We start from the raw sequence: 41,226 nt of genomic DNA, 5'->3' as shown, positions 1-41,226 counted from the left end.
ACCTGCTTGTCCCGGAGGCATGGGGACGCGGATACGCCACCGAGGCCTGCGAAGCCGCACTCCTCTGGTTCCCCGGCGCACTGCCCGGCGAAGCCGTCGTACTCACCACCCAGACCGCGAACGAGCCGTCGATGCGCCCTGCAGCGCGGCTGGGGTTTGTCGAGGTTGAGCGGTTCGAGGCCTACAACGCCGAGCAGTGGTTCGGCAGGTGGACCCCAGCCGCAGCGACCGGCTGAACCTGGTCCGCACGGGCCGCGGTGCGCGGAGATCCGAAGGTATCGGGTAGTCAAACGAAGACGACTGTCCAGACAAACAACCTTGTGGCTCCAGCGCCTGCCGGGCGGTCAGTGTTCATGATGGCCGCCAGGACCAGACCAATGGTGAACCCCACCGTCTGCGATGGGCACGGCCGGCCGGCCGGGTTACGCCGTTGCGGGCGGCGCGAAGCGCTCGATGAACTCGAGCGAGGTCTGCGCTACCTCCTGCCATCCGTGGTCGATCGTCAGAGAGTGTCCGCGGCCTGCCATCTCGACGAACTCGGTGACCGCGACGTTCTTGCTGTGCTTCTTGTAGGCGGCGTGCGAGATGGCGCGCGGAACGGTGTGGTCCTTCTCGCCCGACACCACGAGCAGGGGTCCCCTGGCCGCTGCCTTGTAGTCCACCTTCGTCTCGCTGAAGGGATTGAGGTTGGCTGCGGCGGCTTGAAAGATCGGCACACCGGACGCGGCCACGTGGAACTCTTCGTACAGCTGCTTGGCCTCGTCCTCGTCGAGGTTGTTGGCCCAGCCGTACAGAAACTCGTCGTACGTCAGCGTCACCGAGCGGCGGGCGTTCGCGGGGTTCCCGAGCACCGGTGAGCCGGCCTTGAGCGCTGAGGCGGGCAGCGGGAGGACGCCCCGGCCGGGGGCGGGGTCGATGGTCACCGTCACTGCGGCGACCTCCTCTCCCGCGATCTTCTGCACGATCAGGCCACCGAACGAATGCCCGACGATGGCCGGCTTCGTGGTCAGCTCGCGGACCGCCTCGAGGTAGTGGTCGGTCACGGCCTGCACCATCTTGTGCGCGAAGGCCTCCGGGTGGGCCCGGGCCTCGGCCACCGTGTCGGGGTCGTCCGGCCAACCGGGAGCGACGGTTGCGTAGCCGGCGTCCTCGAACAGGGCACGCCAAGGGTCCCAGCTGCTGGAGAGCAGCCAGAGCCCGTGGACGAACAGGACCGGCTGGCGGCCCGAGTCGTTCGCGCTCTGGAGCTCGGCGAGCTCGCGCTCGGTCAGGGTCTTTCGCGGGAAGTCGCTCACGGCGTCGTCGCCTTCCGGTCGGTCGTGCGGGTGGGGGTGTCAAGAGACGCTAGATCGAACCGGCATCGATGGTTTTGTTCAGGCTGCGTGAGTCTGTGCCGTGTGCGCATGCGTCGGGGGCCGACCGCGCACCTGCCGCCCTGAACGCGCCCCGCCCGGCATGACCCGGCGGGCCGGATGTGTGCTGAGCGTGCACGGTTCGTTGCCGGTCATGTGTGCCGGCCGCGGGCATGCTTGTGCGCACCGCGGGCCGTGACCATGCTGTACGGACGTGGCCACCCGGCCGCGACATCGATGCTCACGGGCAGGCATGGAGCACCGGCATGACGACCCTCTGGAGCGCTGCCGAGGCGCCAGGAGTCGATCGCGCGGCGGCAGTCCGAGAGGCGGTCGGCAGCAACGTCGTGCGCGTCGACATCGACCTCCCGGATGACCCCCGCAACATCGACGTCGAGCTGGCCCTCTCCGTCGCCGGTCCGGTGCAGGTGCTCACGGTGCGGTCGATGGCAACCACGGTGACGCGGAGCCCACGGCTTGCGCATGACGGATCCGAACCGCACCTGTTCCTCACGCTGCAGGGCACCGGCCGCTCGGCGATGGCGCAGCACGGCCGGCATACCCAGCTGCGCACCGGCCAGTTCGCGGTCTACACGACGACGAGCCCCTACACGCTGATGTTCGACGGCGGCCTCGATGCGCACTTCTTCCGCATTCCGATCGCCGAGCTTGCCCTGCCCGACTCGGCGATCCGCGAGGTGTCGTCCCGCGCACTCGGCAGCAACGACCCAGTGGCAGCACTCACGTCCACGTACCTGGGCCAGCTCGCCATCAGCCCAGGCCTGCGGACCCGGGCCCTCGCGGACAGTCTCGCCCAGCCCACCATCGACCTGATTCGCGCGGCCCTGGTCTCCAGCCTCGGCGACCCCGCCCTCGGCAAGGAGTCCCTCCAATCGACCCTGGAGATGCGGCTGCTGGAGTACGTGCGCGCTCATCTTGCCGACAACGATCTGACTCCTGGCAGGGTCGCGGCCGCGCACAACATCTCCGTCCGGCACCTGTACACCGTCCTCGGTCGCGCGGGAGTGAGCTTCGGAGAGTGGGTCCGTACGCAACGACTCGAGGCATGCCGCCGCGAGCTCGCCCATCCGCACGCCCGAACACGCACCGTCGGCTCCATCGCCCGCCAGTGGGGCTTTCCGGACGCGACGCACTTCAGCCGAGTCTTCCGCGAGGCTTACGGCGTCACGCCTCGTGAATGGCGCGACATGAAAGCAAGCCAACGCCCCTCCGGGCTTTCCTAGCAAGGCGGCGCCGAGCAGAGCCCCGAGCCGGCTCGCCGTGGTCCGACGGACGGCGGCGCACGCCTGCTAGTCGCCCCCAATCGCGGGAAAGGGAGTGGTGGTCTTGTGATCCCGCTCGAGATCTTCACCGCCCGCGCCCTGGCTGATCGCGAGACACGGTCCAACCCGAGCAGCCCAGCCGGCGGGCACCTTCTCCGGATCGTGGACCGGCTCACGGCACACGGCGTCGCCCGCCCAGACCCCCGAAGCATCGACAAGTTGGCGACCGAAGGAGCCCACCCGTGAACCAGCCCACCATCGCCGTCACCGGTGCCACCGGCCACATCGGCGGCCTCGTCGCCGCGCACCTGGACACCGCAGAGCGCGCGCAACGGCTGCTCGTGCGCGACCCAGCCAGTCCGCGACTGCCGCAGCTCGGGTCGGTCACCGAGGTCGCGAGCATCGACTACGCCAACCAGGATCTGTCACAGGCGGCGCTGCGAGGTGTCGAGGTGCTGTTCATGGTCTCCGCGCACGAGAGCCCCACCCGCACCGCCGAACACGCCGCCTTCATCGACGCGGCGGTCGGCGCCGGGGTGCGGCACGTCGTCTACACCTCGTTCGCCGCGGCAGCGCCTGACGCGACGTTCACCCTGGCCCGCGACCACTACGCGACCGAGGAGCACCTGTTGGCCTCCGGCATGGCGTGGACATTCCTGCGCGACACCTTCTACATCGACTTCATGGAGCAGCTCGTCGGCACGGACGGCGTCATCCGTGGGCCGGCCGGCAGCGGGAGGTGTGCGATCGTCGCACGCGCCGACGTCGCCCGCGTCGCAGCCGCGGTGCTCCTGGACCCCGAGGCCCACGCCGGGAACACCTACGACCTCACCGGCCCGCAGGCGCTGTCACTGCGCGATGTCGCCCGCACGATCAACGACGTCCGCGGCGGGACCGTCACGTTCCACGACGAAACGATCGAGGAGGCCTACGCCTCCCGCGCGTCCTACGGCGCCCCGCCATGGCAGGTCGACGCCTGGGTCAGCACCTACACCGCCATCGCCAGCAACGTCATGGCCGACCCGACAGACGCCGTCGAGCAGATCACCGGCACACCGCCGATGAGCCTCGAGCAGTTCCTCCGGGGCCGCTGATCAACGGGTGTCGAGATGCACGACAGGTTGACCGACGCTGAGCGTCGTACTTTGACCGGTCGGTTGGTCCCAGCCCGGCCGGTCAAAGTCCGGCGTCGACGGAATTCTTGCGACCATGGGCCCGTGCCAGCCATGAGCCCCGTGCGGAGCAAGCTCGTCTTCCTCGACATCGACGGCACCTACGCGGTGCACGGGGTGGTGCCACCGGGTCACGAAGACGCCGTGCGCCGGGTGAGGGCGGCCGGCCACCGCGTCTTCCTGTGCACCGGCCGCTCCAAGGCGCTGCTGCCGACCGGCATCCTCGACGTCGGCTTCGACGGGCTGGTCGCCTCGGCCGGGTGCTATGTCGAGGTCGAGGGGAACCTGCTCATGGATCGCCGCTTCCCTGGTGACCTGGCCCGACGAGTGGTGTCGCTCCTGGTCGAGCACGACGCGGCGTTCGTCCTCGAAGCGCCGGAGGCGCTGTACGGACCGCCCGGCGTCGGCGACCGGTTGAGGGCGCTGCTCGGGCCAGGGGGCGCCCAGGAGCAGCACGGCGCCGACGACTTCCTCCGCGCGCTCCGGACGCTCGAGGATCTCTCGGAAGTCTCGTTCGCCAAGGTCACCTACTTGGCGGCAACGGCACCGTGGACCGAGCTGCTGAGCTCGCTGGGGCCGAGGGTGGGTTTCGTGCCCAGCTCGATCGTCGAGGCCCACGACTTTGCCGGCGAGCTGTACCTGGTCGACGTCCACAAGGCACTCGGGATCGAGCTGGTCCAACGACACCTCGCGGCTGAGCGAAGCGACGTCATCGCGTTCGGAGACGGCATCAACGACCTGGAGATGCTGGAGTACGCCGGGGTCGGCGTCGCGATCGAAGGGTCGGACGACAGGGTCCTGGCGGTCGCGGACGCGTTCGCACGGGGCCCTCACGTCGAGGGACTCGTCGCGTCGTTCGACGACCTCGGTCTGTACCGAACAGGGCACACCCGGCTCGATCCGGAACCGGGACAGTTCGGGTAGTTGATGTCGGGATGCACGACAGGTTGAACGACGCAGTACGTTGCCGGCATGCCTGACTTTCAGATCAGGGCGCTCACCGACGAGACGTTCGAGGACTTCGCCGCTCTGCTCGAGCGCAACGGGGGCATGTTCGCCAGTTGCTGGTGCACGAAGTTCCATCCCGACTGCGCGGAGAAGGACCAGAGCGCTGAGCGGAACCGGCAGTTCAAGCGACGTCTCGTGGTCGAAGGGCTCGCGCACGCGGCGCTGGTCTACGACGGCGACCGGGCCGTCGCGTGGGCGCAGTACGGGTCACCCGAGGAGCTGCCCAGCATCCATCACCGCAAGGATTACCTCGCCACCGCCGAGCGACTGCCCGACTTCCGGGTGACCTGTATCCAGGTCGAGCGCGGGCGTCGCGGTGAGGGCCTGGCGGTGGTCGCTCTGCGCGGAGCCGTGGAGTTGATCGGGCGGGCCGGCGGCGGTCTGGTCGAGGGCTACCCGCACGACACCGGCGGGGTGCGGAAGAAGAACTCGTCCTTCCTCTACAACGGCACTCGCACGATGTACGAGCGCGAGGGTTTCACGTACGACCGACCCAAGGGCGTGGTCAACTGCGTGATGGTGCGCGAGGTTGCACCGAGCACGCGCGACTGAGCCGGTCGCTCGCCGCTTCGAGGCGAGCGGAGAGGGTTTCGGGCACAGCAACTCCGAAGCCGCTTCCGAACGAAGCGGTGGCTGAGGCGACGGGTCACCCGTCGGTCGAGCGGCTACGACGACGCGGCCCCTCTCAAGGACCCGGGTATGCGTTCTGCCCCTCGTCGATCGCCACCGATCGACTTCTGCTCCGCCCCCCGGCAGCGCGCGATCGCCCGGCATTCGTCGACCTGTACACATCACCCGACGTCGGCACCTTCACGGGCGGAGCACGATCGCGTGAGGCGGTCGAACGCGCGCTACCTGCGGCTCCACAGGAGCGTCCCGGTCATTTCGTGATCGACCTCGACGGAGCGATGGTCGGGACGGTCCAGCTCGAACGGCGCGACGTCGACTACGAGGTTCGCCTGGCGGCCGGYCAMGTGGACCTTGGTTACCTGCTTSTCCCGGAGGCATGGGGACGCGGATACGCCACCGAGGCCTGCGAAGCCGCACTCCTCTGGTTCCCCGGCGCACTGCCCGGCGAAGCCGTCGTACTCACCACCCAGACCGCGAACGAGCCGTCGATGCGCCCTGCAGCGCGGCTGGGGTTTGTCGAGGTTGAGCGGTTCGAGGCCTACAACGCCGAGCAGTGGTTCGGCAGGTGGACCCCACCCGCAGCGACCGGCTGAGCTTCAAGAAACCTGGTCCGCGCGGACCGCGGCGCGCGAAGACCCGGACGTGTCGGGTAGTCAAACTAAGACGACTGTCCAGACAAACAACCTTGCATCTCGACAGCCGCACCACCGCGGTATGCAACATACGAGCCCTTTTGTGCAAAGTAGAACTCGTCTCGACAACTGTCGAGATGCACGACAGGTTGACCGACGCTGAGCGTCGCACTTTGACTGGCTGGCGGGTCTTCCGGTCTCGCGGGCAAGGTACGCCGCGGCCGGTACCGCGTCTTGGCGGCAACCTCGGCGGTACGAGCGATCAGCGTCGCGAGATTCGTACGGTGGCCGACCTGAGTCCGGATCCCTGCATGATCGGCACGGCGGAGCTGCCCTGGTACTTGGCCTCGTAGGCGGAATCGATCACGGCTTCGTCGGCCTCGGTCGCCGACTCGAATGTGACGTCGAAGTCCTGGCCGTCGACGCGCACCCGACCCGCCTGCTGGGCCATCGCGGCCCGATACCAGCGTGATTGCGGACCGTTCGCGGCGCGGACGTAGACGTCGCCGTCCACGACGAGAGCCCAGGTCTGGGTGGGGTGCCGTAGGTGTGGCCGTCGGGGCGGAACGGGGAGACGAACAGGTCCTCGTTCTGCTCGATGACGGCGAGCTGCTCGGCGGTCCGGTGCGTCACGGTGCCCTCCTGTGGTGTTCGAGGTCAGTGGTCGATCGAGGCCATGTTGGCCTCGTCGTGCCGCTCACCGGCGGCGGGCTCGAGGTTGTCGAGGCGGTGCAGCTGTGCCGGGGTCAGCTCGATGGCGTCGGCGGCGGTGTTCTCTTCAACGCGGGACACGCGGCGGGTGCCGGGGATCGGGGCGATGTCCTCGCCGCGGCTCAGCAGCCAGGCCAGCGCGGTCTGTGCGGGCGTGGCGCCGTTCTCGGCGCCGATGGCCCGGACCTCGTCGACGATCGCGAGGTTGCGCGCGAAGTTCTCGCCGGTGAAGCGGGGGTTGGTCTTGCGCCAGTCGTCGTCGGCGAAGTCGGCCACGGTGCGGATCTGCCCGGTGAGCAGGCCGTGGCCAAGCGGGGAGTAGGGCACGAACCCGATGCCGAGCTCACGCAACAGCGGCAGGATCTCTGCCTCGACGTCCCGTGTCCACAGCGAGTACTCGGTCTGCAGAGCGGTGAGCGGGTGCACGGCGTGCGCGCGGCGGATGGTGTCCGCACCCGCCTCGGACAGGCCGATGTATCGGATCTTGCCCTCGGTGACGAGCTCGGCCAGCGCCCCGACGGTGTCTTCGATGGGCGTGGCCGGGTCGACGCGGTGCTGGTAGTACAGGTCGATGTGGTCGGTGCCCAGCCGGCGCAGGGAGCCCTCGACGGCGGCCCGCACGTTGGCAGGACTGCTGTCGGTCACGCCGGGGACCGGCTCGCCGCCCGTGTGCTGGACGAGCCCGAACTTGGTCGCGATGACGACCTCGTTGCGTCGGCCCCGGACAGCCGTCCCGACGACCTCTTCGCTGTGGAACGGTCCGTAGATCTCGGCGGTGTCGATGTGGGTGACGCCCAGGTCCAGCGCGCGGTGGATCGTGCGGATCGACTCGGTGTCGTCCAGGGCGCCTTCGCTGGTGTACGTGCCGGCCATCGTCATGGCGCCCAGCCCGATGCGGGAGACCTCGAGGTCCGCCAGGTGTGCAGTCTTCATAAAGGTGACTCCCTGTCGTGAGGTTCGGGCCGGGTGGCACGAGCCATGCAACCCGCCACGAGAGAGGCGAAGAAGTCACTGCTGGAAGGTGTACCGACAGCCCACCCCAGGGCCGACCGGCCGGTCGTACGGTGGCGAAGTGGACAACCGCGACGAGATCAAGGACTTCCTGCGCATCCGTCGAGCCCGGCTCACCCCAGAGGACGCCGGCCTGACCGCGTTCGCCAGCAACCGGCGGGTGCCCGGTCTCAAGCGCGGCGAGGTCGCCGACCTGGCCGGGGTCAGCGTCGAGTACTACGCCCAGCTCGAACGCGGCAACCTGGCCGGGGTCTCCGACAGCGTCCTGGACTCCCTGGGACGCGCCCTGCAGCTCGACGAAGCCGAACGCACCCACCTGGCAGACCTCGCCCGCGCCGCTGGTCCGGCGACCCGGCAGCGCCGCAGGCCGGCGCCCGGTCAGATCCGCCCCGGGGTGCAGCGCCTGCTCGACCTCATCGGCGACGCCGTCCCGGTCATCGTGAACAACGGCCGCCTCGACCTGGTCGCCGCCAACACCCTCGGCCGCTCCCTGTTCTCACCGGTGTATGCCACACCCCACCCGGTCGGCAGCCCCGCCAACCACGCCCGGTTCACCTTCCTTGACGACCGCGCCCGCGCCTACTGGATCGACTGGGAACGCGCCGCCGACGACGCTGTCTCCCAGCTGCGCACCGAAGCCGGGCGGGACCCCTACGACCGGGCATTGACTGACCTGGTCGGCGAGCTCAGCACCCAGAGCCCACCGTTCCGCACCCGCTGGGCCGTGCACGATGTCCGCCTACACCGCACCGGACGCAAGCACGTCCGCCACCCCGTCGTCGGCGAGCTCCACCTCGATTTCGAGGTCCTCGACCTGCCCGCCGACCCCGGCCTGACTCTCATCACCTTCACCAGCCCGGCAGGCTCGCCCGACGAAGACGCCATCCGAATGCTGGCCAGCTGGGCAGCGACCAATACCGAGACCGCACCGAGCACGCGTCGTCCGTAGCCACGTTCAGAGCTTGACTGTCCGTACTTGAAGTATCCGAGCCCGATTTTCAAACAATCTTGCAGCTCGACAGGCGAGCAGCGTCAGGCCTGCATGTCCACGAAGCGCGAGTAATGCCCCTGGAACGCCACGACCAGCGTGTCGGTCGGTCCGTTTCGGTGCTTGGCGACGATGACGTCGGCCTCACCGGCTCGGGGCGACTCCTTCTCGTATGCATCCTCGCGGTGCAGCAGGATCACGATGTCGGCGTCTTGCTCGATCGAGCCGGACTCACGCAGGTCGCTCATCTGAGGACGCTTGTCGGTGCGCTGCTCGGCACCACGGTTCAGCTGCGAGATGGCGATGACCGGGACCTCGAGCTCCTTGGCCAGCAGCTTGAGCGCTCGGGAGAACTCCGAGACCTCCTGCTGGCGGGACTCGACGCGCTTGCCGGACGACATCAGCTGCAGGTAGTCGATGACCACGAGCTTGAGGTCGTGCTTCTGCTTGAGCCGCCGGCACTTGGCACGGATCTCCATGAGCGACATGTTGGGCGAGTCGTCGATGAACAGGGGCGCCTCGGAGATCTTGCCCATGGTCGCGGCGATCTTGGCCCAGTCGTCCTCGCCCATCTGACCGTTGCGCAGCTTCTGCAGGTGCACGCGCGCCTCGGCCGACAGCAGACGCATGGTGATCTCGTTGCGGCTCATCTCGAGCGAGAAGACGACGGACGTCAGGCCGTGCTTGATCGACGCCGACCGCACGATGTCGATGCCCATGGTCGACTTGCCGATGGCGGGACGCGCGGCGAGCACGATCATCTGGCCCGGGTGCAGCCCGTTGGTCAGGCGGTCCAGGTCCGAGAACCCCGTGGGGACGCCGATCATCCCCTCACCGCGGTGGCCGGCGGCCTCGATCTCGTCGACGGCACCGCCGATGATGTCGCCGAGGATCAGGTAGTCCTCCGACGACCGCCGCTCGGTGACGGCGTAGACCTCGGCCTGCGCGTTGTTGACGATCTCGTCGACGTCGCCGCCGTCCGTGCCGTAGCCCAGCTGCACGATGCGGGTGCCGGCCTCGACCAGCTTGCGGAGCACCGAGCGCTCGCGCACGATCCGCGCGTAGTAGCCGGCGTTGGCGGCGGTCGGGACCGATGAGATGAGCGTGTGCAGGTAGGGGGCGCCACCGACGCGCTGGATCTCGCCGCGCTTGGTCAGCTCGTCCGCGACCGTGATGGCGTCGGCGGGCTCGCCGCGGCCGTACAGGTCGATGATCGCGTCGTACACGACCTCGTGCGCCGGGCGGTAGAAGTCGGTGCCGCGGATCTGCTCGACGACGTCGGCGATCGCGTCCTTCGAGATCATCATGCCGCCGAGCACGCTGCGCTCGGCGTCGAGGTCCTGGGGAGGGGTCCGGTCGTACCCGCCGCCACCGCCGTTGCGGTTGCTCGACGGAGCGCCGTACTCGAGCTCCTCGATCGTCATCAAGTCCCCATCAGTCGTCGTTCGTACACATGTTGCATGAGGGGTCTGACAACCGCCTCGGACACCCCACATCGGGTGCCCGCACACGCGACGTTAGGTGCCCGGAGCCGGTGTTCCAAACGTCGGAATCGGCTTGTGGGGAACTGCCCGCAGATCTGTGGGGCGAGCTGTGGAGATCTGTGGAGCACGGCTCGCCTACTGTGAGCGGAGCTGTGGATCGGGTCCGAATTTATCCACAGGCCGTGGACAGGCGTGTGGACGGCGAACGGATTTCGGGCGCGGATCTGCGTCCCACCCGCGCAAACGCTGTGCACCTGCTGTGGATGCGAGAAAGGTTGGCTGAGATTTCATCTGTCGGACACCGCCCGCCCGGCATCGACCGCCAGATCCTGGCGCTCGCCCTCCCGGCGCTCGGCGCCCTCGTCGCTGAACCCCTGTTCGTGCTCGTCGACTCGGCCGTCGTCGGGCACCTGGGGACCGCCCCGCTGGCCGGCCTGGCGCTCGCCTCGACCGTGCTGGTGACGGTGGTCGGGCTCTGCGTCTTCCTCGCGTACGCCACGACGGCGGCCGTCGCGCGACGGCTCGGCACGGGTGACCGCAGCGGAGCGCTGCAGGTCGGGGTGGACGGGATGTGGCTCGCGCTGGGCCTCGGCGTGGTGCTCGCGGCGGTCACGTGGCTCAGCGCGCCGTGGCTGGTGGAGGCCCTGGGGGCCTCCGGCGAGGTCGCGAACCAGGCCGTCACCTACCTGCGCTGGTCCGCGCCCGGCCTGCCGGGGATGCTCCTCGTCCTCGCCTCGACCGGGGCGCTGCGCGGGCTGCTCGACACGCGCACGCCGCTCGTCGTCGCCTCCCTCGGCGCCGTGGTCAACGCGGTGCTCAACATCGTGCTCGTGTACGGCGTCGGCATGGGCATCGCGGGCTCCGGCCTGGGCACGGCGCTGACGCAGATCGGGATGGCCGTCGCGCTCACGGCGGTCGTCGTCCGCGGCGCGCGGGGTGCCGGCTCGCAGCTGCGACCGGCCGCMGGCGGCATCCTGGCGAATGCCCGCGCCGGGGCGCCGCTCTTCGTCCGCACGCTGTCCCTGCGGCTCGCCATCCTGCTCACCGTCTGGGTGGCGACGGGCCTGGGCGCGGTGGAGCTTGCCGGGCACCAGGTGGTGAACGCCGTCTGGGGGCTCGCCGCGTTCGCGCTCGACGCCCTGGCCATCGCGGCGCAGGCGCTCGTCGGCCACGCGCTCGGTGCCGCCGACGTCGCCCGCGTCCGCGCGATCCTGCGCCGCACCCTGCAGTGGGGTGTCGGGGCCGGCGCCGCCCTCGGCCTCGTCATCGGCGGGCTCTCCTGGGCCTACGTGCCGCTCTTCACGTCCGACGACGACGTCCGCCAGGCCGCCGTCGCCGCCCTCGTCGTGGCCGCGGTGACCATGCCGATGGCCGGGTGGGTGTTCGTGCTCGACGGCGTGCTCATCGGTGCCGGCGACGGCCGCTTCCTCGCGTGGGCCGGCATGGCCACGCTGGTGGTCTACATCCCGTTCGCGCTGGCCGTCCGCGCGGCCGCACCGCCCGGCGCGGCGGGCCTGGCGTGGCTGTGGGCGGCGTTCGCCGGGGTCTTCATGCTGGCCCGCGCCGTGACCACCGGTTGGCGCGCACGCGGCACGGCCTGGATGGTCACGGGGGCATAGAAACGCCCCGCTCCCACGAGGGGAACGGGGCGTTTCCGTGCAGCTCAGCTCAGGCTGCGACGACCTTGACGGTCACCGTCGCGGACACGTCTGCGTGCAGACGGACCGACACCTGGTACTCGCCGAGGGCCTTGATCGGCTGGCCGATCTCGACCTTCCGCTTGTCGATCTGCGGCGCGCCCGACTTCTTGACCGCGTCAGCGATCTCGGCAGTCGTGACGGCACCGAACAGACGGCCCGACTCGCCGGCCTTGGCCGACACGACGACCGGCTTGCTCTGCAGCGAGTCGCGGATCGCCTTGGCGTCGTCGAGCGTCGCGATCTCGCGGGCCTTGCGGGCCTTGCGGATCGCGGTGACGTCCTTCTCGGCGCCCTTGGTCCAGGCCGTCGCCAGGTTGCGCGGGACGAGGAAGTTCCGGGCGTACCCGTCCTTGACCTCGACCACGTCGCCGGGCTCACCGAGACCGGTGACCTCGTGGGTCAGGATGATCTTCGCCATGATGGTCCCCTTTCTCAGCGCGCCGACGACGAGTACGGCAGGAGAGCCATCTCGCGGGCGTTCTTGACGGCACGCGCGATCGCGCGCTGCTCCTGGACGGACACACCGGTCACCCGGCGAGCGCGGATCTTCCCGCGGTCGGAGATGAACTTGCGCAGCAGCGCAGTGTCCTTGTAGTCGACGACGTCGATCTTCGCCGCCTTGAGCGGGTTCTGCTTCTTCTTGGGCTTTCGGACCACGGCCTTGGCCATCGTGGTGCTCCTTGTCTGCTGGAGCCCTGGGCGTTGCCGTGCCCAGGGATGGGGAATGTCTGAGTGTCAGGCGCCGATCAGAACGGGGGCTCGTCGGAGTAGCCGCCGCCGGAACCACCTGCGGGCGTCGCCCACGGGTCGTCCTGCTGGCTGCTGCTACCGCCGCCGGAGCCACCGAATCCGCCGCCACCGCCACCGTTGCTGAAGCCGCCGCCGCCTCCGCCGCCGAAGCCACCGCCGCCGCCACCCGAACGCTGGGTCCGGGTGACCTTGGCCGTGGCGTAGCGCAGGGACGGGCCGACCTCGTCGACCTGGAGCTCGTACACGGTGCGCTTCTCGCCCTCGCGGGTCTCGTAGGAGCGCTGCACGAGCCGACCGGTCACGATGACGCGGGTGCCCTTGGTGAGCGACTCGGCGACCGACTCGGCCGCCTCCCGCCAGATCGAGCAGCGGAGGAACAGCGTGTCGCCGTCCTTCCACTCGTTGCTCTGGCGGTCGAACGTACGGGGGGTGGACGCGACGGTGAAGTTCGCGACGGCAGCCCCCGAAGGGGTGAAGCGCAGCTCGGGATCCCCGGTCAGGTTCCCGATCACCGTGATGACGGTCTCACCGCTCATGCCCAGCTCCTCGTTCGTTCGATCAGTCGGTTGATGTGGAGCCGCACGCTACGTGCAGCCACCCACAAGAGAGATCAGGCGTCGGCGCGCAGGACCTTGGTCCGCAGGACGACCTCGTTGAGGCCGAGCTGGCGGTCGAGCTCCTTGGCGGTCGCGGGCGTCGCGTGGAAGTCGATGACGGCGTAGATGCCCTCGGACTTCTTCTGGATGTCGTACGCCAGGCGACGACGGCCCCAGATGTCGACCTTGTCGACAGTGCCACCGTCGGTCTTGACGACCGTCAGGTACTTGTCGAGCGACGGAGCAACGGTGCGCTCCTCGATCTCGGGGTCAAGGATGATCATGAGTTCGTACTGACGCAGGCTCATACCCACCTCCTCTGGTCTTCGCGGCCACGGTCGATCCGTGGCAGGAGGGTGTGTGCGTCGCTGGCCGGCGAGATCCGTCCATGACGACGGGCCGCTCCGGGCACAGCAATCTCCAAGGCTACCCGGCCGGGGCCCACCGCCGAAATCGGCTGTGGACGGACGGGTACCCGGAAGCTCCGGCGAGGAGCGGCGGACCGCTCCTCGCCGTGGATCAGGGGGTCGGCGCCGGGGTCGGCGTCGCGGGCGGCGCTGTGGGCGCCGGGGGTGCCGGCGTCGCGGGCGCCTTCGGGCCGGTCGAGATGACCAGGGTGACGCTGCTACCGGGGGCCAGCTGGCTGCCCGCTCCGGGATCGATGCGGATCACCCGACCGCTCGTCACCTTGTCGGACGGCTCCGACGTGATGGACGGGTTGAGACCGACGTTGAAGAGGGCGGCGGACGCGTCGGCCTCGAGCTTGCCCTCCAGCCCGCCGGGGACGGCGACGGCAGCGGGCGCCTGCTCGGTGGGCGCGGTCGTCTCCTCCGGGGTGGGCGTCGCCGACGGCTCGGCTGTCGGCTTGACCTTGCCGCCCACGTTCGCGCGGTCCGGGAACGGGACGACGTCGGCGTAGGCGGGCATCGCGAAGACGTTCTTCATGTACGACGCCCAGAGGAACGCCGGCCACGAGCCACCCGTGACCTCCTTGAGCGTCCTGCCGCCCTTGGTCTTGCCGAAGGTCAGGATCGAGTCCTTGCCCTTGCCGTCCTCGGACTGCTGGCTCAGCGACACCTCGGTCACGATGTTCGGGGTGAAGCCGATGAACCACGCCGACTTGTTCTCGGTCGACGTCCCCGTCTTGCCGGCGATCGGCCGGTCGAGCGGCTTGACCCAGTCCTCGCCGGAGCCGGACTGCACGACCTGCTGCATCGCGAACGTCGTGTCGGCGATGACGTCGGCGGCGAACGCCGGCGTGCCGACGACCTTGTGCTGGAACGCGACCGTCCCGTCGGGGTTCTTGACCGTGGCGACGATGAACGGGTCGTAGCGGGTACCGCCCGAGGCGATCGTCGCGTACGCGCTCGCCATGTTGAGGGGGTGGACGTCGTCGACGCCGAGGACGTTCGAGTTGAACGTCGTCAACCCCTCTCCGACCCCGGCCTTCTCGGCGGTCGCCGCCGTGTTGGCAGCACCCACCTGCATGTTGAGCTGGGCGTACACGGTGTTCACGGACTGCGCGGTCGCCTTGACGAGGTCCATGGAGCCGGGGTTGCCCGGCTCGAAGTTGCGCACGGTGTTCTTGCCGGAGGACGGGTCCCAGCCCGGGATGTCCTGCGGCGAGTTCCCGTTGAACTTCGTCGTGAGCGGGATGCCCTGCTCGAGCGCGGTGATCAGGGCGAAGGGCTTGAACGTCGAACCCGCCTGGATCAGGTCGTACGTCGCGCGGTTCTTGGCGTCGGCAAGGTAGTCCGGGCCGCCGTACAGGGCGAGGATGGCGCCGCTCTTCGGGTCGACTGACGTGATGGACGGCCGGACGCGTGCGGCGACCGAGTCGTCAGGCTTGCCGCTCTGGCCCTCGAGCGTCCCGGCCATGAACCCGTTGACCTGGTCGACGGTCATCTGCTGCATCTCGGGGCTGATCGTGGTGACGACGCTGTAGCCCTTGCGGTTGAGCTCGTCGCGCGTGATCTCGTACGGCGGCTTCTCCAGCTCGTCGATGACCATCTGCAGCAGGTACCCGTTGGTCCCGCGCATGGTCTCGCTCTGGACGTAGTCGATCGTCGGCGGGAACACCATCGCGGCTCGCGCGGCGGGATCCACCCAGCCCTGCTCCTCCATGGAGTCGAGCACGATGTTCCAGCGCGCCTCGGCCTTGGCCGGGCTCACCTTCGGGTCCCAGTTGTTGGGCGACGGGATGATGCCGGCCAGCATGGCCGACTGCTCGATCGTGAGGTCGGCCGCGTTGACGCCGAAGTAGGCCTGGGCAGCGGCCTGGATGCCGTACGAGTCGCGGCCCCAGTAGATGGTGTTGAGGTAGCCGTCCATGATCTCGGCCTTGGACTGGCTCTTGGCGATCTTGATCGCCAGCAGCGTCTCCTTGAACTTGCCGACGTAGTCCGTCGTCGTCTTGTCGACGTAGTACCGCTCGACGTACTGCTGGGTCAGCGTGGAGCCACCCTGGGTCTTGCCGCCGCGCAGGTTGTTGATGAGCGCGCGCGACATGCCCGTGACCGAGACGCCGCTGTTGTTCGTGTAGAACGTCTTGTCCTCGGCCGCGGCCACCGACTGCCCGACGTACGCGGGGATGGCCGTGGTGTCGACGATCTGGCGCTTCTGCATGGCGAAGGTCCCCATGACCGGACCCGGCTGGCCGTCGGCGGTGTTCGCGAAGTAGATGGTCGACGTCTGCGCGCTGGTGTCGTCGGCAGGGGTCGGGATCGACGTGTACGCATAGGCGCCGACGACGGCACCGACGCCGAGGAAGCCGACGCCGAGGATGGTGCCGAGCACCACGCGCCACGACGGCAACCAGCGGTGCAGACCGTGGAACCCGGTGCGGGGGTAGTCGAAGAAGCGTCGCTTGGGGGCGCTGCTGCGCGACGAGGGCTTCGTCGACCCGCGGGGCGCACTGCGCTTGCCCCGGGCGGGAGCCCTCCGATTCGTGCCTGCCAACGCGCTGCCTTCCGTTCGATGAGTGTGGGGGCGGGCCGCCCGGTTTCGGGCAGGCTCCAGCCGCGACGCCCAGTATGGGGGACCGTTCTGTGCCTCGCAGGGGGCCGATAGGCCTGTCGGGGCGAGCCTTCACACGATCGGCACCGCGCCCTCGGACACCCGCCGCATGGATGCCCGCAGAGGTGACGCCGGTCACCGCCGGAGGGTCGGACTTGCTCGGTTAGTCGTTCTCGACATACTCTCCGGATGTATCGAGTTGATACATCGACTCCACCAACAACCTGAGGAGGTGCCCCCGTGCGCGGTCGTTCCGACGTGCTCGAGCCGGCCATCCTCGGGCTGCTGCACGAGTCCCCGATGCACGGCTACGAGCTGCGCAAGCGGCTCAACCTGGTGCTCGGCTCGTTCCGGGCCCTCTCGTACGGCTCGCTGTACCCCTGCCTGAAGTCGCTGGTCGACCGCGGGTGGATCCAGGGCACCGAGTCGGTCGTCGCGCCCCACACGGTGGCGTCCAAGCGCGCCCGCATCGTCTACCAGCTGACCGCCGACGGCAAGGAGCACCTGCAGCAGGTGCTCGCGTCGTCCGGGCCGGCCACCTGGGAGGACGAGAACTTCGACGTCCGGTTCGCCTTCTTCGGGCAGACCGACGCCGAGACCCGCCTCCGGATCCTCGAGGGTCGGCGCACGCGCCTGACCGAGCGTCTCGAGACGGTCCGCCAGTCCTTCGCCCGCACCCGCGAGCGCATGGACGAGTACACCCTCGAGCTCCAGCGGCACGGCCTCGAACAGGTCGAGCGTGAGGTCCGCTGGCTCGACGGGCTGATCGACAACGAGCGCGGCATTCGTCGCACCCGTCCTGCAGGCACCGGTCGTCCGGCCGTTGCTGACACACCCGCTGGGGACGACGACGTCGTCCCCGCGCGAACCACCGAGAAGGAGCGAGGATGACCTCCATCCGCGTCGCCATCGTCGGCGTCGGCAACTGCGCCGCGTCGCTTGTCCAGGGCGTGCACTACTACGCCGACGCAGACGCCAACAGCACCGTGCCGGGTCTCATGCACGTGCAGTTCGGTGACTACCACGTGCGCGACATCGAGTTCGTCGCCGCGTTCGACGTGGACGCGAAGAAGGTCGGCTTCGACCTGTCCGAGGCCATCGTCGCCTCGGAGAACAACACGATCAAGATCGCCGACGTCCCGCCGCTCGGCGTGACCGTGCAGCGTGGCGTGACCAACGACGGTCTCGGCAAGTACTACCGCGAGACGATCACCGAGTCCGACGCCGAGCCGGTCGACATCGTCGCCGCCCTGCGCGAGGCCCAGGCCGACGTCCTCATCTGCTACCTGCCCGTCGGGTCGGAGATCGCCGCCAAGTACTACGCGCAGTGCGCGATCGACGCCGGCGTCGCGTTCGTCAACGCCCTCCCCGTCTTCATCGCGTCCGACCCGGTCTGGGCCGCGAAGTTCGAGGCTGCCGGCGTCCCGATCGTCGGCGACGACATCAAGTCGCAGGTCGGCGCCACCATCACGCACCGCGTTCTCGCGAAGCTCTTCGAGGACCGCGGCGTCGTGCTGGACCGCACGTACCAGCTGAACGTCGGCGGCAACATGGACTTCAAGAACATGCTCGAGCGCGAGCGCCTGGAGTCCAAGAAGCTCTCCAAGACGCAGGCCGTGACCTCCAACCTGACCGGCCCCCTGGGCGGCAAGAAGGAGGACCGCAACGTCCACATCGGCCCGTCGGACTACGTGGCGTGGCTCGACGACCGCAAGTGGGCCTACGTCCGCCTCGAGGGTCGCGCCTTCGGCGAGGTGCCCCTGAACCTCGAGTACAAGCTCGAGGTCTGGGACTCGCCCAACTCGGCCGGCATCATCATCGACGCCCTGCGCGCCGCGAAGATCGCCAAGGACCGCGGCATCGGCGGCCCGATCCTGTCGGCGTCGACGTACTTCATGAAGTCCCCGCCGGTCCAGATGGAGGACACCCTGGGCCGCGCCCAGCTGGAGTCGTTCATCCGCGGCGAGAACGAGCGCTGAGCTGTAGTGCAGCGAAGGGTGGGGGCGCTCCAGCGCACCCGCCCGTAGCGGAACGGAAGTTCAGCGCGAGCGACAAGCACCGCGCGCTTCCTGCCGGCTGACGACGAAGGCGCGCATCCCTCGGGGTGCGCGCCTTCGTCGTCCCCGCACGGAGCCCCCGTCGGACATCCAGTCGACTTGGTCCTAGCTGGCAGGACGAAGTCGACTCGGTGTCGTGGGCGGCTGTGGAGGGAGGGAACGGGAGAACGCGGCGCTGCGGCACGCTGCGCGGATGACCGACCGACCCACGCCGCCGCCCCGTCCGCGGCTGCCCGCCCGGACCGATCCGCGCGCTGCCGCGGTCGTCGCACGGCAGGACGCCGTCGCGACGACTGCGCAGATGGAGGCCTGGGGCGTGCGAAGGTCCCTCGTGGCTCGTCGAGTGGCGGACGGCGAGTGGCAGCGCCCGTTCCGGGGTGTGGTCGTCCTGCACTCCGGGGCGGTGACGTGGCGGCAGCAGGCCCGCGGAGCGCTGTTGTACGCGGGCCCGCGCGCGGCTCTCTCCCACGGGTCGGCCGCATTCGTGCACGGGCTCGTCCGTCGGACGGGCGCTGACCTCGTCGTGAGCGTGCCCGCCGGACACAAGGTCACGGCGCAGCCGGGCCTCGTCGTCCACCGCCGGAACCGGATGCCGTTCGCCGGCGGTGCCCTCCGGACGGTCGGCGTGGACGCGACGGTGCTCGACGTCGCCGACGAGCTCGAGTCCGAGGACGACCTCGTCGGGTTCGTCTGCGACGCGGTCCGCCAGGGCGTCATGCCGGGTCGCGTGCTCATGCACGCCGCCGACCGGCCCCGTGTGCGGCACCGCGCCCTGCTGCTCGACCTGCTCGGCGACGCGGGTCGCGGCATCGAGTCGCCGCTGGAGCACCGGTACGTGCGGGACGTCGAGCGGCGGCACGGCCTGCCGGCGGCACGGGCCCAGGTGCACGAGCAGGTGGAGGGTCGATGGATCCGGGCCGACCGGGTCTACGTCGGGCTGGGCGTGCGGGTTGAGCTGGACGGGCAGCTGGCCCACCCGTTCGGGCGGACGGACGACGACACCTGGCGGGACAACGCCGTCCTGGTCGCGCGCGGCGACCTCACGCTGCGCTACCGATGGCGGCACGTCGTCGCCGTGCCGTGCGTGACGGCGGCGCAGGTGGTCGCGGCGCTCCGGTCGCGAGGCTGGCCGGGCCACCCCCGACCCTGCGGCGCCGCCTGCCCTGTCCGGCCGTGAGGCAGATCGAGTCGACTTCGTCCTACCTCGCGGGACAAGGTCGGCGCGATGTGCCGAGCGGGGCGGCGGGGGCGCCGACAAGCGGGTGCGAGGATGACACGGTGCAGGTGATCGCCGACCTCAAGGCCCTGTGGCCCCTGAAGGACTTCCGCAAGCTGTTCGCCGTCCGGCTCACGAGCCAGACGGCCGACGGCATGTTCCAGGTCGGGCTCGCCACGCTGTTCTTCTTCTCCCCGGAGAACGCCAGCACCGCGGTCGGCGTCGCGACGGCGTTCGCGGTGCTGCTGCTGCCGTTCACCATCGTCGGACCGTGGGCCGGCGTGCTGCTGGACCGGTGGCGGCGCCGGCAGGTGCTGTTCGTCGGCAACCTGGTGCGCGTCGCGATCACGCTGCTCATCGCCGTGATCATGGTGACCGACGGCGTCGGCCCCGCCGTGTACGTGCTGGCGCTGGTGAACCTGTCGATCAACCGGTTCCTGCTGTCGGCCCTGAGCGCGTCCCTCCCGCGGACGGTCGACGGGCCGCTGCTGCTCACGGCGAACTCGCTGACCCCGACGCTCGGGGCGGCGGCCGCGGGTCTCGGTGGCGCGATCGGGTTCGTCCTGGGCCTCGTGCTGCCGGCGGGCCGGGGCAAGGACGCGGCGGCGCTCTTCGTCGCGGCGGCCGTCATGGCGGCTGCTGCCGGCCTGGCCACGCGGCTGGGCAAGGACCGGCTGGGTCCCGACGAGCGCGCCGACGCCCGCCAGATGCGCGCCGCGCTCGGCACGCTCGCCCATGGCCTGGTCGCGGGCGCCAAGCACCTGATCGCGCGGCGGACACCGGCGCGGGCCCTCGGGATCATGGCCGCGCACCGGTTCCTCTACGGCGTCACGTTCATCGCCAGCATCCTCATCGCCCGCAACCTCCTCTCCGACCCGGCCGACGCGGGCGAGGGTCTGCGCACGTTCGGGCTCGTGCTCGGGGCGTCGGCGGCCGGGTTCGTCCTGGCCGTGGTGCTCACGCCCGTGTTCTCCCGGCGCACCGGCCCGCACGTGTGGATCGTGCTCTGCCTGCTGCTCGCCGCGGTGAGCCAGCTGCTCCTCGTCGCGTCGGCGGGCAAGACGGCCGTGCTCGTCGCCGCAGGCGCCCTGGGGCTGGCAGCGCAGGGCGCGAAGATCTCGGTCGACACGATCGTGCAGCGGGACACCGACGACGAGTTCCGGGGCCGGGCGTTCGCGCTGTACGACGTCCTCTACAACGCGGCCTTCGTCGGCGCAGCCGCGCTCGGTGCCCTCACCCTGCCGGACACCGGCTACTCCCGCGGGCTGTTCTTCGTCCTCGCGCTCGCGTACGGCGGGTTCGCGGCGCTCTACGGGTACACCTCCCGGGGGGTACCGGCGGCGAAGGTCGCCGAGGCACGATTGGCCTCGTGAGCAGCGACGACAAGCTTGTCGGCAGCCGGGACGGCCTCCCGCTGAACGCGGTGCTCTCGAGCGACCTCGCCCTGTCCATCTCCGACGCGCTCCGGCCCGACGATCCCCTGGTGTGGGTCAACGGCGCGTTCTCCCGGCTCACCGGGTACCCCACCGACGAGGTGCTCGGCCGCAACTGCCGGTTCCTGCAGGGTGCGGACACCGACCCGACCGCGGTGGGACGCATCCGCACCGCGATGGACGAAGGCCGCGCCGTCGCGACGGTCATCCGCAACTACCGGCGCGACGGCTCGGCGTTCTGGAACCAGGTCGTGATCAGCCCGGTGGTCGACGAGGCCGGGCAGGTGACCCACCACGTCGGGATCCAGGTGGACGTGTCCGACGGGGTGGACACCGTCCGGGACCTGGAGCTCGACCTCGTCCACGAGACGACGGCGCGGCTGGACCTGCTGGCGCGGATCAGCGACGAGATGGCGCAGCACCTGGAGTACGACGGCGCCGTCGACGCGCTCGGTGACATCGCCGTGCCGGCGCTGGCGACGTGGGGGTTCGTCGCCGTGACCGACGACCGCGGCCGCTTCACCCGGGTCCACCTCGTGGTCGGCGACCCGGACGACCGCGAGATCGCGCACGCCCTGGCCAATGAGGACTACGGCTGGCTCATGAGATCGCCCAAGGTCAACGAGGCGCTGAACAGCAGCCCGGGGTTCGTCGCGACGCCGTACCAGGTCGACCTCCCGAACCTTCCCGGGCGGACGACGCCGGTCCAGCTGGACCTCCTCCGCCGACTGGGCCTGGGCAGCGCCATGATCGTGCCCTTGCGCGCTCGTGACCGCGTGATCGGGGTGCTCTGCCTCGTCGCCGTCGACGGGTTCCGTCCCGACGCGGTCGTCACCGCGGCCCACCTGGGGCGTCGCGCGGGGCTGGCGCTGGACAACGTCCGGCTGTTCCTTGCCGAGCGCACCGCCGCGCTGACCCTCCAGCACAGCCTGCTGCCCGAGATCCCCCACATCGCGGGCCTCGACGTCGCCACCGCCTACGTGCCGTCCACCCGGCGCACCGAGGTGGGTGGCGACTGGTTCGACGTGCTCTCCCTACCCGATGGTGCGATCGGGCTGGCGGTCGGCGACGTCGTCGGCCACGACCTGCGGGCGGCCGCCGCGATGGGCCAGCTGCGGTCGCTGCTGCGGTCCTACGCGTGGGACGGCTCGTCGCCGAGCGAGGTGCTCGCCCGCGCGGACCAGCTCGTGCGCGGTCTCGACATCGCCGACATCGCCACCTGCGCGTACCTGCGCTGGCAGTCGACCGTGGACGGCGCGCAGGTCACCTACGCGCGCGCCGGCCACCCGCCGCCGCTGCTGCGGCTCGCCGGCGGGGAGGTGGTCGCACTCGACGAGGGGCTGTCGACGCCCATCGGGTTGGCCGGTCCCGGCGGCGCCGAGGGCAAGATCGACGTCCCGCCGGGCGCGACCCTCGTCCTGTACACCGACGGGCTGGTCGAGCGGCGGGACCGCGGGCTGCGCGAGGGGATGGCCGCACTCACCGCGGCGCTGTCGGCCCTGCCCGACGACGCCGACGCGACCGAGGTGAAGGACCGGCTGGTCGAGGCGTTCGTCGACACCCACCAGGAGGACGACGTGTGCCTGCTCGTGGTCAGGCGCGCGCTGCCCACCAGCTGAGCAGCTCGTCCCGCGCCACCTCGGGGCCGAGCGGGCCGCGCTCCATCCGCAGCTCGAGCAGGTACCGGTAGGCCTCGCCCACCTCACGACCCGGCGCCAGCCCGAGGACCGCCATGATCTGCGTGCCGTCGAGGTCGGGCCGCACGGAGTCCAGCTCCTCCTGCTCCTGCAGGCGCGCGATCCGCTCCTCGAGGTCGTCGTACGCGGCGGACAACCTGGCCGCCTTGCGCAGGTTCCGCGTGGTGCAGTCGGACCGGGTGAGCCGGTGCAGCCGCTCCAGCAGCGGACCGGCGTCGGTCACGTACCGGCGCACGGCCGAGTCGGTCCAGCCGCCCTCGCCATAGCCGTGGAAGCGCAGGTGCAGCTCGGTCAGCCGCGCGACGGCCTGCACGGTCGCCTTGTCGAAGCGGAGCTCCTTCAGGCGCTTGGCGACGAGCTTCGCGCCCACCATCTCGTGGTGGTGGAAACTGACCCCGCCGCCCTCCTCGAACCGCCGGGTCTTCGGCTTGCCGATGTCGTGCAGCAGCGCCGCCAGCCGCAGCACCAGGTCCGGGCCGGGCACCGCGCCGTCCGGGCCGGTCTCCAGGGCGATCGCGCGCTCGAGGACCATGAGCGAGTGCTCGTACACGTCCTTGTGCCGGTGGTGCTCGTCGATCTCGAGGCGCAGCGCCGGTAGCTCGGGCAGCACGTGGTCGGCCAGGCCGGTGTCGACCAGCACCTCGAGGCCCTCGCGCGGCTGCGCCGAGACCAGCAGCTTGCTCAGCTCGTCGCGCACCCGCTCGGCCGACACGATCGTGATCCGGTCGGCCATGTCGACGATCGCCGCACGCGCGGCCGGGTCGACGGCGAACCCGAGCTGACCCGCGAACCGCGCGGCGCGCATCATCCGCAGCGGGTCGTCGTCGAACGACTGCCGCGGGGCCACCGGGGTGCGCAGGACACCGGCCGCGAGGTCGGTGAGGCCGTCGAAGGGGTCGACGAACGTCAGCTCCGGGAGCCGGACGGCCATGGAGTTCACGGTGAAGTCGCGCCGGGACAGGTCGCCCTCGAGGGAGTCGCCGAACGCGACCTGCGGCTTGCGCGACGCGGGGTCGTACTCGTCGGTGCGGTACGTGGTGACCTCGACGACGACGTCCTCGGCCAGCGACGAGCGACGCCCCGCGAACCGGCGCGCGCCGATGGTGCCGAACTCCTTGCCGATGTCCCAGTGCGCGTCCCCCCAGCGAGCCAGGATCGCCTCCGTCTGGTCCGGCGACGCGGACGTCGTGAAGTCGAGGTCCGCCGACGCCCGCCCGAGGAACGCGTCGCGCACCGGCCCGCCGACGAGCGCGAGCTCGTGCCCCGAGGCACGGAAGAGCTCACCCAGCTCGAGGGCGTCGGGCGGCAGACCCGCGAGCACGCCCAGCGCACGCTTCTGCAGCGCCACGAGAGCGGCGCTCAGGTCGGGGGTCTCGGGGTTGACGGGCGGATCGAGGGACGGCACTCGTCCAAGCCTGCCATGTCCCGAGTGCTGGGTGGAGTGCAGCGGAGGGTGGGGGCGCGCCAGCGCACCCGCCCGAAGCAGAACGCAACCCAGCGCGAGCGAAGGCCCGAGTGCTGGGTGGAGTGAAGCGGAGGGTGGGGGCGCGCCAGCGCACCCGCCCGCAGCRGAACGCAACCCAGCGCGAGCGAGGGATCTGCCGCGATGCGGACGGGACCCTGCGTGCCGAGTAGTTACAGTGTCGATATGTCGAGCCCGGCGCACCCACCCGTCCCCGGGGGCGTCCCATCGCCACCGGGCGGTCATCCGCTGCGCATCGACCCGCGTCACACGCTCGTCCGGGTGCCCTCCGTCCCGCTGCCCGTCGTCGACGAGACCTCGGCCGGCGGCATCGTCGTCAGCCGCCGCGACGGCGTCGACCACGCCGCCGTCATCGCCCGCCGCAACCGCGCGGGCCGTCTGGAGTGGTGCCTGCCCAAGGGGCACCTCGAGGGCGACGAGACGCCGGAGCAGGCAGCGGTCCGGGAGATCGCCGAGGAGACCGGCATCACCGGGGAGGTCCTGCGGCGGCTCGGTGTCATCGACTACTGGTTCAGCGGCGACGACCGTCGCGTGCACAAGGTGGTGCACCACTTCCTGCTCGGCGCGACGGGCGGGTCGCTGACCGTCGAGGGCGACCCGGACGGCGAGGCCGAGGACGCGGCGTGGATCCCCGTCGCCGAGCTGCACGGGATCCTCGCCTACCCGAACGAACGCCGGCTCGCCGAGGCAGCACTCCTCGTGCTCGTCGGCGAGGCATGAGCGCCCGCTCGCTGCGACGCCGGGTGCTCTGCGCGGCCCTGGCGGTCGCGGGCGCGCTCGCGGGCGTCGCAGTCCCCGCGCAGGCGGCGACCGACGACCCCGACCTGCCCGTCTCCGTGGAGATCACGGCGGTCTCGCCGAGCGTGCTGCGGCCGGGCGACGACCTGCACGTGACGGCGGTCCTGCACAACGACGGCGACACCGAGATCGCCGCGCCGAGCGCCGCACTGCGGCTCAGCCGTTTCCGCATCGCCTCGCGGACCGAGGTGGAGGCCTGGTCCTCCGCCGGCACCGATGGTCTGAGCCGCACGTCCCGGGTCGCCACCGCGCCCGTCGTCGCGCCGCTGGCTCCCGGCGCGAGCGCGACCGTCGACCTCGTCGTCCCGGCGGCCGGGATCCGCCTGCTCGAGGGTCCGGACACGTGGGGGCCCCGTGGCCTGGTCGTCGAGGCTCTCGACGGGTCCGACCGCGTCGGCCTGCAGCGCACGTTCCTGCTCTGGCTCACCACCGACGACCTCCCGCAGACGCCGGTGTCGATCCTCGTCCCGGCGGTCGGACCCCCGTCGCCCGCACCGCAGACGGCCGACGACAGGTCGACCGCCCAGCTCGACCAGGCAACCGCGCCGGGCGGCCGGCTGCACGCACTGTCGACCGCGATCGCGACCGACAGCGACATCGGCGTGGCCGTGGACCCCGCGCTCCTCGCCTCCGCGGACGCCGGCACGCCCCGCACGCAGACCTGGGCCGACGAGCTCACCGACACCCTCGCCGCGCACGACGTCATCGCGCTGCCCTGGTCGGACCCGGATCTCGCGGCCGCGGCGCACGCGGACCAGGACGACCTCGTGCAGCTGGCCGTCGACCGGACCGCGCACGCGGGCGTGCCCGGCCTCGCGGCGACCACCGGCCTGCTGTGGTCGCCCGGGACCGACCTGCCGGACCAGGAGACGGCGGCCGTGACCCCGCAGGTGGGTGCGGATCTCCTCGTGCTGCCTCCGCGGACCGACACCGACGCCGCTCAGACGCCGGATACCCGTGCGTCGGCGCGCACGTCGGCCGGCACGGTCACCACGCTCGGACCGGACGCGACGCTGACGCAGCTGCTGACCAACCCGGAGAAGGTCGAGCCCGGCGCGACGCCCGCGACCGCCGCGCAGCGGACCCTCGCGGAGCTCGCCGTCATCAGCCGCGAGTCGGACGAGCCGCCACGGATGCTCGTCGCGCCCGGGCGCGGGTGGGTCCCCGACCAGGCGAACGTCGCCGCACAGCTCGCCGCGCTGCAGTCCGCCCCGTGGGTCCGGCTGACCCCCGTGTCCACGTTGCTCGACTCGACCGACACCCCGGCGCGCACCGTGCTCCCGGCGGACAGCACCAACCCCGCCGAGCTGGCGCCGTCCAGCGTCCGCGCCCTGGCCGATGCCCGCAGCAGGGCGGTGGCCTTCGCGAGCGTGACCAGCGAGCCCGCGATCCTGCTGGACGGCGTGGACGACGAGGTGCTCGCGCCGCTGGCGGTCGCCTGGCGCAGCGAACCGGTCGGTCGCGACGCGCTCGTCACCTCGGTGGTCGCGGACGTCGACGCGCGCACCACCGGCCTGAGCATCGCGCAGGTCAGCGACGTCCGCGTCGTCGCGGCGGACAGTGAGCTGCCGATCATCGTGCGCAACACCCTCGCCGTCCCGGCGACCGTCCTGCTCGAGGTCACGCCCCGCAAGGCGTGCCTCGAGGTCGGCGAGGTCTCCCCGGTGGCGGTCGACGCGCAGAGCGAGGCGAACGTCCGGATCCCCCTGCACGCCCGGGCGAACTGCTCGGTCGTCGTCACCGCTCGGCTCACGGCCACGGACGGCCTCCCCGTGTCGCCCGCCGTGCGGTTCACCGCGCAGGTCGCGCCCACCATCGAGAGCATCGGCACCATCGTCGTCGGCGTCCTGCTCGCGCTCGGTCTCGTCCTCGGCATCGTGCGCACGGTCCGCCGCGGCCAGAGCGCCCGCCGCGGAGCCAAGAGGGAGGCGGAGTCGGACGCACCGACGTCCCTCCCGGTGCTCGGCGGCATCCCCGACGACACGACCGAGAAGGACGCCCGATGAGCGCGCCGTCCGACGGAGGGGTGCGACGCGGCGCGGCGCTGATGGCGTCCGGCACCGCCGCCTCGCGGATGCTCGGCCTGCTGCGCGGCATGGTGCTGGTGGCGGCGATCGGGGCGGTGGGCCAGGCGGCCGACGCGTTCGCCGTGGCCAACAAGCTGCCGAACGTCCTCTACATGCTCCTCGCGGGCGGCGTCCTCAACGCGATCCTGGTCCCCCAGGTGGTCCGCGCCTACCGGCGGTCCGCCGGCCAGGAGTACGTGGACCGGCTGCTCACCTTCGGGTTCGTCGTGCTGGCCGGCGCCTCGCTGGTGCTCACCGTCGCGGCCCCGCTGCTGGTCAGGCTCTACTCCGACCCGTGCAGCCAGTCCCAGACCGGCCTGGCGACGACGTTCGCCTACTGGTGCATCCCGCAGCTGTTCTTCTACGGGGCGTACGCACTGCTCGGTCAGGTGCTCAACGCGCGCGGCTCGTTCGGGCCGTACATGTGGGCGCCCGTCGTCAACAATGTCGTCTCCATCGCCGGCTTCGGCGTCTTCATCTGGGTGTTCGGCGTCGCCAAGGACACCGACGTCGAGATGGCGTCCACCTGGACCACCGGTCAGGTGGCGCTCCTCGCCGGCGCGGCCACCCTCGGGGTTGTCGCGCAGGCCGTGGTGCTGATCCCGTCGCTGCGTCGCGCCGGGGTGCACTACCGGCCGCGCTGGGGCCTGCGGGGCTCGGGCCTGGGGCGCGCGGGGAACGTCGCCACCTGGACGCTCATCGGCCTGACCGTGGGGCAGCTCGGGTACATCGTCGTATCGCGCGTCGCGTCCCAGGCGCCGGGCGCCGCGGCCGGTGCCGTCGCGTGCGCGGCGCCCGGCGCGATCGCCGGCAACGCGGCCTACGACTACGCGTTCCTCATCTTCATGCTGCCCCACTCGCTGGTCACGGTGTCGCTGGCCACGGCGCTCTTCACGCGGCTCTCCGGCCAGGCGCACGACGCCGACGTCGACGGCGTCCGCGCCACCCTGTCGTCCGGGCTCCGGGTGGTCGGCATCTTCACCATCGCGGCGACCGCCGTCGTCGCCGTCCTGGTCACGCCCATCACGCAGCTCGTGCTCTGGACGGCCACCCCGGCAGCGGCCCACGCCGTCGCGGGCGTCGTCCTGACGATGATCCTCGGGCTGTCGGCCTTCGGTGCGTGGTCGATGTGCCAACGCGTCTACTACGCCTACGAGGATGCCCGTGGCATGGTGCCGATCCAGGTGGTCATGGCGGCTGTCGTCGTCGTCGGCACGCTGCTGGGCCGGGCCGTCCTCACGCCGGCGCACTGGGTGGCGGGCGCCGGGCTGGCCATGAGCGTGTCGTACTTCGTCGGCACCGGACTGGCTCTGTGGCACCTGCGGCGGCGGCTCATCACCGTCGACGGCCCCCACGTCGTGCAGGTCCACGCGCGCGCCCTGCTCGCCGGGATCGTCGCGGCGGCATTCGGCCTGGGCCTCCAGCTGGTGCTCTCCCACACCCTGCCGGGCGGCCACCTCAGCTCCATCATCGAGTGCGTGGCCGTCGGCACCCTGATGGGCCTCGTCTACCTGGGCGGGCTGCGCGTGCTCCGCGTCCGCGAGCTGGACCAGCTGCTGGGGCCCCTCCTCGCCCGGATCCCCGGAGCCGGTCGCCTCCGCGGAGGACGCCGCTGATCCGGCACGTCTAGCATGCAGGTGGTCGGGCGGGTGCTCGTGCGGTGATCGACACGGAGGTGCTGGTGAGCGAGGTCGTCGGACGAGGCACGGTGCTCGCGGGCCGTTACCGCGTGCTCGCCCCGGTGGTGTCCGACCTCGAGGGGGCCAGCGCCTGGCAGGCCACCGACCAGATCCTCGACCGCCCCGTCCGGGTCCGCATCCTCGAGCACGGCGCCGTCGCGCCCGCGCTCGACGCCGCCCGCCGCGCGGCGCTGGTCACCGACTCCCGACTCGTCCGCGTGCTCGACGTCGGCACGCACGAGGGGTACGGCTACGTCGTCTCGGAGCAGCTGGTGGGCCCGTCGCTCGCGGCGCTCGTCGCGCAGGCGCCGCTGACGGCCGACCAGGCCCGCGCGGTCGTCGGCGAGGCCGCCTCGGCGCTCGAGGTCGCCCGGCGGCGCGGCGTCCACCACCTGGCACTGCGACCGTCCGTCCTGCACGTCAGCCCCGACGGGCGTGTTCTCCTGGGCGGGCTGGCGCTCGACGCCGCGCTGCTCGGCGACTCCGGCGGGGATGCCCGCCTCACGACCCGCGCCGACGCCGTCGGCCTCGTCCGGCTCCTGTACGCCGCCCTGACCGGGCTCTGGCCGGCCGACCCCCGCGCACCCCAGACGCCGGGCGGCGAGACCCTCCCGCCGGCGCCGGTGGTCGACGGCTCACCCGTCGCCCCCGCGGACCTCGTCCCGGGCGTGCCCAACGACCTCGACACCCTGTGCGTCGTGACGCTCGGCCCGAACGACGACGGTCCGCACAGCCCCGGCGAGCTCGTGCGCGAGCTCGAGCCCTGGGGTGAGATCCGCGCCTCCGGCGGCAACGTCGCAGCCGTCGGCGGTGCGGTCGCCGCGGCGCAGTTCCCGCCCACCGGCGCGGCCGCGCCCGGCGGAGGAGTGCCCGTCCCCGACGAGGACGACCAGCAGGACACCGCGCCCGTCGTCGTGCAGCGCCAGTCGGTGCGGACCGCGTTCCAGCAGCAGGACCCACCCGGCGCGAACCGGCCCGGCACACCCCCGCCGGCCACCCCCGCACGAGCGGGCTCGCTCGGCGCGGCCCCGACCGACGACACGCCCGCGATCGGCTTGGCGGTGCCGCCGATCGCCGCCGCCGCAGCGCTCTCGGCCACCGTGCCGCTCCCGCCCACCGCGCCCGAACCCCCCGTCGTGCCGACCGTGATCCGCCGGCCCGTTGCGCAGACGACCGGGGCCGGTGCGCCGCCGTCGGTGCCGMCCGCCGCGCCCTCACCCGTCCCGCCGGTTCCGGTACCGCCGCCCGACCAGCCGACCTCGGCGTTCGACTTCGGCGACGTCATCGGCGCGGAGCGGGCTCCCCGGCAGACGAAGCTCCGGTTCGACCCGACCGCGTTGGTGCTGATCATCGTCGCGATCGCGGTGATCATCGGCGTGGTCCTGGCGTTCAAGGCCCTGTTCGCGTCCACGAACCCCACCGGGTCGCCCCAGCCTGCGCAGAGCACCTCCGCGGCCGCGACGCCCGCCGCACCGACGGAAGCGGCCGCCGCACCACCCGCCGAGCCGGCTGCACCGGCCGGCGGTCCACCGGTCATCGCCTCGGCCACGACGATCGACCCCTCCGACGCGGACGGGGAGCACCAGGAAGACGTCGCCAAGGCCTACGACGGCGACCCGTCGACGTTCTGGTACACCCAGACTTACAAGCGGGCGGACTTCGCAGGTTTCAAGGACGCCGTCGGCTACGCGATCACGCTCACGACGAAGACCACCGTGAGCACCGTGACGCTGCACTCCAACGCCACGGGCGGCAACGTCGAGATCCGCGCGACGGACGCGGCGAACCCGACCACGGGGCCGGTGCTGGCCTCCGGACCGTTCGGGCCCGACTCCGTCTTCACGCTCAACCCGGCCACGGAGACGCAGAGCCTGGTCCTGTGGATCACCGACCTCCCGACGATGCCCGACGGCTCATTCCGCCTCGAGCTCACGGAGATCGCCCTCGCCTGAGGCGTCCTGACGCGGGGTTCCGGAACAGATCCCGCCTAGGATCGGTTGATCCCGTCAGCCCCGCCGGAACGTCTCTGGCATGTCGAGCCGCAAGGAAGTCCCCGTGACCGAGCAGTCCACCACCATCCGCGATCTCGTCATCGTCGGCTCGGGCCCGGCCGGCTACACCGCCGCGATCTACGCGGCCCGCGCGGGCCTGGCGCCCCTCGTCATCGCGGGTTCCGTCACCGCCGGTGGCGCGCTGATGAACACCACCGAGGTCGAGAACTTCCCGGGCTTCCCCGACGGCATCCAGGGCCCGGAGCTCATGGAGGGTCTGCAGAAGCAGGCCGAGAAGTTCGGTGCCGAGGTGCTGTGGGACGACGCCTCGTCGTTGGACCTCACCGGCGAGATCAAGACCATCGAGACGCTCGGCGGCGAGACCTACCAGGCACGCGCCGTCATCCTGGCCACCGGCTCCGCCTACCGCGAGCTCGGGCTCGACGACGAGAAGCGCATGTCGGGCCGCGGCGTCTCGTGGTGCGCCACGTGCGACGGGTTCTTCTTCCGCGACCAGGAGATCATCGTGGTCGGCGGCGGCGACTCGGCCGTCGAGGAGGCCACGTTCCTCACCCGGTTCGGCAAGCGCGTCACCCTCGTGCACCGCCGGGACCACCTGCGCGCCTCGAAGATCATGGCCGACCGCGCCGAGAACGACCCGAAGATCGAGTTCGCGTGGAACACCGAGGTCGTCGGCATCCACGGCGACGCCAAGGTCACCGGCGTGACCCTGCGCGACACCGTGACCGGCGAGACCCGTGAGCACCCCGCGACCGGCGTCTTCGTCGCCATCGGCCACGTCCCGCGCTCGGAGCTGCTGCGCGGCCAGGTCGACCTCGACGACGAGGGCTACGTGCAGGTCATCGGTCGCTCGACCGCCACGAACGTCACCGGCGTCTTCGCGTGCGGCGACCTCGTCGACCACACCTACCGCCAGGCCATCACGGCTGCCGGCTCGGGCTGTGCCGCCGCGCTCGACGCCCAGCACTTCCTGGCGTCGCTCGGCGACCTCGTCGCGCCCGTCCCCCCGATCGAGTCCTACGTGCAGGAGATCCGATGAGCACCACGACCCCCGTCACCGACGCCACGTTCCAGGCCGAGGTGCTCGACTCGACCGTCCCCGTGATCGTCGACTTCTGGGCGCCGTGGTGCGGCCCGTGCCGCATGGTGGCCCCTGTGCTGGAGGAGCTCGCCGCGCAGTACGACGGCCGGGTGAAGATCGTCAAGCTCAACTCCGACGAGAACCCGCAGGTCACGGGCGACTACGGCATCGTGTCCATCCCGACGCTCAACTTCTACGCGGGCGGTGAGCTGGTGAAGTCCGTGATCGGCGCCCGGCCCAAGTCGATGATCGCCGAGGACATCGAGAGCGTGCTCGCCTCCGTCTAGTCCTTCCTCGAGAGCCCCCTGCCCAGCGGCAGGGGGCTCTCGTGTCGCTGGGACGGTGCACGGACCATCGCCGACCGCGTGCGAAACTCGGGTGCATGACTGAGCACCCGGTTCCCGACGGCGAGACGTCGGGCCCCCCCACGTCCTCCGCCGCCGGCACCGGTACGCGCCTTGACCGCTGGCTCGGCGCCTACGCCGAGCGCACGCACGGCATGCGCTCCAGCGAGATCCGGGCGCTGTTCGCCGTCGCCAACCGTCCCGAGGTCGTCTCGCTCGCCGGTGGCATGCCGTTCCTCGAGGGCCTCCCGCTCGACATCCTGGGCGATCTCGCCCAGCGCGTCGTCGCTACTCGCGGACTGCAGGCGCTCCAGTACGGGTCCGGCCAGGGCGACGAGACGCTGCGCGAGCAGATCCTCGACGTCATGGCGCTCGAGGGCATCGACGCCCACCCCGACGACGTCGTCGTGACCACCGGCTCGCAGCAGGCGCTCGACCTGGTCACCCGCATCTTCATCGACCCGGGCGACGTCGTCGTCGCGGAGGCGCCGTCCTACGTCGGCGCCCTCGGCGTGTTCCGGGCGTACCAGGCCGACGTCGTGCACGTGCCCATCGACGCCGACGGCCTGATCCCGGCCGCCCTGGAGTCGACGCTGTCCTCGCTCGCCCGCGAGGGTCGCCGGGTCAAGTTCCTCTACACGGTGCCCAACTTCCACAACCCGGCAGGCGTCTCGCTCTCCGTCGCCCGGCGGCCCGAGATCCTCGCGATCGCGCAGCGCTACGGCGTCCTCGTGCTCGAGGACAACCCGTACGGCCTGCTCGGATTCTCCGGCGACCCCCGCCCGGCGATGCGGTCGCTCGACGACGACGGCGTGCTCTACCTGGGCTCGTTCTCCAAGACGTTCGCTCCCGGCTACCGGGTCGGCTGGGTGGTCGCCCCCCACGCCGTCCGCGAGAAGCTGGTCCTGGCCAGCGAGAGCGCGATCCTCTGCCCGTCCAACGCGTCGCAGATCGCCATCTCGACCTACCTGGCCACCTGCGACTGGCAGGGGCAGATCAAGTCGTACCGCGAGCAGTACCGGGAGCGGCGCGACGCCATGGTCTCAGCGCTGTCCGAACACCTCCCCGATGCGTCCTGGAACGTGCCCGACGGCGGCTTCTACACATGGGTCAAGCTCCCCGACGGCCTCGACGCCAAGGACATGCTGCCGCGAGCCGTCACCGCACGGGTCGCGTACGTCCCCGGGACGGCCTTCTACTTCGACGGGTCCGGCGCGGACCACATGCGGCTCTCCTTCTGCTACCCGACGCCTGAGCGCATCCGCGAGGGTGTCCGGCGCCTTGCCGGCGTCGTCGCCGGCGAGCGCGAGCTCGTCGAGCTCTTCGGCACGACGGGATCCACGGGACAGCGAGACGTCCAGTCGCCTGCGCCCGATGCCTTCTGACCTGCAGGTTCACCCTCGGATCGTCTGTCCCTTCGTGGCGACAGCCGTTCGCTCCGCCCCACTGTCCCGTCCCGCGTCGTTCGTTCGTCTCGCCATCGGAGTCGTCCAGCCGTGACCACCACACCGTCGCCCCGCGTCGTCGTCCTCGCCGGGGGCCTCTCCCACGAGCGTGACGTCTCGCTGCGCTCCGGCCGACGCGTGGCCGACGCACTGCGCTCCGTCGGGGTGGACGTCTCGGTGCACGACGTCGACGCCGACCTGGTCCCCGCGCTCGTCCAGCTCGACCCCGACGTCGTGTGGCCGCTGCTGCACGGGACCAGCGGCGAGGACGGCTCCGTCCGCGACGTCGTCCAGATGCTCGGCCTCCGCCTCCTGGGCACGGGACCCCGCGAGAGCCGGATCGCGTGGAGCAAGCCCATCGCGAAGACCGTCGCCGCGCGTGCGGGACTGGCGACGCCGGACTTCGTGACGCTCCCACAGTCACTGTTCCGCGAGCTGGGCGCGGCCCAGGTGCTCCACGCCATCGTCCGTCGGCTCGGCCTGCCGGTCGTCGTCAAGCCATCGCGCGGCGGTTCCGCGTTGGGCGTCACGCTGGTCACCGACGCCGACGCGCTGCCGCAGGCGATGGTCGACTGCTTCGCCTACAGCGACACCGCGCTGGTCGAGCGAGCCGTGTCCGGTACCGAGGTCGCCGTGAGCGTGGTCGACACGGGAGACGGGCCGTTCGCGCTCCCCGCCGTGGAGATCGTGACGGATGGCCCGTACGACTTCGACGCCCGCTACAACCCCGGCCGCACCGAGTACTTCGCTCCGGCGCGGTTGTCGACCGCCCTGAACGAGCGGGTCGCCGAGGTGGCCGTGGCCGCCCATGTGGCGCTCGGGCTCGACGGGCTGTCGCGGACGGACCTGATCGTCGACGACGCCGGAACCGTGTGGTTCCTCGAGGTCAACGTGGCCCCTGGCATGACCGAGACCTCGCTGCTTCCTCAGGCCGCCGAGGCCGCTGGGCTGCCCCTCGGTCAGCTGTATCGCGCGCTGGTCGACGCCGCGCTGAGTCGCTGAGCTGCGGCAACGGTGGATCTGTACGATATGTCGGTCGATTGATGTACTGATCGACTCCGGCTGGGGATAGACCGCCTCGCTCGCCGCCGCGCAACGCCGTATTCGCTCAAGGGCCGGACCGACTGCGCCCTGGCGCGACAGGTGCTCGCCGGACGAGTCCCGCAGGCGGCGTCACGCAGCGTCCGTCCCGGTCGTGCGACGTCGGCCGTCATCGCGGCGTCGCTCCAGTCGCGCGGCGTCGTTCCGTGCGCGCGACGTCGTTCCGTGCGCGCGGCGTCGTGCCGTGCGCGCGACGTCCCCGCCGCCCCGATCAGCCCTTGAGCAGGCCCGGGTCTTCCGGCGCCAGGCTCGCGAGGATCCGGTTCAGGTCCTGCACCGAGGCGAACTCGACGGTCAGCCGTCCGCGCGACTTCCCCAGGCTCACCTTGACGCGCGTGTCGAATCGATCGGAGAGGCGGGCGGCCAGGTGGTCGAGCGCCTCGTTCTTCACGCCCGCGCGCGGAGCGGCCCGTCGTGCAGCAGGTTCAGCGTCTCCCCCGAGGGACACGATCTCCTCCACGGCCCGGACCGACAGGCCCTCGGCCACGATGCGCTGAGCCAGCCGCTCGATCGCCGCGCCGTCATTCAGCCCGAGCAGCGCCCGGGCGTGGCCGGCCGACAACACCCCGGCAGCAACGCGCCGCTGGACCAAGGGTGGGAGCTTCAGCAGGCGGAGAGTGTTGGAGATCTGCGGTCGTGAACGCTGGATCCGCGTGGCCAGCTGCTCGTGCGTGCAGCCGAAGTCGTCGAGCAGCTGCTGGTAGGCGGCAGCCTCCTCGAGGGGGTTGAGCTCCGACCGGTGGAGGTTCTCCAGGAGCGCGTCGCGCAGCAGGTCCCCGTCCTCGGTGTCGCGAATGATGGCGGGGATCGTGGCCAGGCCTGCCGCCTGGGTGGCGCGCCAGCGGCGCTCTCCCATGATCAGCTCGTACCCGTCCCCTGCGTCGCGGACGACGATCGGCTGAAGGACGCCGACCTCTCGGATCGACCCGACGAGCTCGTCGAGGGCGTCCTCGTCGAAGACGGTGCGGGGCTGCTTCGGGTTGGGACGGATGTCCCCGACAGGCAGCTCAGCGAACCGGGCACCAGGCACGGGCACGAGGCCGTCTGTGCTCTCCTCCGCCGGTGCGGCGGCGACCGAGGGCTCGACGGCCGCCCCGTTGACCGACGCCGGTGGCTCTACGTCCTCGATGGTTGCCGCCTCGGTCGGCGACGTCGCGTCAGCCAGGTCCTCGACCGAGGTCGTCGACGTCTCCACCGGGGGTGCCTCGGTGAGCACGGCCGTCGCGCTGCTGCCCAGCGCGGCGGCGCCGTCGCCGTTGTCGCGCTTGGGGTCGGGGAAAAACACGTCGACCGGACGCTCCGCCCCCGTGGGACGCTGGCCGTCCAGCCCGGTCGGGATGAGGGCTCCGAGGCCCCGGCCCAGGCCGCGTCGCTTCTCGCTCACTGTTCCTCCTGAAGCACGGCCGTGGCCGCCTGGTGTTCGTGGTGTACGTGCTGGGCGGACTCGCCGGACGGCTGCCCGTTCGTGTGGGATGACGCGCCGGCGGCATCGTCGTCGATCCCCGCGGCCCCCCGCTCGGCTACCTCTCGGGCAGCCTCGAGGTAGGCCAGCGCGCCCGACGACCCGGGGTCGTACGACATCACCGTCTGGCCGTAGCTCGGCGCCTCCGAGATGCGGACGGAGCGGGGCACGGTCGTCTTGAGCGTGCGCTCGGGGAAGTGCGTCCTGACCTCGGTCGCCACCTGCTGCGCGAGGTTGGTCCGCGCGTCGTACATGGTCAGGAGGATGGTCGAGACGTGGAGCCGAGGATTCAGGTGCGCCTGGATGAGCTGGATCGTCTTGAGCAGCTGGCTCAGGCCCTCGAGTGCGTAGTACTCGCACTGGATGGGGATGAGGACCTCGCGTGCGACGACGAAGGCGTTCACTGTCAGCAGGCCGAGGCTCGGCGGGCAGTCGACGAAGACGTAGTCGATGCGCGACTGTCCGGTGGCCGTCCGCCACTCGAGGTAGGTGTCGAGGGCGTTCCTGAGGCGGGTCTCCCGAGCGACCATCGAGACGAGCTCGATCTCCGCGCCCGACAGGTCGATCGTCGCCGGCAGGCACCAGAGGTTCGGGACGTCCGGGCTTTCCTGAACGGCGTCGGACATCGGCGCCCCGTCGACCAGGACCTCGTAGATCGACGGCGTGCCCGCGCGGTGCTCGACGCCGAGGGCGGTGGACGCATTGCCCTGGGGGTCGTTGTCGAGGACGAGGACGCTCAGGCCCGCCTGAGCCAGTGCCGCGGCGAGGTTGACCGTCGTCGTCGTCTTGCCGACGCCGCCCTTCTGGTTCGCCACCGTGATGACCCGGGTCTGCGGCGGACGCGGGAAACGCCGGCCGCGAAGCTCGATCCGCCGCCGGGCGTCCTGCTTGAGCTCCGCCATCAGCGGGGTGTCGTCAGTGACGGTCGGCAGGCTCTCGACCAGCGCGGCGCGACGGCTCTCCTCGGGATCGAGCTCGTGTCGCGGTGCCATGGGCGAGATGGTGTCATGCGAGACCCCGGCTTCGGCGCCACCATCCCCCGCACGCGCTGACTCGTCGCTCACATCGGCGTCGCCGTCGTCGTTCAGACTCGACACCGCCGCCGTTCCACGTGAAACGTCAGTAGCGATGACGTTCTGCAACGAAGCGCCTGGGTGTCCCCCTGCATCGGGCAGGTCTGTCGACGGTGGCGACGAGTCGCCGGGGATCTGAACAGGGCTTTCGGGTGTGGCTGTTTCACGTGAAACGGCGGGGGCGGCACCGGTCGCCTTGTCCGCCAGATGCTCCGCAGCTCCGGACGTAGAGGGGTGAGATCCCCCGGACTCTTCGGTTTCACGTGAAACGGCGGCCGCTGCCTCATGGGCCGATCCATTCGCGCCTGTCGACTCATTGCCGATGGCCATGGCCGTCGGCGCTACGCCGGGAGGCGCGGACACGGCGGATTCGCCATCACCAGCGGCGTGGGGCGTCGGTACATCGGGCACCCGTGAAGCCGGACCGCCACCCGGCGCGTGCGGTTCGACGCCCGGCTCAAACACGCGAGGGCCAGGCGCGCCCGACGGGGCTCCGGACGGGGCTCCGGCCAGCGTTCCGGACGGCGCTCCGGACGGTCCGGGCACGGGTTGGCCGTCCCGGGGCGCCGGGGCGGCGGCGACGGGCGCCGTGGACGACTCGACAAACGGTGCAGACGTAACGCCTGCCCCGGACATGTATGGGGGGGCGACGTCCTCGACCGCCTCGTGCTCTACGTGCGCGTTCTCCGAGATCGCGGGGTCGTCGTGCCGCCGCTTCTTCCTACCGAACACCAGGAACAGCCTCCCGTACGACGCGGACCACCCTCGTCACTTCGACTCCCTCGATCGTCGGAGCCTCGATCACAGAGGCTGCTCCACCACCGAGCTTGCGACCCACGTGCTTGGCCGTCTCGATCTCCTCCTCCGCTCGACCGCCTTTCAGGGCCACCAGCGAGCCACCTGCACGCAGAAGGGGCAACGCCCAGCGGTAGAGCTTGTCGAGCGACGCAACGGCGCGCACAGTCACGGCGTCCGCCGTCAGCTGACCGTGCTCGTCCTGTGCCCGTCCGCGGCGAACGATGACGTTGTCGAGCCGAAGCGTCTCGGCGACCTCGCCCAGCCAGTCGGTCCGCCGCTCCATGGGCTCGAGCAGCACGACCTCGACGTCCGGAAGCATCGCAGCCACGACCACCCCGGGGAGTCCGGCTCCGCTGCCGAGATCGATGATGCGGCCTGTTGTCGGGAGGAACGGAACCACGGCGGCAGAGTTGAGGATGTGCCGCTCCCAGAGCCTGGAGACCTCCCTCGGCCCGACCAGGCCGCGCAGCTCACCCTCACGGAGAAGCAGGTCGTGGAAACCGAGGACGTTGGGCCAGGCACTACCGAAGAACCGCTCGAGCCGCGGGTCACCATCCAGAGGGTCGGCTCCATCGACGTCTGTCGACCGAGCTTCCGTCACCGTCTGGTCCCCTTGGTTTCACGTGAAACGAACTGTGCGCGAGTGCCACGAAGGCCGACAGCCGGCGTCTCACTCGATCAGCGCGGCCCTACCGTACCGTGCCTCGGCACCGTCGCTCCGACCCCCCGCCGGGGCGTGTGGATAGATCCGACTTCCGGTGCAACCACACTCCAGAACAAGAGGAGAGCACACCGCAATCGGCGCAGCCCCGCGCGCCCGGGTGACCAGCCCGCCTCCGCGACGTTCCGTCCGGAGCCGCCAACTGACGCAGTTGCGCGTGTCGACCTTCGCGCAAACGCACCGCCTGGTGCGCACGGCAGGCGCACACCGCACACTCGAGAATGTTGGCGACACACCCGCCCCTGACGGACGGGGCATCCCGTCACGCCGTGGCCCACACGGAGCGTGCATCCGCCGAACTTCCGCCGCATGAGGCCACACCCTCGCCTACAGGACGCTGCAAAGCGCGTCCTCATGAAGCCAGACGATCTCGCCTGCTCAGCAGCGCCCCCACCAACGCAATCGCCGGCCGCGCACGAGGGTGTGTGACTCCGGTCGTCCACACGGGTGCCGCGAAATGGCGCGCATTCTATAAGCCGATGAGTAGACCCCGCATCTAGGCCGGCCGACTCCCCTCGACTGCATCGGTGCCACCCCCTCGGTCGCTCAACTGCAGGCACTCATCCGGCAGTGCCGACGCCACCATCGACGCTCGGAACGTTGGCCCAACGCGGAGATCGACGTCTGAGCACACGTGGCGACAACTGGTGATGCCAGGCTCGCTGTTTCACGTGAAACAGGCGTCCCACGCCACACCCTCGCCAGTGGTGGCGCATGCCACCCACCACTCCCTTCTCCCCAGAGACGTCCGGTGAGCACGGCGGGTTGCCGGCGAAGCCCGACTACGACACACATGCCTCCAAGGGCCCAATTGGCGAGGCTGGGAGCCACGGCCCGGCCGGCGCGGCGCCCGATTTCACCAGCCCCCCGCACATTTATCCCTGCTTGGATTCCCTGTTGATCTTGCTCCGCCTCCCGCACCTCGGGACGCAACTCCTTGCGCCACTGTTTGCGCGCTCGACAACGCCCGGCTGCGCACGGGGATCCGAGTGTCAGAGCCGACGAGAAGATCCAGCCCGAGCGCCCAAGCCCTCGTAGCGGGTCGGGACCTGGGTCGAACCGGCCCGGGCCGAAGCCAGGGAGCGAGCGATGGCGTCACGCGCAAGACCACGCGCGAGTACCGATGGCGCAACGCGCAATACCACGCGCGAGTACCACCCGGCGGGAGGTGGAGCAGTGCATAGAAGCTGCCAACGAGGGCCCCTGTGGCTGTTTCACGTGAAACCTCGAGCCTGACGGCCTCACGCCCTGCCCCAGTCGCCACGAGGGCCGGGTGTGACGGCGCCATGACCACTCGGGGGCGAAAGCGACAAGACCGCTCAGACCGAGACAGGCTCCTGACGACCACTGACGGCGCCGGCCGCACCGTCACTAGGCTGCGGCGCGCGCGGCGTGGTGCTGGGGCGTCCCCGCACTGCAGTCCCTTGCACACGGTCTTGGCACGCCGACAGGTAGATCGGCGTACTCAGCGTCGCGGCGAAGAGCTGCAGTGCGTTGGCCGCAGGCACCCAGGGCTGAGCTCGCCAATTCGTTGTCGCCTTGACCGGTAGGGTCTCGCCTTCGCCGCGCTTCGTGTTCCACTTGAAACGAGAACTCCTGCGGGCCGTGACCGCAGGTAGTCGCTCGAGACTGTCTGCGGGCTGTGACCGCGGGTAGTCCGCTCGAGACCCGCTGTTCACCGCCGACCGCTCGGCATCCCGATGGCGCCCCACCGGGACGACCACTACATCGGTCGTCGACCTCAATCGCCATCTGCGCGTTTCACGTGAAACACCGAGAAGTGACGCGCGTCGACGTCGGGGACCAACCCCACACGCGGTCATCACGCCGGATGTGAGCGCCCGCCACTCACCGACGGCCCGCCATACGCCGACGCCGGCCTGGGTCCCAGGGTCCCGGAGGCCCGGGCGCCGCGTCTCGGCCGACGATCCAGCCGACCTAGCAGAACGCCTCATCCGCAGGTACCGAATGGTCAACGTCGATGAGGACGTCGACCATGACCGGCGCGAAAGGCTTCCTCGACAGCGTCTGGTGAAAGCCCACCGCGCCGTGGACGGTTGCGCACGGACCGAGTGGCCCGTCAGCAGCTCCTCCCCGGTGACGGGAGGTCGCCTCCGAACCACGTCGGCCAAGAACGGTCGCCGGCTATGCGGAGACGCCCGGTGGTGCCACTGTGCAACGAGGGGCCAGACACCGACCAGAACCTGTCCACCAAGCGAAAGAGGGCGCCACACCGCGCACGACTGTTTCACGTGGAACAACCAGGCCGCGTGCGGTCCCGGACGTGTGCAATGAGGACGCGGGGCGCGTCCCTGCGGACATGACGAAGGGGCGAGCTCAACGAGCCCGCCCCTCGGTCATCCGCTGCAGCGGACCTCACATGCTCACGCCGGACGGATCACCACGTGCCGGTTCGGCTCGACACCGT

Annotated in this window: 35 protein-coding genes (1 of these 35 cut by a window edge); 21 read left to right on the top strand and 14 right to left on the bottom strand. The window is 70.9% G+C overall.

What is annotated here, in order from left to right:
* Nucleotides 1–236: GNAT family N-acetyltransferase (locus tag ACXJKA_RS10080; protein ID WP_456825054.1), on the top strand; the 236-nt coding region annotated here is incomplete at its 5' end.
* 186 nt (nucleotides 237–422) lie between these two features.
* Here ACXJKA_RS10080 and ACXJKA_RS10075 read toward each other — a convergent pair.
* A complete protein-coding gene (locus ACXJKA_RS10075; protein WP_456825053.1) occupies nucleotides 423–1,295 on the bottom strand; it encodes an alpha/beta hydrolase in 873 nt (290 codons plus the stop codon).
* A gap of 323 nt (nucleotides 1,296–1,618) precedes the next feature.
* On the opposite strand from ACXJKA_RS10075, the gene ACXJKA_RS10070 reads away from it, so the two are divergent.
* From ACXJKA_RS10070 to ACXJKA_RS10050, 5 genes are all read left to right on the top strand, one after another.
* Complete coding sequence (locus tag ACXJKA_RS10070; protein ID WP_456825052.1) at nucleotides 1,619–2,596, top strand: helix-turn-helix domain-containing protein; 978 nt, start codon at nucleotides 1,619–1,621, stop codon at nucleotides 2,594–2,596.
* A 281-nt stretch (nucleotides 2,597–2,877) separates the two neighbouring features.
* Nucleotides 2,878–3,729: an SDR family oxidoreductase gene (locus ACXJKA_RS10065; RefSeq protein WP_456825051.1), complete on the top strand. Its 852-nt coding sequence runs from the start codon at nucleotides 2,878–2,880 to the stop codon at nucleotides 3,727–3,729.
* A gap of 132 nt (nucleotides 3,730–3,861) precedes the next feature.
* Complete coding sequence (locus ACXJKA_RS10060) at nucleotides 3,862–4,731, top strand: HAD hydrolase family protein (RefSeq protein WP_456825064.1); 870 nt, start codon at nucleotides 3,862–3,864, stop codon at nucleotides 4,729–4,731.
* Between the two features lie 48 nt (nucleotides 4,732–4,779).
* Complete coding sequence (locus ACXJKA_RS10055) at nucleotides 4,780–5,367, top strand: GNAT family N-acetyltransferase (protein ID WP_456825050.1); 588 nt, start codon at nucleotides 4,780–4,782, stop codon at nucleotides 5,365–5,367.
* Between the two features lie 77 nt (nucleotides 5,368–5,444).
* A complete protein-coding gene (locus tag ACXJKA_RS10050) occupies nucleotides 5,445–6,038 on the top strand; it encodes a GNAT family N-acetyltransferase (RefSeq protein ID WP_456825049.1) in 594 nt (197 codons plus the stop codon).
* Between the two features lie 301 nt (nucleotides 6,039–6,339).
* Here ACXJKA_RS10050 and ACXJKA_RS10045 read toward each other — a convergent pair whose 3' ends face one another.
* Complete coding sequence (locus ACXJKA_RS10045; protein ID WP_456825063.1) at nucleotides 6,340–6,738, bottom strand: DUF2255 family protein; 399 nt, start codon at nucleotides 6,736–6,738, stop codon at nucleotides 6,340–6,342.
* The gene (locus tag ACXJKA_RS10040; protein ID WP_456825048.1) at nucleotides 6,735–7,721 is read right to left on the bottom strand and encodes an aldo/keto reductase; all 987 of its coding nucleotides are present in this window, start codon (nucleotides 7,719–7,721) and stop codon (nucleotides 6,735–6,737) included. The genes ACXJKA_RS10045 and ACXJKA_RS10040 overlap by 4 nt, the downstream gene beginning before the upstream one ends.
* A 139-nt stretch (nucleotides 7,722–7,860) precedes the next feature.
* Here ACXJKA_RS10040 and ACXJKA_RS10035 point away from each other — a divergent pair, with 139 nt between their 5' ends.
* Nucleotides 7,861–8,748 carry a helix-turn-helix transcriptional regulator gene (locus ACXJKA_RS10035; RefSeq protein WP_456825047.1) on the top strand — a complete coding sequence of 296 codons (888 nt, stop codon included), beginning with the start codon at nucleotides 7,861–7,863 and terminating at the stop codon, nucleotides 8,746–8,748.
* An 83-nt stretch (nucleotides 8,749–8,831) separates the two neighbouring features.
* Here ACXJKA_RS10035 and dnaB read toward each other — a convergent pair whose 3' ends face one another.
* Nucleotides 8,832–10,211: a replicative DNA helicase gene (gene dnaB, locus ACXJKA_RS10030; RefSeq protein WP_456825046.1), complete on the bottom strand. Its 1,380-nt coding sequence runs from the start codon at nucleotides 10,209–10,211 to the stop codon at nucleotides 8,832–8,834.
* 323 nt (nucleotides 10,212–10,534) lie between these two features.
* Here dnaB and ACXJKA_RS10025 point away from each other — a divergent pair, with 323 nt between their 5' ends.
* On the top strand, nucleotides 10,535–11,890 hold the full coding sequence (locus ACXJKA_RS10025) for an MATE family efflux transporter (protein ID WP_456825062.1): 1,356 nt from the start codon (nucleotides 10,535–10,537) through the stop codon (nucleotides 11,888–11,890).
* A 49-nt stretch (nucleotides 11,891–11,939) separates the two neighbouring features.
* Here the strand turns inward: ACXJKA_RS10025 and rplI are convergent, their stop codons facing one another.
* The 5 genes from rplI to ACXJKA_RS10000 form a co-directional block, all read right to left on the bottom strand.
* Nucleotides 11,940–12,389, bottom strand: coding sequence for a 50S ribosomal protein L9 (rplI, locus tag ACXJKA_RS10020; protein WP_456825045.1), 450 nt, complete (start codon nucleotides 12,387–12,389; stop codon nucleotides 11,940–11,942).
* 14 nt (nucleotides 12,390–12,403) lie between these two features.
* The gene (gene rpsR / locus ACXJKA_RS10015; RefSeq protein WP_028051084.1) at nucleotides 12,404–12,640 is read right to left on the bottom strand and encodes a 30S ribosomal protein S18; all 237 of its coding nucleotides are present in this window, start codon (nucleotides 12,638–12,640) and stop codon (nucleotides 12,404–12,406) included.
* 77 nt (nucleotides 12,641–12,717) lie between these two features.
* On the bottom strand, nucleotides 12,718–13,257 hold the full coding sequence (locus ACXJKA_RS10010; RefSeq protein ID WP_456825044.1) for a single-stranded DNA-binding protein: 540 nt from the start codon (nucleotides 13,255–13,257) through the stop codon (nucleotides 12,718–12,720).
* A gap of 74 nt (nucleotides 13,258–13,331) precedes the next feature.
* Complete coding sequence (gene rpsF / locus ACXJKA_RS10005) at nucleotides 13,332–13,625, bottom strand: 30S ribosomal protein S6 (protein ID WP_034611334.1); 294 nt, start codon at nucleotides 13,623–13,625, stop codon at nucleotides 13,332–13,334.
* A 211-nt stretch (nucleotides 13,626–13,836) separates the two neighbouring features.
* Nucleotides 13,837–16,275: a transglycosylase domain-containing protein gene (locus ACXJKA_RS10000; RefSeq protein ID WP_456825043.1), complete on the bottom strand. Its 2,439-nt coding sequence runs from the start codon at nucleotides 16,273–16,275 to the stop codon at nucleotides 13,837–13,839.
* A gap of 297 nt (nucleotides 16,276–16,572) precedes the next feature.
* Between ACXJKA_RS10000 and ACXJKA_RS09995 the strand changes: the two genes are divergently transcribed.
* The 5 genes from ACXJKA_RS09995 (at nucleotide 16,573) to ACXJKA_RS09975 (ending at nucleotide 22,657) form a co-directional block, all read left to right on the top strand.
* The gene (locus ACXJKA_RS09995; protein ID WP_456825042.1) at nucleotides 16,573–17,223 is read left to right on the top strand and encodes a PadR family transcriptional regulator; all 651 of its coding nucleotides are present in this window, start codon (nucleotides 16,573–16,575) and stop codon (nucleotides 17,221–17,223) included.
* Entirely contained in the window at nucleotides 17,220–18,311 is a 1,092-nt protein-coding gene (locus ACXJKA_RS09990; protein ID WP_456825041.1) for an inositol-3-phosphate synthase, read from the top strand. The genes ACXJKA_RS09995 and ACXJKA_RS09990 overlap by 4 nt, the downstream gene beginning before the upstream one ends.
* Nucleotides 18,312–18,582: 271 nt before the next feature.
* Nucleotides 18,583–19,566 (top strand): type IV toxin-antitoxin system AbiEi family antitoxin domain-containing protein, encoded by a 984-nt coding sequence (locus ACXJKA_RS09985; RefSeq protein ID WP_456825040.1) that lies wholly within the window; start codon nucleotides 18,583–18,585, stop codon nucleotides 19,564–19,566.
* Nucleotides 19,567–19,667: 101 nt separating this feature from the next.
* The gene (locus ACXJKA_RS09980; RefSeq protein WP_456825039.1) at nucleotides 19,668–20,978 is read left to right on the top strand and encodes an MFS transporter; all 1,311 of its coding nucleotides are present in this window, start codon (nucleotides 19,668–19,670) and stop codon (nucleotides 20,976–20,978) included.
* The gene (locus tag ACXJKA_RS09975) at nucleotides 20,975–22,657 is read left to right on the top strand and encodes a SpoIIE family protein phosphatase (protein ID WP_456825038.1); all 1,683 of its coding nucleotides are present in this window, start codon (nucleotides 20,975–20,977) and stop codon (nucleotides 22,655–22,657) included. The genes ACXJKA_RS09980 and ACXJKA_RS09975 overlap by 4 nt, the downstream gene beginning before the upstream one ends.
* On the opposite strand, the gene ACXJKA_RS09970 is transcribed toward ACXJKA_RS09975, so the two are convergent.
* Nucleotides 22,632–24,083: a CCA tRNA nucleotidyltransferase gene (locus ACXJKA_RS09970; protein WP_456825061.1), complete on the bottom strand. Its 1,452-nt coding sequence runs from the start codon at nucleotides 24,081–24,083 to the stop codon at nucleotides 22,632–22,634. The genes ACXJKA_RS09975 and ACXJKA_RS09970 overlap by 26 nt on opposite strands.
* A gap of 300 nt (nucleotides 24,084–24,383) precedes the next feature.
* Here ACXJKA_RS09970 and ACXJKA_RS09965 point away from each other — a divergent pair, with 300 nt between their 5' ends.
* From ACXJKA_RS09965 to ACXJKA_RS09930, 8 genes are all read left to right on the top strand, one after another.
* Nucleotides 24,384–24,938: an NUDIX hydrolase gene (locus ACXJKA_RS09965; RefSeq protein ID WP_456825037.1), complete on the top strand. Its 555-nt coding sequence runs from the start codon at nucleotides 24,384–24,386 to the stop codon at nucleotides 24,936–24,938.
* The gene (locus ACXJKA_RS09960) at nucleotides 24,935–27,022 is read left to right on the top strand and encodes a DUF6049 family protein (protein ID WP_456825036.1); all 2,088 of its coding nucleotides are present in this window, start codon (nucleotides 24,935–24,937) and stop codon (nucleotides 27,020–27,022) included. The genes ACXJKA_RS09965 and ACXJKA_RS09960 overlap by 4 nt, the downstream gene beginning before the upstream one ends.
* Nucleotides 27,019–28,698, top strand: coding sequence for a murein biosynthesis integral membrane protein MurJ (gene murJ, locus ACXJKA_RS09955; RefSeq protein WP_456825035.1), 1,680 nt, complete (start codon nucleotides 27,019–27,021; stop codon nucleotides 28,696–28,698). The genes ACXJKA_RS09960 and murJ overlap by 4 nt, the downstream gene beginning before the upstream one ends.
* 44 nt (nucleotides 28,699–28,742) lie before the next feature.
* A complete protein-coding gene (locus ACXJKA_RS09950; protein WP_456825034.1) occupies nucleotides 28,743–30,713 on the top strand; it encodes a protein kinase family protein in 1,971 nt (656 codons plus the stop codon).
* Between the two features lie 79 nt (nucleotides 30,714–30,792).
* Entirely contained in the window at nucleotides 30,793–31,812 is a 1,020-nt protein-coding gene (trxB, locus tag ACXJKA_RS09945; RefSeq protein ID WP_456825033.1) for a thioredoxin-disulfide reductase, read from the top strand.
* A complete protein-coding gene (gene trxA / locus ACXJKA_RS09940; protein WP_456825032.1) occupies nucleotides 31,809–32,141 on the top strand; it encodes a thioredoxin in 333 nt (110 codons plus the stop codon). The genes trxB and trxA overlap by 4 nt, the downstream gene beginning before the upstream one ends.
* A 95-nt stretch (nucleotides 32,142–32,236) precedes the next feature.
* Nucleotides 32,237–33,583: an aminotransferase-like domain-containing protein gene (locus ACXJKA_RS09935; RefSeq protein ID WP_456825031.1), complete on the top strand. Its 1,347-nt coding sequence runs from the start codon at nucleotides 32,237–32,239 to the stop codon at nucleotides 33,581–33,583.
* A 111-nt stretch (nucleotides 33,584–33,694) separates the two neighbouring features.
* Nucleotides 33,695–34,645, top strand: a complete 951-nt coding sequence (locus ACXJKA_RS09930) for a D-alanine--D-alanine ligase family protein (protein WP_456825030.1) — start codon at nucleotides 33,695–33,697, stop codon at nucleotides 34,643–34,645.
* A gap of 310 nt (nucleotides 34,646–34,955) precedes the next feature.
* On the opposite strand, the gene ACXJKA_RS09925 is transcribed toward ACXJKA_RS09930, so the two are convergent.
* The 4 genes from ACXJKA_RS09925 to ACXJKA_RS09910 form a co-directional block, all read right to left on the bottom strand.
* Entirely contained in the window at nucleotides 34,956–36,128 is a 1,173-nt protein-coding gene (locus ACXJKA_RS09925) for a ParB/RepB/Spo0J family partition protein (protein ID WP_456825029.1), read from the bottom strand.
* Nucleotides 36,125–37,198: a ParA family protein gene (locus ACXJKA_RS09920; RefSeq protein WP_456825028.1), complete on the bottom strand. Its 1,074-nt coding sequence runs from the start codon at nucleotides 37,196–37,198 to the stop codon at nucleotides 36,125–36,127. The genes ACXJKA_RS09925 and ACXJKA_RS09920 overlap by 4 nt, the downstream gene beginning before the upstream one ends.
* Nucleotides 37,199–38,000: 802 nt before the next feature.
* On the bottom strand, nucleotides 38,001–38,678 hold the full coding sequence (gene rsmG / locus ACXJKA_RS09915) for a 16S rRNA (guanine(527)-N(7))-methyltransferase RsmG (protein ID WP_456825027.1): 678 nt from the start codon (nucleotides 38,676–38,678) through the stop codon (nucleotides 38,001–38,003).
* A 2,504-nt stretch (nucleotides 38,679–41,182) separates the two neighbouring features.
* A protein-coding gene (locus ACXJKA_RS09910; RefSeq protein ID WP_456825026.1) for a Jag family protein crosses the window boundary here: on the bottom strand, nucleotides 41,183–41,226 show its end. Its footprint extends 469 nt past the window's final position; the window shows 44 of its 513 coding nt (coding positions 470–513); its start codon lies off the right edge, out of view; the stop codon is at nucleotides 41,183–41,185.

Source organism: Cellulomonas sp. P5_E12, assembly GCF_054049315.1.
This window is presented reverse-complemented; position numbering and strand designations above follow the sequence as displayed.

Coding starts and splice junctions, on each gene's coding strand:
- ACXJKA_RS10070 (WP_456825052.1), top strand. CDS start 1,619: ATGACGACCCTCTGGAGCGCTGCCGAGGCGCCAGGAGTCGATCGCGCG.
- ACXJKA_RS10060 (WP_456825064.1), top strand. CDS start 3,862: ATGAGCCCCGTGCGGAGCAAGCTCGTCTTCCTCGACATCGACGGCACC.
- ACXJKA_RS10055 (WP_456825050.1), top strand. CDS start 4,780: ATGCCTGACTTTCAGATCAGGGCGCTCACCGACGAGACGTTCGAGGAC.
- ACXJKA_RS10040 (WP_456825048.1), bottom strand. CDS start 7,721: ATGAAGACTGCACACCTGGCGGACCTCGAGGTCTCCCGCATCGGGCTG.
- dnaB (WP_456825046.1), bottom strand. CDS start 10,211: ATGACGATCGAGGAGCTCGAGTACGGCGCTCCGTCGAGCAACCGCAAC.
- rplI (WP_456825045.1), bottom strand. CDS start 12,389: ATGGCGAAGATCATCCTGACCCACGAGGTCACCGGTCTCGGTGAGCCC.
- rpsR (WP_028051084.1), bottom strand. CDS start 12,640: ATGGCCAAGGCCGTGGTCCGAAAGCCCAAGAAGAAGCAGAACCCGCTC.
- ACXJKA_RS10010 (WP_456825044.1), bottom strand. CDS start 13,257: ATGAGCGGTGAGACCGTCATCACGGTGATCGGGAACCTGACCGGGGAT.
- rpsF (WP_034611334.1), bottom strand. CDS start 13,625: ATGAGCCTGCGTCAGTACGAACTCATGATCATCCTTGACCCCGAGATC.
- ACXJKA_RS09990 (WP_456825041.1), top strand. CDS start 17,220: ATGACCTCCATCCGCGTCGCCATCGTCGGCGTCGGCAACTGCGCCGCG.
- ACXJKA_RS09985 (WP_456825040.1), top strand. CDS start 18,583: ATGACCGACCGACCCACGCCGCCGCCCCGTCCGCGGCTGCCCGCCCGG.
- ACXJKA_RS09965 (WP_456825037.1), top strand. CDS start 24,384: ATGTCGAGCCCGGCGCACCCACCCGTCCCCGGGGGCGTCCCATCGCCA.
- ACXJKA_RS09960 (WP_456825036.1), top strand. CDS start 24,935: ATGAGCGCCCGCTCGCTGCGACGCCGGGTGCTCTGCGCGGCCCTGGCG.
- murJ (WP_456825035.1), top strand. CDS start 27,019: ATGAGCGCGCCGTCCGACGGAGGGGTGCGACGCGGCGCGGCGCTGATG.
- trxB (WP_456825033.1), top strand. CDS start 30,793: ATGTCGAGCCGCAAGGAAGTCCCCGTGACCGAGCAGTCCACCACCATC.
- trxA (WP_456825032.1), top strand. CDS start 31,809: ATGAGCACCACGACCCCCGTCACCGACGCCACGTTCCAGGCCGAGGTG.
- ACXJKA_RS09935 (WP_456825031.1), top strand. CDS start 32,237: ATGACTGAGCACCCGGTTCCCGACGGCGAGACGTCGGGCCCCCCCACG.
- ACXJKA_RS09920 (WP_456825028.1), bottom strand. CDS start 37,198: ATGGCACCGCGACACGAGCTCGATCCCGAGGAGAGCCGTCGCGCCGCG.